The 57,671-nt window shown below is 71.9% G+C and carries 35 protein-coding genes and 1 tRNA gene (1 of these 36 running past the window's edge); 16 read left to right on the forward strand and 20 right to left on the reverse strand.

Annotation, left to right across the window (positions count from 1 at the left end; genetic code table 11):
• Positions 1 to 196: 196 nt before the first annotated feature.
• From ABT369_RS51220 to ABT369_RS51245, 6 genes are all read right to left on the reverse strand, one after another.
• Entirely contained in the window at positions 197 to 2,182 is a 1,986-nt protein-coding gene (locus tag ABT369_RS51220) for a hypothetical protein (protein WP_350624772.1), read from the reverse strand.
• A gap of 240 nt (positions 2,183 to 2,422) precedes the next feature.
• Positions 2,423 to 3,313, reverse strand: a complete 891-nt coding sequence (locus ABT369_RS51225; RefSeq protein WP_350624885.1) for a DUF2716 domain-containing protein — start codon at positions 3,311 to 3,313, stop codon at positions 2,423 to 2,425.
• 98 nt (positions 3,314 to 3,411) lie between these two features.
• The gene (locus tag ABT369_RS51230; protein WP_350624774.1) at positions 3,412 to 3,798 is read right to left on the reverse strand and encodes a nuclear transport factor 2 family protein; all 387 of its coding nucleotides are present in this window, start codon (positions 3,796 to 3,798) and stop codon (positions 3,412 to 3,414) included.
• Between the two features lie 496 nt (positions 3,799 to 4,294).
• Complete coding sequence (locus ABT369_RS51235; protein WP_350624776.1) at positions 4,295 to 5,212, reverse strand: helix-turn-helix domain-containing protein; 918 nt, start codon at positions 5,210 to 5,212, stop codon at positions 4,295 to 4,297.
• A 571-nt stretch (positions 5,213 to 5,783) separates the two neighbouring features.
• Positions 5,784 to 5,879: transfer RNA gene (locus ABT369_RS51240), tRNA-Sec, on the reverse strand.
• A gap of 35 nt (positions 5,880 to 5,914) precedes the next feature.
• The gene (locus ABT369_RS51245; RefSeq protein WP_350624778.1) at positions 5,915 to 6,556 is read right to left on the reverse strand and encodes a nucleotidyltransferase domain-containing protein; all 642 of its coding nucleotides are present in this window, start codon (positions 6,554 to 6,556) and stop codon (positions 5,915 to 5,917) included.
• Between the two features lie 436 nt (positions 6,557 to 6,992).
• Between ABT369_RS51245 and ABT369_RS51250 the strand changes: the two genes are divergently transcribed.
• Both ABT369_RS51250 and ABT369_RS51255 read left to right on the forward strand, forming a co-directional pair.
• Positions 6,993 to 9,863 carry a M36 family metallopeptidase gene (locus ABT369_RS51250; RefSeq protein ID WP_350624780.1) on the forward strand — a complete coding sequence of 957 codons (2,871 nt, stop codon included), beginning with the start codon at positions 6,993 to 6,995 and terminating at the stop codon, positions 9,861 to 9,863.
• Positions 9,864 to 10,040: 177 nt separating this feature from the next.
• Complete coding sequence (locus tag ABT369_RS51255) at positions 10,041 to 10,826, forward strand: alpha/beta fold hydrolase (RefSeq protein WP_350624782.1); 786 nt, start codon at positions 10,041 to 10,043, stop codon at positions 10,824 to 10,826.
• A gap of 584 nt (positions 10,827 to 11,410) precedes the next feature.
• Here ABT369_RS51255 and ABT369_RS51260 read toward each other — a convergent pair.
• On the reverse strand, positions 11,411 to 12,772 hold the full coding sequence (locus ABT369_RS51260; protein WP_350624784.1) for a M1 family metallopeptidase: 1,362 nt from the start codon (positions 12,770 to 12,772) through the stop codon (positions 11,411 to 11,413).
• A 144-nt stretch (positions 12,773 to 12,916) separates the two neighbouring features.
• On the opposite strand from ABT369_RS51260, the gene ABT369_RS51265 reads away from it, so the two are divergent.
• Complete coding sequence (locus ABT369_RS51265) at positions 12,917 to 14,677, forward strand: discoidin domain-containing protein (RefSeq protein WP_350624786.1); 1,761 nt, start codon at positions 12,917 to 12,919, stop codon at positions 14,675 to 14,677.
• A gap of 434 nt (positions 14,678 to 15,111) precedes the next feature.
• On the opposite strand, the gene ABT369_RS51270 is transcribed toward ABT369_RS51265, so the two are convergent.
• Positions 15,112 to 15,924, reverse strand: a complete 813-nt coding sequence (locus tag ABT369_RS51270) for an alpha/beta fold hydrolase (protein ID WP_350624788.1) — start codon at positions 15,922 to 15,924, stop codon at positions 15,112 to 15,114.
• Positions 15,925 to 16,100: 176 nt separating this feature from the next.
• Positions 16,101 to 16,643, reverse strand: coding sequence for a GNAT family N-acetyltransferase (locus tag ABT369_RS51275; RefSeq protein WP_350624790.1), 543 nt, complete (start codon positions 16,641 to 16,643; stop codon positions 16,101 to 16,103).
• A gap of 266 nt (positions 16,644 to 16,909) precedes the next feature.
• Between ABT369_RS51275 and ABT369_RS51280 the strand changes: the two genes are divergently transcribed.
• Positions 16,910 to 20,041, forward strand: coding sequence for an AfsR/SARP family transcriptional regulator (locus ABT369_RS51280; protein ID WP_350624792.1), 3,132 nt, complete (start codon positions 16,910 to 16,912; stop codon positions 20,039 to 20,041).
• A gap of 33 nt (positions 20,042 to 20,074) precedes the next feature.
• On the forward strand, positions 20,075 to 23,515 hold the full coding sequence (locus tag ABT369_RS51285) for an ATP-binding cassette domain-containing protein (protein ID WP_350624794.1): 3,441 nt from the start codon (positions 20,075 to 20,077) through the stop codon (positions 23,513 to 23,515).
• Here the strand turns inward: ABT369_RS51285 and ABT369_RS51290 are convergent.
• From ABT369_RS51290 to ABT369_RS51310, 5 genes are all read right to left on the reverse strand, one after another.
• Entirely contained in the window at positions 23,512 to 24,300 is a 789-nt protein-coding gene (locus ABT369_RS51290; protein WP_350624796.1) for an oxidoreductase, read from the reverse strand. The genes ABT369_RS51285 and ABT369_RS51290 overlap by 4 nt on opposite strands.
• A 5-nt stretch (positions 24,301 to 24,305) precedes the next feature.
• Positions 24,306 to 25,103 carry an alpha/beta hydrolase gene (locus tag ABT369_RS51295; protein WP_350624798.1) on the reverse strand — a complete coding sequence of 266 codons (798 nt, stop codon included), beginning with the start codon at positions 25,101 to 25,103 and terminating at the stop codon, positions 24,306 to 24,308.
• A gap of 39 nt (positions 25,104 to 25,142) precedes the next feature.
• On the reverse strand, positions 25,143 to 28,193 hold the full coding sequence (locus ABT369_RS51300; RefSeq protein WP_350624800.1) for an ATP-binding protein: 3,051 nt from the start codon (positions 28,191 to 28,193) through the stop codon (positions 25,143 to 25,145).
• 73 nt (positions 28,194 to 28,266) lie between these two features.
• Entirely contained in the window at positions 28,267 to 28,920 is a 654-nt protein-coding gene (locus ABT369_RS51305; protein WP_350624887.1) for a response regulator, read from the reverse strand.
• Between the two features lie 153 nt (positions 28,921 to 29,073).
• Positions 29,074 to 30,432, reverse strand: coding sequence for a sensor histidine kinase (locus tag ABT369_RS51310; RefSeq protein WP_350624802.1), 1,359 nt, complete (start codon positions 30,430 to 30,432; stop codon positions 29,074 to 29,076).
• 134 nt (positions 30,433 to 30,566) lie between these two features.
• Between ABT369_RS51310 and ABT369_RS51315 the strand changes: the two genes are divergently transcribed.
• The 3 genes from ABT369_RS51315 to ABT369_RS51325 all read left to right on the forward strand — a co-directional run bounded on the left by ABT369_RS51315 (position 30,567) and on the right by ABT369_RS51325 (position 34,275).
• Positions 30,567 to 30,968: a hypothetical protein gene (locus tag ABT369_RS51315; RefSeq protein ID WP_350624804.1), complete on the forward strand. Its 402-nt coding sequence runs from the start codon at positions 30,567 to 30,569 to the stop codon at positions 30,966 to 30,968.
• Positions 30,965 to 32,434, forward strand: coding sequence for a multicopper oxidase family protein (locus ABT369_RS51320; protein ID WP_350624806.1), 1,470 nt, complete (start codon positions 30,965 to 30,967; stop codon positions 32,432 to 32,434). Before ABT369_RS51315 ends, ABT369_RS51320 begins: the two co-directional genes overlap by 4 nt.
• Positions 32,435 to 32,883: 449 nt before the next feature.
• Positions 32,884 to 34,275: a DUF1996 domain-containing protein gene (locus tag ABT369_RS51325; protein WP_350624808.1), complete on the forward strand. Its 1,392-nt coding sequence runs from the start codon at positions 32,884 to 32,886 to the stop codon at positions 34,273 to 34,275.
• Here the strand turns inward: ABT369_RS51325 and ABT369_RS51330 are convergent.
• From ABT369_RS51330 to ABT369_RS51340, 3 genes are all read right to left on the reverse strand, one after another.
• On the reverse strand, positions 34,239 to 34,655 hold the full coding sequence (locus tag ABT369_RS51330) for a carbohydrate-binding protein (protein ID WP_350624810.1): 417 nt from the start codon (positions 34,653 to 34,655) through the stop codon (positions 34,239 to 34,241). The two genes, ABT369_RS51325 and ABT369_RS51330, sit on opposite strands and share 37 nt — an antisense overlap.
• Positions 34,656 to 34,924: 269 nt before the next feature.
• On the reverse strand, positions 34,925 to 35,539 hold the full coding sequence (locus ABT369_RS51335) for a LuxR C-terminal-related transcriptional regulator (protein ID WP_350624812.1): 615 nt from the start codon (positions 35,537 to 35,539) through the stop codon (positions 34,925 to 34,927).
• Positions 35,540 to 35,544: 5 nt separating this feature from the next.
• The gene (locus tag ABT369_RS51340; RefSeq protein ID WP_350624814.1) at positions 35,545 to 36,690 is read right to left on the reverse strand and encodes a sensor histidine kinase; all 1,146 of its coding nucleotides are present in this window, start codon (positions 36,688 to 36,690) and stop codon (positions 35,545 to 35,547) included.
• A 153-nt stretch (positions 36,691 to 36,843) separates the two neighbouring features.
• Here ABT369_RS51340 and ABT369_RS51345 point away from each other — a divergent pair, with 153 nt between their 5' ends.
• The 8 genes from ABT369_RS51345 (at position 36,844) to ABT369_RS51380 (ending at position 55,832) form a co-directional block, all read left to right on the forward strand.
• Positions 36,844 to 39,051 (forward strand): putative bifunctional diguanylate cyclase/phosphodiesterase, encoded by a 2,208-nt coding sequence (locus ABT369_RS51345; RefSeq protein WP_350624816.1) that lies wholly within the window; start codon positions 36,844 to 36,846, stop codon positions 39,049 to 39,051.
• A 259-nt stretch (positions 39,052 to 39,310) separates the two neighbouring features.
• A complete protein-coding gene (locus ABT369_RS51350) occupies positions 39,311 to 39,937 on the forward strand; it encodes a type 2 periplasmic-binding domain-containing protein (RefSeq protein WP_350624818.1) in 627 nt (208 codons plus the stop codon).
• A complete protein-coding gene (locus ABT369_RS51355) occupies positions 39,934 to 45,444 on the forward strand; it encodes a galactose-binding domain-containing protein (protein ID WP_350624820.1) in 5,511 nt (1,836 codons plus the stop codon). Before ABT369_RS51350 ends, ABT369_RS51355 begins: the two co-directional genes overlap by 4 nt.
• Before the next feature lie 10 nt (positions 45,445 to 45,454).
• Entirely contained in the window at positions 45,455 to 48,472 is a 3,018-nt protein-coding gene (locus ABT369_RS51360; protein WP_350624822.1) for a family 43 glycosylhydrolase, read from the forward strand.
• Between the two features lie 7 nt (positions 48,473 to 48,479).
• Positions 48,480 to 49,103: a hypothetical protein gene (locus ABT369_RS51365; protein WP_350624824.1), complete on the forward strand. Its 624-nt coding sequence runs from the start codon at positions 48,480 to 48,482 to the stop codon at positions 49,101 to 49,103.
• Positions 49,104 to 50,132 carry a COG1470 family protein gene (locus ABT369_RS51370; protein ID WP_350624826.1) on the forward strand — a complete coding sequence of 343 codons (1,029 nt, stop codon included), beginning with the start codon at positions 49,104 to 49,106 and terminating at the stop codon, positions 50,130 to 50,132.
• A gap of 39 nt (positions 50,133 to 50,171) precedes the next feature.
• On the forward strand, positions 50,172 to 53,489 hold the full coding sequence (locus ABT369_RS51375; protein ID WP_350624828.1) for a beta-L-arabinofuranosidase domain-containing protein: 3,318 nt from the start codon (positions 50,172 to 50,174) through the stop codon (positions 53,487 to 53,489).
• 126 nt (positions 53,490 to 53,615) lie between these two features.
• Positions 53,616 to 55,832: a DUF6055 domain-containing protein gene (locus ABT369_RS51380; RefSeq protein WP_350624830.1), complete on the forward strand. Its 2,217-nt coding sequence runs from the start codon at positions 53,616 to 53,618 to the stop codon at positions 55,830 to 55,832.
• 79 nt (positions 55,833 to 55,911) lie between these two features.
• Here ABT369_RS51380 and ABT369_RS51385 read toward each other — a convergent pair whose 3' ends face one another.
• The 3 genes in view from ABT369_RS51385 to ABT369_RS51395 are tightly spaced (at most 1 nt apart) and all read right to left on the reverse strand, a layout consistent with a single transcriptional unit that may run on beyond the window.
• Positions 55,912 to 56,541, reverse strand: coding sequence for a GntR family transcriptional regulator (locus ABT369_RS51385; RefSeq protein WP_350624832.1), 630 nt, complete (start codon positions 56,539 to 56,541; stop codon positions 55,912 to 55,914).
• Positions 56,538 to 57,434 carry a hydroxymethylglutaryl-CoA lyase gene (locus ABT369_RS51390; RefSeq protein ID WP_350624834.1) on the reverse strand — a complete coding sequence of 299 codons (897 nt, stop codon included), beginning with the start codon at positions 57,432 to 57,434 and terminating at the stop codon, positions 56,538 to 56,540. Before ABT369_RS51390 ends, ABT369_RS51385 begins: the two co-directional genes overlap by 4 nt.
• Before the next feature lies 1 nt (position 57,435).
• Positions 57,436 to 57,671, reverse strand: the 3' end of a protein-coding gene (locus ABT369_RS51395) for a CaiB/BaiF CoA transferase family protein (protein WP_350624836.1). The gene runs 970 nt beyond the window's last position; 236 of the gene's 1,206 nt are visible here — the last part of the coding sequence; its start codon lies beyond the right edge, outside the window; the stop codon is at positions 57,436 to 57,438.

Here is a 57,671-nt window from a genome sequence, read left to right on the forward strand (position 1 = left end):
CGTGCAGTGGACAGCCGCTTGTGAGAGCCACCCGCCGATCACCTCGACCCAGCCTGGCCGGGCACAGGTCGTAGATCAAATTAGATAAGTAGCCGATGAGAGCGCGTTCCACCCTTTCGAGACCGCTATCGACGCGTTCACGTTTCGCGGGTGCCGGGCGGCTTTCCTGGCGGCCAGGCGCTCGGCGTCGTGCGGTTCAGCGCCCGGCCAGAATCGCGGCCGCGGCACGCAGATCGGCGCGGAGCCGTTCGTCGCGCCAGGCCATCTCGGGCCAATCGAAGTGGACGAGCATAGCTCGGTCCTGGTCGGCCAGTTGGGTCAGCCGCGGGACCGCTGTGGTAGTGCCGATCTTCACCAGGGCCGATACGGCTTCGCCCGGCCAGACGCCGTCCTCGATGGTGGCGAGCAGAACCGGCACCAGGTCGGGTGCGGGCCGGCCCAGCCGCCAGAGCGCCTCAGCGATAGCGGCCTTGCCCCAGTGCCCGTGGCGGCCGAAAGAAGTACTCAGGTCCTCGACGAGCTCGGTCCAGCCCAGTTCGGCGATGAGCGCCGCGGCCTGGCTGGCGGGCACTTCGCCGAAGTGCAGGATCGCGCGGACGGTGGCCAGCACCTCGGCCGGGGGATGCCGCCCGTCACCGGTCATCACGGCGAGGAACCTGGCTGCGGCCAGTTGCGCCCTGTGCACCATGGCGGGCAAGTCGTAGTCCTGCCGCTGCCATTCCCACAGGATCGGCAGCAGTTCCGGCAGTTCCAGGCGGGCATCTGCGGCCATCGTCAACCCGCGGGTGACCTCACGCCATCGCGGCGCTTCGATCGCGGCCTGGATCGCCTCGACGACAACGGACCGATCATGCGTCCGCCGCCAGCACGCGAACGCCGGCTCCGCGAAGCCCTCCGCCGCCAGCTCCCGCAGCGCGGGCACGTCGACCGTATCGGCGGCGTCCAGCCCCTCAAGCGCCCAGGCGACCTCCTTCGGCGCAAGCGCGCGGGCCGCGCGCAGTTGCGACGTCAAGGCCGAGGCCCGCGCGCCCATCTGCCTCACTCGGTAGGCCAGTATCGCAACGTCCTTCGCCTCGCCGGCCGCGGTGGCCCGTTCCAGTTCGACGCGGAACGCGTCGAACTGCGCCGACGTCAGGTCCAACCACCAATTGTCGTTCCACCCGCCAAGCGTTATCCAGCGCGGGTCGCCGAGTTCTCCCAGCACCCGGATCGCCTTCTGACGTGCGTCCGGTGGGGTCCCGGCGGAGGCCGCCGCCTGGGCGAGGCTGTCGGCCCACGGTGCGGCGGCCGCGCCGGTCGCCGCGACCGCGTCGATGGCGGCCGTGCGCAGCCGGGGGTCGGCGTCGAGAAGCAGCCGCCCGGCCCACGATGCCAGCCACGCCCGGGCCGGGCGGTGCCAACGGCCGCAGTCCTCGACCGCCCGCAGCACCGACACCGTCAACGGCAGCGCATCTAGCAGCATGCGGCCGACCTCACCGTCGACCGCACACAGCAGATCCGCGAGCGTCGAGGAGCGGCGCAGCCAATCGGCCGGTACCTCCGCGCCGGCCGACAGCGCCGCCGCGACCACCGCCAGCGCGCCGTCCGGCCACGGCACCCCGGCCCGGGCACCGGCCAGCGCCGCCCCGACCACAACCGTGCGGTCCTCCAACTCGGCCGCAGCCAGCGTCTCCGCGGCCTCCGCGCCGAGCCCCAGCAGCAGCGCCGCCCGCACTTCCCGCTCAGACTCCGCGGCCAGCCTGCGCCGCAACAGGCTCGGATCGACACCGGCGTGGGTCAGCGCATACACGGCCGAGACCCGTACCGCCGCGTCCGGGTCGTCCAGCAGCGGTGCGATCGTCGCCGCCTGCGCCCGCAACGCGGAACGCGCCTCGGGCGACGCCCGGAGGGGACGCTCCGGGTCGGCCGCCCGGCCCGCCACGGACAGCGCCGTGGCCCGCTCGTGCGGGGCCGAACAGGCCAACGCCACGAAGTGCGGCACCGCCGCGGCGATCACGGGTGCGAGCTGGTCCAGATGCGGGGAGCGAGGGTACACGCCGAAGAGGCACTTCAGGATGCGCTCCCAGGCCGCACGGGCGTCCTCGACGGACGCCGATGCCGCGCTCTCGAGCATCTGCGGCACGTCGTCGTAGTCGGCACCCCATGCGTCGTCGTCGGGCGCCGGCCGCGGCGTTGGCTGCACCGGTGCAGCATACTTTCGATGCCGTACCCGACCACGCTGACCGGGGCTTCGTCGGTCAGACACCCCTGACGAGGGTTGACCGGCCGCTCGAGGGTGCCGTTCTTGGACGACATTGCTTGATCAGCCGCGCACTCGTAGCCGCAATCCGCGCACTGCAGACCGTGATGGCCCAGCTGGCGGTTCGGCGCGCGGTAGCCGATGGGCGCGCACTCGGTCTTGGAGAGGAATCATCGCGCTCCTCTACCGGTTGGTGCGTCGGATGGGGAGCCAGCTGGTGAGCATTGGGATCAGGGTGGACATCAGTGGCTCGCCGAAGACGCAGAGCGTCTGTTCCCAGGGATGGCCGAACGTGCCGGTGTTCATGTCTTCGGTGAGGAAGATGTAGTAGTCCCCCTTGGGGAAGACGTCCGTCTGCCACTGCGAATCCGGCTGGCATGCGAACCGGTGGGGCCAGAACCGGTAGCTCTGGTGCTGCCAGTCGAGCACAACGAGGCTGGTGTCGCGTTCGAGCACGCGGGCCAGCGCGAGCAGGGTAAGGCTGTTGACCGCGGCCACGCCTGCGGTGAACTCCGGGTGGCTGCGTGCGGCGAAGATGGGGCTGAGGTCGATGGTGACCGACGGCACGGGCTCGGTGATGGCAGGCCAGGAATGCATGCTGGGCCGGAAATCGAATCGCTGGCGGAACGGCGTCCAGCATGCGTCGTCGGCGTCCATGGAGATCGGGCTCCAGGCCGGCTGCACCGCAGGGCCGATCTCGGCGACTTGGTCGTCGCGGCCGTGGATGATGCCGGCGACCTTCTCCTGGATGGAACGAAGCACGGTGATGGTGTCGCGGTCCGCGAAGCCGGTGTCGGGCGACCAGTCCCGCGACCATCCCAGCGTTTCGCTCGCGAAGGCGAGTTCGGTCGCGAGCAGGAGACGCCGGCAATCACGACGCGACATCGGGCTCGCCGCGTCTATGAGACCGGCCAGCCGCTCAACGTCCGATCGCAGTTCGGAGCGACCGGAATAGTCGAGCAGCCCGGCGACCACGTCCTTGTTGCCTTCCGGGCGCGCCCACTGCATGATGCCGAGCCGAAGCAGTTCCCGTTCGACCGGAGCGAGCCCACCCAGATCGGTCCGCGCGTCCATGTCCACACTGCTGATCATGCAGTATCACGGCACGTCGCGGCGCCCGGATTTGCCGCTGATCGGATTGGCTCGACCCCAACGCGTTGCCAGGGTGATGGTCAGGCCGGGATTCGCTCGGCGAACCCTGCGCGGGACTGCGGCGCCGGGAATGGAGCCGCGAAGTACTGAGTCTCGTGCGCGACCCGGCCGTCGGTGAACTCCATGATGCTCACCGAGTAGGTGGGCGCGCCGTCGTAGGTGATGACGCATTCGCTCACCCACAGGTCGTCACTGCCGCTGATACGCAGCACGGTGAAGTGACGGTCAGCGGGATTGGCGCCGCGCTGGGCGGCAATCGTGGTGCGGCTGCGGAACCGTTCGCCCGACTGGGGGTAGTCCAGGATCGCGTCCTCGGCGTACAGGGCGTGCTCCGTCGCGAGCTCGCCCGCCTCTGACGCCCGCCAGTGCTCCTCGATCGCAGCGCGGGTCCGCTGGTCGGCAATCACGGTTTCGGCCTCCTCCGGGTGCTGGTCGTCGCGGCACTCTTCCCACAGCCGTGACGCTCAACCCGTTTCTGCTGATCACGTTTCCGTTCATGCCGCTGACCGGGCGTCTTGACCAAGCATCGAGGATCGCTCACCCCGGTCCCGGGCGTCGCCCATAGGCGACGCCCGGGACCGCGCAGGCCAAATGAGAGCCACACCGAAGTGGGCAGCCGATGTGAGAGCGACAGCCCGGATGTCTAGACGGAAGCCTGGCCGGGCCTCGGTCCTACCGCAATAAAACAAGAATCCGATGTGAGTGCGGCCCGGCCGACCCTGGCCCAAGTTCTATGCGGCATCCGCTTCTGCCGCGATCCGCGCGCGACAGACCGTGACAGCCCAGCCGGCGGTTCGGCGCGCGGATCTGCCGATTTGAGCGCGCCTGCAGTCGGACGTCTGCCCGACGGGTATTCCACGGTTGGCTACCTACCGCCTGCCTATTTGCGCGACACAGGCAACATCAGGGGAATGGGTGCGCACGCATTGCCGCAAGCAGCCATGCGAACGCAGGCACAGCCGGCGGCCCCGCATCGGTGGCGTTGAGTGTGCTGAGGAGCTGCCAGTAGCGTTCAATCCGGGAGTCGGCCACCATCTCCAGCCATGTGAGAAGCGCGGCGGCTTCCTCGACGGGCAGGTCGGCCGGAACGATCCGGTGGAGTGTCTCGCGGCCTTCAACGGAGTCGGGAGCGACGCCGCGCTCTTCGGCGCTTCCGGCGTGGGCAAGGACGAGTGGTCGGATGTTCAGCCCGAACTCCAGACGCGGGTCATGGGCGGCGGCGCTCAGCACCATGGCACGGAACTTCTGCCGAAAGTCTTCGTCGGCGACCAGCTCGGCCAGCTCCAGCCAGGCGTCGATTTGCTCGTCGGTGGGATCCTCGATGAGCTCGGCGGGCAGTTCGCGCATCCAGTCGGCGATGACGGCACTATCCGGGTCGGCCGTGCCGTCGAATGCATGGTCAACGAAGTCGTCGATGATGCGCTGGCGCTCCTGCGCGGACAGTCTGGCGAGCTTGTTCATCAAGGTCATCTCCTCGGTCGTGCTCTGTCGACGGGTAACGGTGTGCAGGACCGTGCGTCGTAGCTGAAGCGTGCGGATCTCCGCATCGAGCGCCTTCACGTGAGCTGCCGCAAGATCGGCCAGCGTGACCTGCTTGGCCAGCAGTGCTCCGACAGCATTGAGACCAAGGCCCAGATCACGCAGCGTCAGAATGAGCTCAAGCCGAGCGACGGACACCGCGTCGTAGAGTCGGTACCCCCCGCTGGAACGGCCGACTGGCGGTAACACGCCCCTGTCCGACCAGAACCGGACGGTCCGGGCCGACACGCCGGCGCACTGCGCGAGTTGCCCGATCGTATAGAGATCCGATTCGCGATCCACGTACCAAGCCTGAAGGTTCCACCGGATGGAAGCTCAAGCGGACACGCCCACAATCGCAACGACCGCACTGTCATGCCGCCGTTGGTGCGCGGCGGCCGGCTGGCGCGCATCACAGCGAGTAACCGGCACGGCGAGGCCGGGACTTCCTGTCCTGTCGAGGATCACGCACCCGATGGTGGTCCCGGATCGGGCGCTGTCCGATCATGTTGGCCGACTCCGGAAGTGCTAGTTGTAGACGGTCTCGGCGGTCGCCACGCGACCCGCAGCCACCGTCGACCCCGACCGGCGAATCTCCACAAACAGGCGTTGCCGAGCATCACCAAGACGGGGAGCGTTGTGGGCGCGATCGCGCGGCATGTGCGGTCGAACTCGGCCTGCCTCCGGCGCATCCCATCGACCAGGTGAAGTGGACCGCCCCGAGCTGTCCGGACGCTAAAGATCTTTGCCGCGCGCAGTGCGAACGCCCCGGTGCCGGTGAGATCGAGCGAGACCAGTTCTTAAGGTCGACGACAACCCTCGATAATCTACATTTGGCGAGCTCATCGAGGGGTGGGGTGATGCAAGAGCTGGTTGGCGGAGACGGACGGGAATCGAACCCGCCTGGCCCGGATTCCGGACCACACCAGTTTTGAAGACTGGGAGGGGCACCAGCCACCCGCACGCCTCCGTCGCCCACTGTAGTCGTCCGAGCGGTACGGCGCCTCAGAGGTGCGCGAGCCACGGATGTCCCGGATGCACGCGGGTCAGCAGTGCGGCCAAGGTCCCGCGCTGGGCCGGGGCCATGTGCGGGACGGTTTCGTCGAAGTCCGCCTGGTCCTTGCCGCGGGCGTGTTTGGCCTTGAAGAGCAGGACCAGCTCAGGCGTGAGGTACGGGATGCCGTCTCGGGTGTGCAGGACGATGTCGCGGTACGGCAGCCGGATCGTCTCGTCGCGGCGGCAGATCCACGTGTCGTCGTCGTGCGGCTCGCGGAACACGTCGAGCAGGTAGTTGCCGGTGGCCGGGTCGCGCAGCCAGGTCTGGTGCGTCGCGGCCAGCTCGTCCGGTGTGGCGTTCTCCCAGATCCGGCCACTGGCCACCGTGTCGAAGGCGTATCCGGGGAAGCGGTCGCGGACCTCGGGGAAGCCTGCTGCGGGGATCGCGATCTCGATGTCCCCGTGCTCGCGTGTCTGCCTGCCGAGGAACAGGTCCAACGCCCAGCCCGCGGCCACGCACCAGGGCGTGGCGGTGCCGGCCAGGTGCTGCGCGACCTCGGCCGGGGTCCAGCAGGAAGACCACCTGGCGGGCAGGGCGTCGATGTCGGCCGGTGACAGCTGGATGCCACCGGCGGGTAGCCGGTCTTTCACTCCGCGATGATGGCATATATCAATTAGCCAGATAGCATTTTGAATTGCGGCGCGAGCGGGTTGCCCATTCATTGGCATGTGGTACGAATGTCGCTCATTGCAATTGGTGAACATTCACGCAAGTCATGCTGTGTCCGGAAGTGCCGGTAAATCGCCGGGCAGGCCCCTTGATCGATTTGCCCGTTGTCGCCCGAAGCGGCGACGGGGCTTCCCCCGTTAGAGGGAACTGTCGCGTTCCTGTCCATTGTGGACCCGCATTCGCGCAGCCTGGTGTGCCTGCGCCGGGCCGTGATAGGCCCTAGGAGATCCACTTGGCGCCCCCTGGAGCAACACGCGCCCCAATCGAACTAGAGGAGAACCGATCGTGCGCAAATCTGGGTTGAACCCCAGGCGCTGGCGGGGCAGGACGCTAGCCGCGTTCACTGCCGCCGCCGTCGTGGCGACGAGTGCGGTAACCGCCGCGCCCGCCGCCGCCGATCCCAAGCCGAACCCCGGAAAGGCCCATGACGTCGAGGGCCACGGCCCGCGTGACGTCGACAACCGTCGCGGCGGCAAGGCGCCGACCGCGAAGCAGAAGGCGGCCGCCGATCGGGTCGGCGCCGCGAAGGTCCGCTGGAACTCCCTCGGCGAGCCCGAGGCCGTCGGCCCGGACAAGGCCCTGGCCACCGGCCTGACCGGCGACCCGGTCGCCGCGGCCCGCAAGTACCTGCTCGACAACCAGGAGTTGTACGCGCTCGACGCCCCGGCCGTCGACGCGATGCAGCCGATCCTCGTCCAGGCGCTCGGCACCGGCACCGTCGTGCAGCTGCAGCAGCGCTTCGGCAACCTGCCGGCGGGTCACGACGGACTCGTGTCGATCCTGCTCAACAAGGGCAGCGTCGTCTGGGTCACGTCATCGCTCTCGCGCGACACCACCGCGCCCGAGCCGGCGACCCTGTCGGCGTCCGACGCCGTCGCCGCGGCCCTGGCCGACGCCGGTCTCACGGCCGGTCAGATCGGCGCCCCCGACGTCATCGAGGTCGCCGTGCCCACCCCGGACGGCGGGCCGCGTGCGGCGTACCAGATCAGCCTGGTCTCGAACGACGCCGACAACCCGACCGCGTACTCGACCTTCGTCGACGCGCGTACCGGCGAGATCCTCATCCGTGAGGACATGGTCGACTTCGACTCCGACAACCCGACCTGGGCCGTCTTCCCGACGACCGCGCCGCAGTCGGTCACGGCGGGCACCGACTCGCGGGTGACCTGGTGCTTCACGCCGGCGGTCAACTGCGTCAAGACCGTGAAGGACGCCGCGTCGGGCAAGGCCTGGGACGTCAACCAGCTCACCGGTCAGCCGACCTTCACCTCGTCGGGCAACTCGGCCAACAACCTCGTGTCGTGGGGCGGTGGCGTGGCGGCCTTCCCGGCGGCCACCAAGACGGACCGCAACTACAACTACGCGTTCACCGACCAGTGGCACGAGTCCAAGTGCAACCCGGACGTGTTCACCTCGGCGACGCGCAACGACGCGGACGCGGCGGTGTCGAACCTGTTCGGCATGCACAACGCGATGCACGACTTCAGCTACCACCTGGGCTTCACCGAGTCCGCGTGGAACATGCAGGTCGTCAACACCCAGCCCGGCGGCCTGGGCAACGACCCGGAGCAGGGTCGCGCGCAGTCCGGCGCCCTGAGCGGCAGCCGGAACAACGCCAACCAGAGCACGGGCCGCGACGGTGCGACGTCGACGACCAACATGTACCTGTGGCAGCCGGTGGCCGGCTCGGCGTACCCGCCGTGCGTTGACGGCGACTACGACATGACCGTCATCGGGCACGAGTACACCCACGCGATCACCAACCGCATGATCGCCGGCCCGAACAGCGGCATCTCCGGCTCGCAGGGCGGCTCGATGGGCGAGGCGTGGAGTGACCTCGTCGCCGCCGAGTACCTGTACGAGAACGGCCTGCGCGCTCCCGGCGACACCGAGTTCGTCACCGGCGCCTACGTCACGGGCAACGTGCACGAGGGCATCCGCGACTACGACGCCAGCAAGAGCCCGCTGAACTACTCGGACTTCGGCTTCGACCTGGTCGGTCCCGAGGTCCACGCCGACGGCGAGATCTGGGTCGCCACGAACCTGCGCGTCCGCAAGGAGTTCGTCAACCGCTACGGCCTCGGCACCCCCGAGCTGCAGCAGAAGTGCGCCGACGGCGGCGCCGACGCGGCGTCCTGCCCGGGCAACCGGCGCTGGATCCAGCTGATGTTCGACTCGTTCCTGCTGCAGGCGGCCAGCGGGGCCACCATGACCAGCATGCGCGACAACATGCTGGCCGCGGACCTGGTCCGCTTCGACGGGGCCAACCAGGACATCATCTGGAAGGGCTTCGCCGAGTCCGGCCTGGGTGAGGGTGCGACGGGCGCTCCGTCGGACACCGACCCGACGCCGAGCTTCCACTCGCCGTACGCCGAGAACGCGACCGTGACCCTGCGGCCGATGGCCGGCTCCGCCGGTGCGAACGTCACGCTGTACGTCGGCGACTACGAGGCCCGGGCGACCCCGGTGGCCGACACCGACCCGTCGACGCCGCTGCCGGACACGTTCCAGATCCTGCCCAACACCGAGTTCCACTTCGTGGTCAACGGCAAGGGCTACGGCAGCCAGAAGTTCACCGCTTCCTTCAAGCCCGGCAAGGCGCAGGAGCTGAAGCTGAAGCTGCCGCAGAACGTGGCCTCCTCGGCGCTTGGCGCGGTGGCGACCGGCGACGGCGTCAACCTCGACAAGATCAACGACGAGACCGAGGGCACGAACTGGGCGTCGGTCAACGGCGTGGCCGGCAAGCAGGTCACGATCGACCTGGCCGGCGACAAGCCGGTCAACGTCCAGTCGCTCAACGTCAGCGCCCTGCTGCGCCCGGCCCTCAAGGGCGACGTCGACTCCAGCACGCAGAACCAGAACCGGTTCAGCGCTCTGCGCTCGTTCTCGGTGCTCACCTGCGACGCCACGAAGGCCGACTGCAGCAAGGACTCGAGTTACACGGAGGCGTACCGTAGCAACGACGACGCCTTCCCGGGTGGCGCCTGGCGTCCGGTGGCGCCGCAGCTGAACCTGCGCACGTTCGACATCCACCCGACGCTGGCCACGCACGTGCGTGTGGTCGTGCGGTCCAGCCAGTGCACCGGCAACCCGTTCTACGCCGGTGAGCAGGACAACGACCCGCGGGCGAACACGGACTGCGCTGCCAACAGCCAGTACCGCGACGAGGTCCGCATCGCCGAGGTGCAGGTCTTCGGCTCCAGCGGCAACATCACGCCGGGGCAGTAGGCAACACCGTTCAGGGGCCCCGCCGGCACTCGCCGGCGGGGCCCCGCTCGTGTTCGGACGTTTTTTGTCGTACCCCGCGCGTAGGGTCCGGGCCATGAAGCACAACAGTCGCCCCCGGACCGGTGGTCGCCGCTCGTCCGGCAGTGTGCCGGGGTCGCTCGGGGCTAGGGTCGGCGCATGACGTATGCCGAGGTGAACGGGGTCTCGCTGTGGTACGAGGAGCACGGCTCGGGTGAGCCGCTCGTGCTCCTCCATGGCGGGTTCTGGACCATCGAGATGTTCGGGGCGTTCCTGCCCGCCCTGGCGCAGCGGCGGCGGGTCATCGCCGTCGAGTTGCAGGGGCACGGACACACACCCGTGACCGAGCGTCCGCTTCGGTACGAGACCTGCGCCGACGACGTCGCCGCGCTGATCTCGCATCTCGGACTCGGGCGCGCCGACGTGCTCGGCTACTCGCTCGGGGCCGGGACCGCGGTCCGGATCGCGATGCAGCACCCCGACGTGGTCCGGCGGCTGATCGCGATCTCGACGCCGGTGCGGCGCACGGGCTGGTTCCCGGAGGTGCTGGCCGGGATGGCGCAGCTCGGGCCGGAGGCGGCGGAGGGGATGAAGGCGTCGCCGTTGTACGCGTCCTACGCCCGGGTCGCGCCGCGGGTCGAGGACTGGCCGGTGCTCGGGACGCGGATGGGCGAACTGCTGCGGCGCGACTACGACTGGTCTCCGGAGGCGGCTCGGATTCAGGCGCGGACCATGCTCGTGTTCGCCGACGCCGACTCGATCCCGCCCGCCCACGCGGCCGAGTTCTACGCGCTGCTCGGCGGCGGCCTGCGCGACGCGGACTGGGACGCCTCGAAGCGGGTGGCGTCGCGGCTGGCGATCATCCCGGGGCGCACGCACTACGACATCACGGAGGCGCCATCGTTGCCCGGCCTGGTGGAGGAGTTTCTGAGCGAGCCCGACTGATTCTGCGGGCCACGCGATCGGCGTGCGCCTCCTGCCCGTGACCGGCTCGACCGCGCCGCCCGGGTGGGCACCGGGCCGGCCTTGCGGTGCTCGGCCCGGTGACGGAGTTCGTGCGCGGGCCGGACTGATTCCACTGTGCGCGGGCCGCGGGGATCGGAGCTCGCCCCTGTCTATGACCAGCTCGGCTGCGCGTTGCCTGGACGGGGCGCGAGCCCTCCCTTGCCGCGCCGGCCTTGAGCGGCGCGGTCACCGTCGTCGCGGCGCCCGTCGCGCTCGGGGCGGTCAGCGCAAGAAAGGTGACCCGGCCGCGCCGGTGCTGAGCACCCGCGCGAAGCCAGCCTGCTTCGCGCGGGTGAGCGGCCGGTCCTTTCACCCGCGCTGGCTGCCTTCACCCGCGCTGGCCGCGGGCACCCGCGCTGGCCGCGGGCACCCGCGCTGGCCGCCTTCACCCGCGCTGGCCGCCGGCGCCGCGCCGCCGTCGATCGCGGCCTGTCCGGCGCGCTCGTCGCGCTCGCGTCGGCGACGGTCAGCGGCTGAGCCGTGTGGAGCGAGGACCGGCCGGCTCCGCGCTGGGCCTGCGGTGATCAGCCGTCGATGCGGTGGGTCGTCCAGAACGAGGACAGGCTCGTCGAGCCGGCCGCCGCCTGGGCTGCCGCCTTGAAGTCGGGCACCGTCGAGACGCCGTACCAGTGTGACTGCGCGTAGTTGAACATCAGGTTGGTCATGGCCGTCGTGCCGAGGGTGCGGCGCAGGTCGTGCAGTGCGCACTTGCCGTAGCCGTAGATGACGGTCGAGTAGCGGGACGAGTGCGCGTCCCAGTAGGCCATCGAGCTGGTCAGCCGCTCGCTCGAGGACTGCCACGTGACCGAGTTCCAGCAGTTGGTGCCGGTCTTGTTGAAGTACAGGTCCGTCGCGTAGTCGGTGAACGCCTCGTCGAGCCACGGTGTCGTGTATTCGTCGTCGCCCACGATCCCGTAGAACCACTGGTGCGCGAGCTCGTGCGCGAGGGCGTTGCTCGACACCACGTCGAGCACGAAGCCCGGGTACTCCATCCCGCCGAACCAGAAGTTGTTGTCCAGCACGACATCGGCCTCGCCGTACGGGTACGCCCCGAAGCGCTGGGAGTGCGCGTCGAGCGCGCCCAGCGCCGTGCTGAGCATCGAACTGGCGCTGGAGGCGCTGATCGCGCTGGTGCGGTACACGTTGACGGTGTATCCGCCCGGGGACACGCCGCTGGTCTTCGTGAACGGACCCGCCGCCCAGGCGAAATCGCGCACGTTCGTCGCCGAAGCGTGCGTGATCGTGCGTCCGCTGCTGCCCGGCGTGTCCGTCGACGTGCCGGTCGCGGGCACCGAGATGGAGGTCGGGTGATCGAGTGTGACGTCGAAGTCGCTGATGAGGCTGTAGAACGACTCGCCGTTGTTCGTGTACGGCGAGAGGTGCCAGCCGGCCCCGTCGCGCACCGCGAGCACCGGAAGCGCGTTGCCGATGAAGTTGTACGCCCCGTCGCGCCCGAACCGATCAGCCCCCGCGGGCACCACGATCCCGAGGTCGAACCCGATCGTCGCGGTCGCGTTCTGTGCGAGCGGGGCGGGCAGCGTGATCTTCAGAGCCGTACACCCGACGCTGAGCGAACCTGCAGAGCCTCCGGTCACGTTGGTCACGGTGATCGGCGTGTTGGACGGGCACGTGCCGTGGTAGTTGTCCCACAGCCGCAGGTACACCTCGGGCAGTGTCGTCGGCGAGGTGTTCGTGAACGTGACGGACTCGTGACCGCTCCACGAGGCGCCGGTGCTGTCGCTCGCGAGCGTGACGGTGTAGTCGGCCAGGCCCGGGGTCCGGGTCGTGTCGACCGCGGCGAACGCGGCCGGGGCGGTGACCCCGACGGCGATAGCGGTGGCGGAGGTGACCGCGACGGTGAGCGCGGTCAGAAGCCGGATGGTCATGCGGCCAGCGTGAAAGCAGTGAATGATGACTGTCAATATATATGAACCCGAGTCGCGACCCTCTTGACGTCGTACCGTGCGGCAGGAGTAGCGTGCCGGTTGAGAGAGCGCTCTCTAGTCCCCGCCAGGATCGCAAGGAGAGCCATGCGCACTCGAACACACCGTCGCGCCCGGCGCTGGGCCGCGGGCGTCACCGCCGCCGCGGCGCTCGCCCTGGTCGCCGTCACCGCCGCGGCGCAGGCCGGCACGTCGAACAATGCCCAGCTCGCGGCCGCCGCCGCGCCCGCGCCGCCGCCCGGCTTCACGCTCACGTGGAGCGACGAGTTCAACGGTGCCGCTGGCACCGGGGTGAACACGGGCACGTGGAAGTACGACACCGGTCCGGGCAGCAGCTTCGGCACCGGCGAGATCGAGACCATGACGAACAGCACGGCCAACGTCTTCCAGGACGGCAACGGGCACCTGGTGCTGCGGGCCTTGCACTCGGGTACCGACCCGAGGGCCGGCTGGACGTCCGGCCGCATCGAGACCCAGGCCGCCACGTTCGGCGCCGACGCCGGCGACGTGGTGCGCATGGAGTCCTCGATCCAACAGCCGAATGTGACGACCGCGAACGGCGCCGGTTACTGGCCCGCGTTCTGGATGCTCGGATCGACACTGCGGACCGGCACTTCGTGGCCGACCAGCGGCGAAATCGACATCCTCGAGGACATCAACGGGCGCAGTTCCGTCTTCGGCACCCTGCATTGCGGGGTCAACCCCGGCGGCCCGTGCAACGAGTCGACGGGCATCGGCAGCGGCGAGCGCGCGTGCGCCGGGTGCCAGACCGGCTATCACACGTACGCGGTGGAGATCGACCGGTCCAAGTCGCCGGAGGAGATCCGCTGGTACCTCGACGGCGCGAACTACTTCACGCTGCCGGCCACCCGCGTGGACGCCACGACGTGGAACAACGCCGTGCACCACCCGTTCTTCATCATCTACGACCTGGCCATGGGCGGCGGATTCCCCGACGCCTTCGGTGGCGGCCCGAACGCGAGCACCGTCTCCGGCGCGCAGATGAACATCGACTGGGTGGCCGTGTACAACAAGAAGGGCGGCACGACCAGCCCGCCCCCGACCGGCACCAACATCGCGCAGGGCAAGCCGACGACCGCCTCCTCGACCGAGAACGCCGGTACGCCCGCGTCCGCCGCGACTGACGGAAACGCCACGACTCGCTGGTCGAGTGCGTTCAGTGACCCGCAGTGGCTGCAGGTCGACCTCGGCCAGACGTACAACCTGACGAGCGTGAACCTGAACTGGGAGGCGGCGTACGCCACGGCCTTCCAGATCCAGACCTCCAACGACGGCACGAACTGGACGTCGATCTACAGCACCACGACGGGCACGGGCGGCAACCAGACGCTGAACGTCACGGGATCGGGTCGCTATGTGCGCGTTTACGGCACGCAGCGCGCGACCGCGTACGGGTACTCGCTGTACGAGCTCGGCCTGACCGGTACGCCCGGCGGCTCGACCGGCACCGTGATCTCCCAGGGCCGGCCGACCACCGCGTCGTCGACGGAGAACGCCGGCACGCCCGCGTCCGCGGCGACCGACGGCAACACCGGGACGCGCTGGTCGAGTGCGTTCAGTGACCCGCAGTGGCTGCAGGTGGACCTCGGCGCGACCCGGGCCATCAGCAAGGTGAACCTGAACTGGGAGGCGGCGTACGCCACGGCCTTCCAGATCCAGACCTCCAACGACGGCACGAACTGGACGTCGATCTACAGCACCACGACGGGCGCGGGCGGCAACCAGACGCTGAACGTCACCGGGTCCGGTCGCTATGTGCGCGTTTACGGCACCCAGCGCGCAACGACCTACGGCTACTCCCTGTGGGAGTTCCAGGTCTTCGGCTGATCGCTGCTGACGGGGCTCCAGGGTTCGTACTTCCTTGGAGCCCCGCCATGCCCGATGCGCGCTTCGCACACTGCGCGGTGCACGTTCGCGTGGAACGCGGTCTTGCGTCGCGCGTTCGCGCAGTGAGCGGGTTGTGGGTGGCGCGTTCGTGCGGTGAGCGGTTCGTGCCTGCACGTTCGCGCACTGCGCGACTCGCAGACTGCGCGTTCGTACAGTGCGCGTTCGGCCATTGAGCGTCCGCGCAAGTGGGCGCCGTTGGTCCTGTGCGTTCGCGCATTGCGCGTTTGAACACTGATCGATTCGTGCAGCGAGCGGTTCGTGCAGTGAGCGTTCGGACCGCGAGGCGGTTCGCGCAGCGAGCGATTCGCGCACTGCCCGTTGTCCGGCGAGCGATTCGTGCAGTGAGCGTTCGGGCGGTGCGCGGGCCGAGGGTGTCAGCGTGTGAAGAAGGCGTCGACCCGGGCGGCCACGAGCGCCGGGCGGTTCAGGTCCGGCGCGTTGTGGTCGGCGCCCGCCAGGACCTCGTGCTGCGCCAACGGCAACAGCTCGGCCAGGCGCGGCACCGTGTCGCGCAGGTATGGCACCGACTTCGCCCCGGCCAGGAGCAGGGTCGGTGACTGTATCGCCGCGTAGCGCGAGCCGTCGGAGTCGAGCCGCGCGACCTCGCCGAGCTCGGCCGGGCTGGTCGGCATCATGGCCCGCGTCTCGGCTCCGTCGGTGCCGCGCAGGAGCAGAAAGGCCAGGCCGTAGTGCACGGCCAGCGGTACGTCGGGCAGCGGCACGATCCCGGTGCGTTTCGTGAACGTCGCCATCGCCGCGTAGGCGCGGCCGGCCGTGACCAGCTCTGTGAAGCGTGGCAGCCAGGAGAGGTCGAACGCGCCGTGGAGGCTGACGGCCGGCTCATAGACGGCCAGCCCGGCGAAGGTCCGGCGCAGCGCGGCGTGCAGGGCCGCCAGTCCGCCGTAGCTGTGGCCGAACACCAGCTCGGACCCCGTCGCGTCGGCCACGGCGAGCACGTCTTCGGCCTCGCGCTCGATCGAGTACGCCGTGCCCTGTGGCCCGCTCGCGCCGCGGCCCCGGCGGTCGATCGAATGGACACGGTAGCGGGGCAGGTTGTGGATGAACGTGTCGTAATGGTGCGCGCGCCGGTTGTTGCCGGGCACCACCACGAGCCCGGGTCCGTTGCCGGTGCTGCGGTAGGTGATGGCCGTGCCGTCGGCGGAGAATGCGACACCCAAGTCGGTCATGCGGGCAGTCTGGGGAGTCGCGCTGATAAAGCCCTGTCAGACCGCTGCCACCCACTGCGAGCGCGCGATTGTGCAATTTGGGTTGCACGCCAGAGGGCAGGTCGGACCGTCGCCACCAGGTTCGAGTGCTGGGTTTGCGCGTGTGAGTGGTTGGAGTTGTGGCGCCGATGGGGCGGTCAGGCTGTTGCTGCCCATTCTGGGCGCAGGAGGCCGAAGATCGCGCAGTCGTGGAAGTGGCCGTCGCCTTCCAGGGAGTGTTGGCGCAGCGTTCCCTCGCGGGTGAATCCCAGGGACGTCAGCAGCCGGACCGATCGATCGTTGGCCGCGATTGTCTGGGCGTGCACGCGCTGTAGCCGCATCGTGGTGAAGCCGAAGCGCAGGATCGCCCGTGCCGCCTCGGTCGCGTAGCCGTGGCCCCAGTGTTCCTTCGCGAGATCGTATCCGAGTTCGGCCCGCCGGTGGGCGGGCTGCCACCTGTGCAGCCCCGTGAGGCCGATGACCCGGCCGTCCAGTTCCAGTGCCCAGTGCCGGCGTAGGTCCGCGGCGGACTCGGCCAGCAGGTGCTCGAGGAATGCCTCGGTCTCCGCCAGCGTGCGCATCGGGTCGTCGTTGAACCGCTGGACCTCCGGGTCGCCGCGGAACACGAGCACGTCTGCGGCGTCGGTGACGGCCGGCTCGCGCAGTACGAGCCGGGCCGTGCGGATCGGCTGCAGGGCCACGAACGGCACCCTATCGGGGAACGTGGCCGCTTCCGTCTTGGGCCTCCCGTCCGACGAGCAGCGAAGGCCCGTAGCGGACCTCCCGTCGGGAGCGGTGAAGGCCCGCCGATCGTCGTGCGCGGCACCCCCAAAGGCCCGACGACGGGCCGTGCGAGCCCGGGCCCACGGGCAGCAACCGGCGGGCGGCGGCACCACCAAAGGCCCGGCGACGGCCCGTGCGAACCCGGGCCCGCGAGCGCAGGGCACGAGAGAGCACAATCAGCAGCGTGCGAATCGGGCTGCTAGGACCCCTCGAGGTCGCCGACGGGGACGGGGTGCCCCTCGAGGTCGGCGGCTCGCGGCTGCGTGTCCTCGCCACGCTCCTCGCGCTCGAGCCCGGCCGAGTCGTCACCGCCGCGCGGCTCACCGACGGGGTCTGGGGCGAGCATCCGCCCGCCGGGGCCGGCAACGCGCTGCAGTCGCTCGTCTCGCGGCTGCGCCGGGTGCTGCCCGACGGCGTGCTGCAGGCGCGCCCGACCGGGTACCTGCTGGACATCGACGCGGAGAACGTCGACCATCTGCGGTTCGAGGCGCTCGTCGGCCGGGCCCGGGCCGCGGGTGACCCCGGCTCGGCCGTCGCGCTGTTCCGGCGGGCCGAGCAGCTGTGGCGCGGGCCGGCGCTCGCCGACGCCGGGGAGGCCGCGTTCGCCCGGCCGTGGCGGGCCCGGCTCGACGAGCTGCGCTTCGCCGCGATCGAGGACCGGATCGAGGCCGAGCTCGGCATCGGGGAGCGGGTCGTCGCCGAGCTCGAGGCGCTCGTCGCCGCGCATCCGCTGCGGGAGCGGCTCGTCGCGCTGCTGATGCGCGCGCTCGCCGGGGCCGGGCGCGGGGCCGAGGCGCTTTCGGTGTTCGAGCGGTGCCGGGACCGGCTCGCCGAGGAGCTGGGCGCTGACCCGTCGGCGGGGCTGATGGCGGTACACCTGCAGGTTTTGCGGGGTGAGCAGCAGCGGCCCGCGGAGGGTAACCTGCGCGCCGCGCTCACGAGCTTCGTCGGGCGCGACGCCGATCTGGCCGCGGTGCGCCGGCTCGTCAACGACGGGCGGCTCGTCACGCTCGTCGGGCCCGGGGGTGCGGGCAAGACACGGCTGTCCGTCGAGACCGGGCGGGCGCTGGCCGGGCAGATTCCGGACGGCGTGTGGCTCGTCGAGCTCGCGCCGCTCACCGACCCCGGCGACGTGATCCAGGCCGTCTGGGGCGCGCTCGGCCTGCGGGACCCGGCCGGCAAGCCCGCCGCGCCCGGCCGCCGCCTCGACGCCGACGACGCGCCCCGGCGCCTGGCCACCGCCCTGGCCCACCGGCGCCTGCTGCTGATCCTCGACAACTGCGAGCACGTCGTCGCGGCCGCGGCCGAGCTCGCCGAGCGGCTGCTGGGGGAGTGCCCGCACCTGCGGGTCCTGGCCACGAGCCGGGAGCCGCTCGGCATCACCGGCGAGGCGCTCTTCGGGGTGGAGCCGCTCGCGGAGGACTCGGCGGCGCGGCTGTTCGCGGACCGGGCCGCGGCCGTGCGGCCGGGGCTGGCGGGGCTGCCCGAGGACCCCGGCGCCGTCGCCCGGATCTGCCGTGCGCTGGACGGGATGCCGCTGGCGATCGAGCTCGCCGCGGCCCGCTGCCGCTCGCTCACCCCGGCGCACATCGCCGACCGGCTCGACGACCGGTTCCGGCTGCTCAGCCGGGGCAGCCGCACGGCCCGGCCCCGCCACCAGACGCTGCGCGCGGTCGTCGACTGGAGCTGGGACCTGCTGGCCGAGCCCGAGCGCGCGATGCTGCGCCGGCTGGCGATCTTCCCCGGCGGGGCGACCGTCGCCGCCGCGGCCGCCGTCTGCGATCCCGACGGGCGCCTGGGCGACCCGGACGAGCTGCTCACGACCCTGGTGGAGAAGTCGCTGCTGGTGGCCGGCGACGATCTGCGGTACCGGATGCTCGAAACGATCCGCGCGTATGGCCTGGAACGCCTGGACGAGGCCGGCGAGGCGGACGGAGTGCGCCGCCGCCACGGCGCCTGGTTCCTGGCGCTGGCCCAGCGGCTCGAGCCGGCGCTGCGCGGCACCGGGCAGCTGGAGGCCCTCGCCGAGCTCGGCGCCGAGCACGACAACCTGCACGGGGCGCTGCGGCGGGCGATCGCGGCCGGGGACAGCGATCTCGCGGTGCGGCTCGTCGCGGTGGTCGGCTGGTACTGGTGGCTCGGCGGGCACCGGGTCGAGGGCGCGGCCCTGGCCTCGGCCGCGCTGTCGCTACCGGGGCCGTCCGACCCCGACGCCCGGGCGATGGCCTGCGGGGTGGCCGCGGTCAACGGGTTCGACGGGCTCGGCGATTCCGAGATGCTCGACGGGTGGTTCTCCGAGGCGGTGGGGTACCAGGGCGAACACCCGCTGTCCCGGCTCTTCCAGGCGGTCGCGGGCCTGTATCGGCAGGGCCCGGTCGGGGTCGTGCTCGAGCGTATCGCGGCGCTGTCCGACGACCCCGACCCCTGGATCGCCGGGCTCGGCCGCCTGCTCGTCGGGCACGCGCTGCTCAACACCGGCGCCCACGCGGCCGAGTCGCGCGCCGCGTTCGAGTCGTCGCTGGCGGCGTTCCAGGGCATCGGCGAGCGCTGGGGCATGTCGTTCGCCCTCGCCGCCCTCGCCGAGGCCAAGGCCCACGAGGGCCGTCACCGCGAGGCGATCGCGCACTACGAGGAGGCGCTGACCTACCTGCGGCTGCTCGGGTCGACCGAGGACCGGCCGGTCACCGAGGTGCGATTGGCGCAGTTGTACTACCTGATCGGCGACGAGCCGCGCGCGGACGCGGTCCTCGCCGAGGCCCGGCGGACCGCCCGGCGCTCGGGGGTGCCCGACAGCATCGCCTTCGTCGAGTACGCCTTCGCCTACCGGGCCCTGCGCACGGGCCGGTTCGACGAGGCCCGCGACCGCTTCGACCGCGCCCTCGACCTCGTCGGCGGCAACCGGGTCTCGCCGCAGATGCTCGCCCTGCTGCACTCCGGCCGCGCGGTGCTGCTGGCCCGCGACGGCGAGCACGCCGCGGCGGGCGACGCGATCCGCTTCGCCGTCGTTCAGGGCCGCTCCGCGTTCGACGCGTACGCCGTCGCCAACGCGGTCGACGACGCCGCCGAGGCCGCGCTGCTGGGCGGGGACGCGGCGCGGGCGGTGACGCTGCTGGCCGCGGCGCGGGCGGTCCGCGGCACGGACGACGCCACCCGGCCGTGGACCACGGACGTGGACGAGCGGGCCCGCGCCGCGCTCGGTGCCGAGGCCGTGCCCGGCGCGGTCGAGCAGGGGAGCGGCGCGACGCTCGGCAACGTCCTGGACTACTTCCCCGCGCGTAAATGCGTTGAGCAGGTACCGGCTCCCGAGGCAGGCTGAAGGCACCGCAGCACACACCCCGGGGGCCTCACCATGCGTCTGATCCGTGATCTGTGGGCCACGTCGCCGCGAAGAACCGTGGCCGTGGCCCTGCTCGTCGTGCTCGGCGCGGCCGGGCAGGCCGCGGCGTCCGCGGTCGGCGGATCCGTGCTCATTCATCGATCTTGGACGATGTTCGGAGTGCTCGCGGCGTCCCTCGCGGCCGCCGTGCTCACCGACCTCGCCGTCGGGCTCATCATGGCCCGGCTCACTGCCGACTGGTGCGCCGACGTGCGTCGGCGCCTGTGCCGGGTCGCGTTCGGCCAGGACCTGCCGACGCTGGAGACGACACCGGTCGGCGAGCTGCTCGACCGGATCGACAACGACGTGTACCAGGTCGCCGGCGAGATGCGCAACGCCGGCGTCCGCATCGCGCAGTCCGCCTGCTACACGGTGCTGTCGATCGCGACGGCGCTGTTCGTGTGGTGGCCGGCCGGGGTCGCGATGATCGTGATCGTCGTCGGGCTCACCATCGGCCTGCGCAAGCCCACCTCGAAGATCGCCGCCAGCCGGATGGGCGAGGAGGAGGCCTGGAGCGACCTCGCCGCCGTCATGGAGGAGAGCATCCACGGCCAGGACGATGTGCGAACCTCGCTGGCGCGCCCGTACGTGCTGCGCCTCTTCGCGCGCCGGGCCGCCGCCGTGCTCGAGCGCGGGCGCAAGGTCTGGGTGCGCTCGGCCGCCGTCACGTCCGTCGCCTCCGGCTTCGTGCGGCTCACCATCGCGCTCATCGTGCTCGGCGGCGTGTGGGCGCTCGCGACCGATCGCATCGACGTGGCCCGGCTCAGCGCGATCTGGCTGCTGGCCCTGGGCTTCGGCGGGACCGTCGAGCACGCCAGCCGGATGGTGCCCGACCTGCAGTACGCGCTCGGCGCCTGGGCCCGCGTACAACTCCTGCGTGATGCCGCGCAGGAACCCGTCGGCGGCCGGGCGCCCGCGGCCGGGGACCTCGAGGTGCGCGACCTGACCTTCCGGTACTCCGAGACGTCCCGCAAACCGGCCCTGCGCGACGTGACGCTCACGTTCGCCCGGGGCCGTTCCTATGCGCTCATCGGGCGCACCGGCTCCGGCAAGTCGACGCTGGCCAAGGTCCTCACCCGGGCCGTGGACATCCCGCGCGGCACGGTCTGCCTCGGCGGCACCGACCTGCTCGACCTCGACCTGGAGCACCTGCGCCGGTGGATCGCGGTCGTACCGCAGCGCACGGAGATCCTCGCCGGCACCCTGGCCGAGAACATCGCGCTGTTCGACCCCGCCCTGCTCGGCGCGGCCGCGCGGGCGGTGGACGAGCTCGGCCTGACCGGCTGGGTGGCCGAGCTGCCCGAGGGCCTCGACACCCGCCTCGGCGACGGCGGCCACATGCTCTCGGCCGGCCAGGAGCAGCTCGTCGCGTTCGCGCGCATCGTGGTCCGCGACCCGCAGGTGGTCATCCTGGACGAGGCGACCGCGCGGCTCGACCCGGTGACCGAGGCGCAGGTGCAGCGGGCCACCGCGCGGCTGCTGGCCGGGCGCATCGGCATCATCGTGGCCCACCGGCTCTCCTCGGTGCAGCAGTGCGACGAGGTCGTCGTGCTCGCCGACGGCGCCGTGGTCGAGGCCGGCCCGCTCGCCTCCTCGGAGCGCTTCGCCGCGCTGCTGGCGGCCTCGACCTTCGATCGGCCGACCCCGGCCCCGGCCGCGGGCGCCGTGGTCATCAGCAGCGCGGGGGTCGTCAGCAGCGCGGGGGTCAAGGCCGACCCGCCGCCGCTGCCGTCGGTACCGCGGGCGCGCACCCTGTGGAACATCTTCAAGCTGGCCACGAACGACTGGCGCTTCGGCCTCGTCTCCGTGGTCATCTTCGCGCTCATGATGCTCGTCGCGCTCGACGGCTCGGTGCTGCCGTGGCTGTGGGCGGACCTCGTCGACGGCCTCGGCAACGCGCTGTGGCCGGCGCTCGGGATCGCGGCGGCGCTGCTGGTGCCGATGGCGCTGCCGTACTACACCAGCAAATGGTTCCCCGAGTGGTGGGTCCGCCAGCTGCTGCGCATCAGCCTGCGCCTGGTGCACGGGCAGACCGGCGCCCGGCGGGTCAGCAAGCACACCCCGGCCGAGGTCGTCTCCCAGGGCGGCGACACCGAGCGGGTGGTCATGCTCGCCGACCACCTCATCGACCAGTGGATCTGCCTGTGGGCCATCGTCTCGATGACGATCGTGGCGGGCTCGTTCGTCCCGGCCGGGTTCATGGCCGCGACGATCGTGCTCTCCGGGCTCGCCGCCGCGCTGTTCGGGCCGGCGCTGAAGCGCTCGGCGCAGCGGACGGTCGCGGCGCGGGCCGCGTTCGCCACGGCGCTCGTGTCGTCGCTTTCGGCCGCCCGTACCGTGAAGCTCGCCGGCGCCACCGTCCCGGTGCTCGAGCACCTGGCGAAGCTGGACCGCGTGCGCAGCTTCCGGGTGCGGCGGGAGATCGCCGTGCAGATCTGGGCCCGCTCGACCCCGGCCCTGGCCAGCGGGCTGCTGCCGATCGGGGCCTGGGCGCTGCTGCTGTCGGGCCGGCTCTCCGCGGGCGCGACGCTCGTGGCGGTGTCGACGCTGGGCTCGGCCCGCTGGTTCGCCTGGACGACCGCGTCGCTGGTCTCGCAGCTGCCCTCGGCGCGGGTCTGGACGCGGCGGACCATCGAGATGGTGGGCAACGGGGAGTACGCCGCCGCCGTCCCCGGTGTCGATCTCTCCGCCGGCACCGCGCCCGCCCCGCCGACGGCCCCGCGGCACCCGCTGCGGCGGCTGGAGCTCGCCGGGTTCGCGGCCGTGCACGAGGACGGCACCGTGGCCGTGCGCGACCTCGACCTGGCCGTCGAGCGCGGCCAGCTCGTGCTCGTCGTCGGGCCCGTCGGCTCCGGGAAGTCCTCGCTGCTGCGGGCCCTGGCCGGGATCGTGCACCACACGGGGAAGCTGCGCTGGAACGGCGAGCCGGTGACCGAGCCCGAGATGTTCCTGCGGCCCAACCAGATCGGGTACGTCGCGCAGCTGCCCCGCGTCCTGTCCGGCACGATCGCGGACAACATCGCGCTGGGCCACGAGGTCGACGCGGACAGCGCCGTGTCGACCGCGCAGCTGGAGCACGACCTGACCGCCGCGGGCGCGGGCCTGGGCCTGCTCATCGGGCACAAGGGCACCCGCCTGTCCGGCGGGCAGCTCCAGCGCCTCGCGCTGGCCCGCGCCCTGGCCCCGCGCACCGAGCTGCTCATCGCCGACGACGTGTCCTCGGCGCTGGACGTGACGACCGAGCTGGCGCTGTGGCAGGCGCTGCGCGAGCACGGCGTGACGGTCATCGGCTCCACGTCCAAGCGCGCGGCCCTGACCCAGGCCGACCGCGTCGTCGTCCTCAAGGACGGCACCGCGGCGGCCCAGGGCACCTGGCGCGAGCTCGAACCGGACTGGGGCCACCTGGCCGGCTAGAGCGTCTGGATCAGGCCGCCGTCGATGGCGAAGTCGGCCCCGGTGACGTTGCCCGCGCGGCCGCCGGCGAGGAGGAGGACCAGGTCGGCCACCTCCTCGGGCTCGGTGAACCGGCCGGTCACCGAGTCGCCGGCGGCCTTGCGGGCCACGTCCTCGGGCGCGGCGCCGGCGGCCTTGGCCACGGTCACGGCGACGCCGTCGGCGCCGAGCCACAGCCCGGTGCTCACCGGCCCCGGGCTGACCGTGTTCACCCGGATGCCGTGCGCCGCGACCTCCTTCGACAGCGCCTTGGAGAAGCTCGCCAGGGCCGCCTTGGCCGCGCTGTAGTCGATCACGAGCGGGTCGGGGAGGCGGGCGTTGACCGAGTTGACGGTCACGATCGCCCCGCCCCCGCGCGCGATCAGGTGCGGCAGCGCGGCCCGGGTGGTGCGCACCGCGGCCAGGAAGTTGATCGTCAGCGTGGCGAGCCAGTCGTCGTCGGTGACGGAGGCGAACCCGCCCGGGCGCGGCCGCACCGCGCCCACATTGTTGACCAGAATGTCGAGGCCCCCGTGCGCGGCCAGCGCCGCCTCGACGAGCCGCGCCGGGCCGTCCGGCGTGCTCAGGTCCACCGCGACCGGCGTGACCGCCTCCCGCGCGGCGAGGTCGGACAGCTCCGTGGTGAGGCCGCGCGCCCCGGCCACGACCGCGGCCCCCTCGGCGGCCAGGGCGCGGGCGATGGCGAGCCCGATGCCCTTGCTCGCCCCGGTGACGACCGCGGTCCGGCCCTTCAGTTGCAGGTCCATGGCGTCTACAGGCCGTGGCGCCGCAGCCAGTCGAGGGCGACGTCGGCGACCTCGCGCCAGCCGTGGTCGATGGTCAGCGAGTGCGCCCGGTCGGCGAACTCGTGGATGTCCGTGACCGCGTCCGAGTGCCGGTACTGCTTCAGCGTCGCCCGGGTGACCGCCTCCGGCACGGTGTGGTCGCGGCCGCCCATCATGAGCAGCAGCGGCCCGCGCATGTCGTTGTCGACGTCGACCTTGGCCGGCGAGTGCGGGTCGAAGTTGGCCGCGGCCGCCTCGAACAGTGGCTTGCCGGGCGCCGGGATCGCCCACCGCTCGAAGAGCTCGTCGGACTCCTCCTCGCTGATGGCGTTGCCGAAGGCGTAGCGGAACTGCTCGGCGGTGAGGGAGACGGCCCGGTGCCGGTTGGCCGGGTTCTTGAACACGGGGAAGGTGACCCGCAGCGACGACAGGGGCAGGGGGAGTACACCCTTGATCTGCGCGGCGTCGATGGCCACCGCGGCCGCGGCGAGGTCCTGGCCGAGCAGCTTCTGGGCGATCATGCCGCCGAACGAGTGCCCGATGATGATCGGCTTCGCGTCCAGCCCGTCGATGATCTTCGCGTAGTGGGCGACGACGTCGTCGATGCCGTGGTCGGCGATCGCGTCCGGCTCGGCGCGGGAGCCTTCGACGGTGTCGGGTTCGCCCGGCCAGCCGGGGGCCGCGGTCCGGTAGCCCGCGTCGGTGAACAGCTCGGTCCAGGGAGCCCACGAGGTGGCGTGCAGCCAGAGGCCGTGGATGAAGAGCACCGGCGTCTCGGTAGTCATGCGCGGACCGTACGGCGCCGAGGTCCGGCTTCGCTTGCGTCACATGACGGTCATTGCGGCGCGCAGCTGGGCTCGCGACACGATGCCGAGCTTCGGGAAGATGCGGTGCAGGTGGGAGCCGACGGTGCGATGGGAGAGGTACAGCCGCTGCCCGATCTCGCGATTCGTGAGTCCCTCGGCGGCCAGCTGCGCGATCTGCAGCTCCTGCGGCGTGAGCCGGTCGCGCGCGTCGGGCACCCGGCCGCGGCTCGCCTCGCCCGAGGCGCGCAGCTCGGCCCGGGCCCGCTCGCCCCAGGGGATGGTGCCCAGCGCGTCGAAGGTACCGCGGGCCGCGCGCAGGTGCGCCCGCGAGTCGGCCACCCGCCGCTGCCGCCGCAGCCACTCGCCGTAGCTGAGCTGGACCCGCGCCCGGGCGAAGGGCCACGCGCCCGGCTCGGCCCGCAGCGCGGCCTGGAACAGCGGCTCGGCCTCGCCCTCGCCGGCCAGCAGCGCCCGCGCGTGCCGCAGCCCGTGGTGCAGGGCCGGCGACGGGGTACGCCGCGCGACCGCCTCCATCTCCGCCACCACGCCGGCCACCGCCTCCGGCTGCCCGCTGCGCACGGCCGCCTCGGCGAGCTCGGGCACGACGAAGCAGCGGTAGCCGAGATGGTACGCCGGATCGGCCGGATCGTGGATGCGCAACAGATCCGCGAGCGCGTCGGCGTGCCGCCCGGCGCCGAGCGCCACCAGCCCGCGGGCGTGCTGCACCGCCGCCAGCACCGCCCGTGCCGTTCCTGGCAGGCTCGCCCGCTCGGCCTGCGCCGCGAGCCGCTCGGCCTCGTCGGCGTCGCCGCGCAGCGCGCACAGGATCGCCTGGGTGGCCCGGGCCGTCGCGGCGACGATCGGCTGCGAGGTGTCGCGGGCCAGCCGGAAGGCCTCGTCGGCGGCCGGCATCGCGACGTCCAGGTCGACGAGCTGCGAGCAGCACCACGACTGCAGCGCGAGCGCCCGGGCCAGCAGCCCCAGCCGCCCCTGCGCCCGCAGGTCCGCCAGCGACCCGGCAAAGAACCCGGCGGCGAGATCAAAAGCGCCGACCGCCATGGCCGCGTTGCCCGACATCCGCGCCGCCCGCGCATCGGTGGTGACGCCCGGCTCCCGCAGCCGCCCGAGGACGACCTCGCCACAGTCGATCGGGGAGGTGTACGCGAGGACGACCAGCAGCCGCGGGTCGCGCGCGTCCACGTGCACGTGCCCCGCCGCCGCGACCACGCTCGCCCGCGCCTCGACGCCCGGCTCGGTCCACCAGCAGCGCAGGGCCGCCCCGTACAGCAAATTCAGCGCCAGATCCGGGTCCTCCGCCGCCGCCCGCCCGGCCACCTGCGCCAGCGACCAGGTCGCCTGGGCGCGCCCGAGCACGCCGTCGTCGAAGCTGTCGCGAATCCAGGCCGTGCGCCAGCGCTGCCGCTCCGACAGCGTCAGCCGCTCGGCCGAGCCCAGCAGCCGCCCGACCGCGTCGCGCCGGCCCAGCTCGAACGCCAGCTCGGCCGCCCGCAGCAGCCGCTCCCCACGCGCGCCCGGGTCGCGGCTCAGCGCGGCCGCCCGCTCCAGCGCGGCCACGCCGGCCGCGACCCCGCCCCGCCGCTGCGCCCGCACCGCGGCCGCGTCCAGCTCTGCGGCGATCCCGTCGTCCGGCCCGGCCGTCGACGCCGCCCGGTGCCACACCCGGCGATCGTCGTCGGGGATGACCTGGGCGAGGGCGGCGTGGGTGCGGTACCGCGGCCCGAGCCCCGCCCGCTGGTGGATCGCGGAGCGCATGAGCGGGTGCACGAACCGCAGCCGCTCGCCGTCGGCCCCGGCCTCCACTTCGACCAGCCGCGCCGCGATCGCGGGGGCCAGGTCGTCGGCGGTGCACTGCGCCCCTGCGGTGATGCTGGCCGCGGCCAACGTCTCACGGAGCGCGTCGCCGTCGTTGAGCGCGGCGGTGACGAGCACGGCGCGCGTGGCGTCCGGCAGCCCCGACATCCGGTCCGCGAACGCCTGCTCGAGCCGCGCCGTCAACGGCAACACCCCACCACCGCCCGGCACCCGGCCCGCGCTGCCCGAACTCACGTTCACCGATTCCGCTGCCGCGTCGTACGCACTCGCCTTCGCCGGTTCTGGTGCTGCGTTGTGATGCGCGCTCGCGTTCGCCGGTTCTGGTGCTGCGTTGTGATGCGCGCTTGCGTTCGCCGGTGTTCGGGTTCTGCTGTTTCCGGACGTCGGCTCGGCCATTCGGAGTGCGTCGACCCCTCCGGCCGCGGGCGCTTCGACACTCCCGAGCGCGGGTGCTTCGGCGCGTCCGGCCGCGAGTGTTTCGGCGGGTCCGGGCGTGAGTGCTTCGACACCCCCGGGCGCGGGTGCGGCAGGCTCCCCGGCTGCGAGGACGGCGGGCAACTCGACCAGCGCGAGCGGGTTCCCGGCCGCTTCATGCAGAACCCGCAGCCGTACCCCCTCCGCAAGCCCCGGCGCCCGCCCATCGAGCACCCGTTCCGCCGAGCCCCGATCCAGCCGCGCGAGCACGAGTTCGGGCAGCCCGCTGTCCGCGAACGGCCCGTCGAACCCGTCCCGCAGCGCGGCGAGCAACACCACCGGCTCGAACTCGAGCCGCCGGGCCACGAACACGAGCACGTCCGCACTGGCCGCGTCCAGCCACTGCGCATCCTCGACGACGAGCAGCACCGGCGCCTGAGCGGCGGCCTCGCCGAGCATGGACAGTGTGCCCAGCGCGATCAGATACAGATCCGCAACGGCCGCGTCACCGCGCCCGAACGCCGCGAGCACGGCCCCGCGCTGCGGCTCGGACAGCCGATCGACCTGATCGAGAACGGGCCGCAACAATTGGTACAGCCCCGCGAACGCGATCTGCGCCTCACTCTGCACCCCGGTGGTCGAAAGCACCCGCATCCGCGCGCGATCGGCCACCCGAGCGGTCTCGGCGACCAGCGCAGACTTCCCGATGCCGGCCTCTCCCCGAACCACGATTGCGGAACCTTCGTCCCGGACGCGCTCGACCAGCCCGTGCAGGAGCCGCACCTCGGCCCCGCGCCCGACAATCGGAGCCTCCGTCGACATGCCTCACATCATCCACACTCCAAGCCATCCTTGGCCGCCCAGCCCGACTCCGCAATGTCGTGCTCGACCACGGTCAGACGGAGACGAGGCCGGACTCATACGCGAACACGACCAGCTGCGCCCGATCGCGCGCCCGGAGCTTCGTCATCGCGCGACTCACATGCGTCTTGGCCGTGGCCAGGCTGATCACCATCCGCTCTGCGATCTCATCGTTGGACAACCCCCGAGCGGCGAGCGCGACCACCTCGCGCTCGCGATTCGTGAGCGTGCTCACCGCCCCGTGCAACGGCCCCCGCGGCGGCCGCGCCACGTACTCACCGATCAACCGCCGCGTAATCGCCGGGGACAGCAGCGCATCCCCCCGGGCCGCGACCCGGACCCCATAGAGCAGGTCGGCCGGCTCCGTATCCTTGACCATGAACCCGGCGGCCCCGGCTCGCAGCGCCGCGTACACGTATTCGTCCAGCCCGTAGTTCGTCAAAATCACGACGTGCACTCCCGCGAGCGCCGGGTCGCCCGCGATCCGCCGCGTAGCCTCGATCCCGTCGACACCGGGCATCTGAATGTCGACGAGCGCCACGTCGGGCAAATGCTCCGAGGCCAGCGCAACCGCCTGCTCCCCGTCCACCCCTTCGGCCACAACCTCGATGTCGTCCTCAGCCGCGAGCAGCGCCCGAAACCCGGCCCGGATGAGCGCCTGATCGTCGACGAGCAGCACCCGAATCACGAAGCCACCGCCGCCCAGCCGCCCCGAACGACGTTTCCGCACCTCATGCCGCACCGCCTAGATTCCCTTGCGCTGATTCGTTTCGGCGAACTCCATCGCCGCCCAGCGCCGCTTCGATGTCTGCGGAAGTCCGCTCGACGGCGGTTTCGCGGCTCACGTTCGGACCGTCTTGGGCTCGTTGTGCGGCGCGGTGGGGGTCAACGTGACGTCGGACGCCGAATCCGGTTGTGATGCAACGCGTTGCGCCGACGAGCCGGAAGTCGTGATAGTGCCGCGGACCGTGACGTCTGGCGCCGGATCGGGCTGGCCCGGGTCGTCCTGCGTCGGTGGAGCCGAAGTCACAGGGGCGGGTGGCGCTGGGATGGGAGCGGGTGCGGGTGGGGCGGTGAGCGGCAGGCGGGCCTCGACGGTGAAGCCGCCCGCTGGGCGTGGGCCTGTGCGCAGTGAGCCGCCCAGGGCCGTCACCCGCTCGCGCATCCCCGTCAGGCCCACGCCCGGGACCGGAGCTGTGGTCGTGCCGTGGCCGTTGTCGTCAACGCGGATGGTCAGCGTGGTCGCGGCGAACTCCACGCACACCGTCGCCTCCGCCGGGCCTGCGTGGCGGGCGGCGTTGGTCAGGGCCTCCTGGACGATGCGGTAGGCGGTCTCGTCCACCGCCGGCGGCACCTCGCGGCACGGCCCGGTCGTATGCACGGTCACCGGCAGGCCGGACCGTTGCGCTCCCTCGGCCAGGCGGTCCAGATGCGCGAGGCCGTTGCCGTTGTCGTCGGTGGTGAGCGGGTCCGGGGCGGTGCGCAGGACCTCCAGGGTGTTGCGCAGCTCGCGCATCGCGTCGGTGCTCGCGTGCTGGATGGCCAGCAGGGCCTCGGGCACCGGCTCGTCGTGCTTGCGGGCTAGGTGCACGGCCACGCCGGCCTGGACTTTGATGATGGAGATGCTGTGCGTCAGGGAGTCGTGCAGCTCGCGGGCGATGCGCAGGCGTTCCTCCACGGCTCGGCGGCGGGCCGTCTCCTCCCGGGTGCGCTCGGCCTCCTCGGCTCGGCGCTCGACCTGCTCCAGGTAGGCGCGGTGCTGCCGGGTCACCTCGGCCATCACGCTCGAGGCGACCATCCAGCCGATGATGAGGAACCAGCGCTGGAACACCTCCGCCGGGCGGGCACCGGATCCGATGGCGTCGCCGACGATGCCGACCACCAGGATGCCGGCGATCGCGGCGCGGGCGGTCTTGCCGTGGCCGCGGTGGACCGTGGTGTAGAGCGCGATGAGCACCGGCAGCGCGGGCCCCACGCCCGGATAGCCGAGCACCAGGTAGGCGAGCAGGCTCGCGCCCGCGATCGCCAGCACGGACCGCGGATAGCGCCGCCGGGCGATCAGCGCGAGCCCGGCGACGATGAGCAGCAGCACGCCCGGCGCGTCGAGGCCGGTGCGGCCGGCCGGAGCCGTGAGGGCCCCGCCGACGGCCAGCACCGCCGCCCCGGCGGCCAACGCCAGATCGCGCCACACGTGTTTCATGGGCCTGACGTTAGGCGGTCGGAGGCGGATGCGCGTCGGCCCAGGGTGGTATCCGAGTTGTCATCTCAGGGTGGTACAAGATCTAGACCGTGGTCTGACGACTTGATCTCCGTTTCGGAGCAACATCTCCGGCCATGAACGCACGAACGGTCCACATGGCGCTGCGGGGGACCAGCGCCGCGCTCGCAGTCCTCGCCGCGGTTCAGGTGCTGTTGGCCGGAAGCTTTCTCAGCGGGCACTACGCGGTGCTGCGCTGGCACATGATCGGCGGCTTCTCGATGGTGGTCGTCGCGCTGCTGCAGACGGTCCTGGTGTTCCTGCCCGGGCGCCGCGAACGGCCGCCGTCACTCACGCGCGAGGGCGTCATGATCCCGGTCCTGCTGGCGACCCAGGGCGTCCTGGGGGTGTACCGCATCCTCGAGCTGCACGTGCCGATCGGCGTGCTCATCGCGGTCGGCACCGTCCACGGGGCGATGTGGGCGTGGAGGACGCCGCTGCCGCACGCCCGCGAGCGGGCCGAGGCGGTGACGGCATGAGAAGGCGCGCGCTGCTCGGGGCCGGGGCCGCCGCGCTCGGCGTCGCCGGGCTCGGGTGGTCGCTGCTCACGCCGAAGCGGCCGGGGAAGCTCCTGCACAGCCGGGCGGAGCTGCCGAAGCCGTTCGAGGCGCGGCTCACCATCCCGCCCGTGCACACCGGCGACGAGATCGTGCAGCGGGAAGCCGATCTACGCATCCTGCCGGGGCTGACGACGCGCGCTTGGACGTACGACGGAAGCTTCCCGGGCCCGACGGTCATCACGCGCTCGGGGCGGGCCGCGGCCCTCACGCACCGCAACCGGCTGCCCGAGCCTGTGGTGGTGCACCTGCACGGCGGGCACACGCCGGCCGACAGCGACGGCTACCCGATCGACGAGATCATGCCCGAGCGCGGCACCGCGACCACCACCACGCACCACGACATGGCCGCGATGAGCGGGGACATGACCGTGGGCAGCCGGACGTACCGCTACCCGATGGCCCAGCGCGCGGCAACCCTCTGGTACCACGACCATCGCATGGGCTTCACCGGCCCGGCGGTCTATCGCGGGCTGGCCGGGTTCCACCTCGTGCGCGACGACGAGGAGGACGCGCTGCCGCTGCCCCGCGGGGAACGGGAGCTGCCGCTGATGCTCACCGACCGCGCGTTCGAGGCCGACGGCTCCTTCCGCTACCCGGCCGGCGACCCGGTGTTCATGAACGGCGTGCTCGGCGACGTCGTGCTCGTCAACGGACTGCCGTGGCCGGTGCACGAGGTCGACCCGGCCCGCTACCGGCTGCGGCTGCTCAACGCGTCCAATGCCCGGCGGTACCGCCTCGAGCTCGACCCGCCGCCGCCGGGCGGAGCCGCGTTCGCGCAGATCGGCAGCGACGGCGGGCTGCTGCGACAGCCGATCGGGCACGACTCGCTGCAGATCGCGCCCGCCGAGCGGTTCGACGTCGTCGTCGACTTCGGCCGCTACAAACCCGGCACGCGCGTGCGGCTCGTCGACCGCGACGGCGGGAACGTGATGCGGTTCGACGTGACGGGTTCCCGTCGCGATGACGATTCGGCGGTACCGCCGGTGCTCAGCCGAACCGCCGAACCCCTACCGCCGCCGGCCCGCACACGCACGTTCGCCTTCAACCAGGGACCTGATGGCGCCTGGCGGATCAACGACCTGGAGTACCGGCCCGGCCGCGCGGTGGCCCGGCCGCGACTCGGAGAGGTGGAGCACTGGCGGTTCGTGTCCGACTTCCATCACCCGGTCCACCTGCACCTCAACCACTTCCAGGTGGTGTCCCGCAACGCGGGCGGGCTCGGAGCGTACGACCACGGGTGGAAGGACACCGTGGACCTGCGGGCCTCGGAGGCGGTCGAGGTCGCCGTGCGGTTCACCGACTACACCGGCACGTTCATGCTGCACTGCCACAACCTGGAGCACGAGGACATGGCGATGATGGCGGACTTCGTGGTCGAGGCCTGACCCCGGCGGGGCGCCGGACCCACCGCGCACGGGCTCGCAGCGCGCCGGTGCGCGGGACGGCGGGCTCGCAGGACGGCTGGCGGGCTCGCGAGGCGGGTGTCGGGTGCACAAGGCGAGTGGCGAGTTCGCGAGGCGGGTGGCGGGCTCGCGAGGCGGCGGGTTCGAAACGTGCCGGCCCGCAGCGCGCCGCACTCCAAGCGCGGCAGGCTCGCGCGGCGCCGAGCGCGCAGCGCAGCGCGGGGGATGAGGAGTGCGAGGAGCACAGGGGCGGCTTGAGCGGCGCGGCGGGATGAGGAGAGCGAGGAACACAGGGACGGCTTGAGCGCCGCGGCGGAGTGAGGCCCCGGAATTGGGTCCCCGGCTTGGGTCTTTGGGCCCAGGGATTCGACCGTACGGTGTGCGGGCCCTCGCCATCGTTCGTGCACGTCGCAAGCAGTTAGGAGATCCTCGTGCCAAACGTCAGGGGCCTCATCGCCGCCGCCGGGGCAGCGGCCGCCGCCCTCCTCGTCGTCACCGCCGCCATGGTGACGTCCGCCGATGCCGCCACGGCGGTGACCGTGCAGGCGGAGGCGTTCAGCGCGCAGTCCGGGGCGCAGGTGGAGAGCACCGTCGACACCGGCGGCGGGCAGGCCGTCGGCTACCTCGCCGACGGTGACTGGCTGCGCTACGACGGCGTCGACCTCGGCGCCGCCGGGGCGCTGAGCATCGGCGCCCGCGTCGCCTCCGCCGGCACCGGCGGGACGGGCGCCATCGAGCTGCGGACCGGCTCGCTCACCGGGCCGGTGCTGGCCACCATCACCGTCGCGCCGACCGGCGGGTGGCAGGCCTGGACCACGCTCACCGCCACGGCCGCGAGCCACCCGGCCGGGGCGCAGACCGTGTTCGCGGTCATGCGCAACACGACCGGCGGCCGCGACTTCGTCAACATCAACTGGTTCTCGTTCACGAATGGGGCATCCGCCACCCCGAGCGCGAGCGCGAGCACGAGCACGGGGTGGGTCAACGTGGACCCGGCGCGGTGGAACGCGCAGCTCGCCGAGTTCAACGCGATGGCCATGGACCCGGCGCCGGCGAACGCCGTGCGGGTGTCGGAGTTCAACGCCTCGTGCACGTACAGCCATTCGTTCAAGGACGACCCGATCGTCTTCCCGGGGCTGCCGGGTGCGTCGCACATGCACAGCTTCCTGGGCAACCACAGCACCAACGCGTTCTCGACGGGCGACACGCTGCTCGCCAACGCCGGCACGAGTTGCGCGCCGGCGCCGGACCTGTCGGCGTACTGGGTGCCGACGCTCTACGAGCACGGCGTCGCGGTCGAGCCGAAGGGCGTCGTCGTGTACTACGGCTCGCGCCTGACCAGCCCGGCGGCGACGGTGCCGTTCCCGCAGGGCTTCCGGATGATCGCCGGGGACGCGAAGCTGCAGCAGGCGACGCCGGCCGGCTCGGTCAACCAGTTCTACTGCGCCGGGCCGGGCGGGGAGACCGGGCGCAGCGCGGACGGCAACTGGCCCTTGTGCGCGCCGGGCGCCACGCTCATGTTCCAGCTCGTCTTCCCGGACTGCTGGGACGGCGTGCACCTGGACAGCCCGGACCACAAGTCGCACGTGGCGTACGCGTACACGGGAACGTGCGGAGGGGCGTACCCGGTCGCGATCCCCTCGCTGTCGTTCGTGCTCGCGTATCCGACGAGCGGCACGGCGGACGGGTTCACCCTCTCGTCGGGCATGGCGTCCTCGTTCCACGGTGACGCGTTCCTCGCCTGGGACAACGCGGCGCAGGGGCATCGGGTGAAGAACTGCATCGTTCAGAAGGCGAAGTGCAACACGGCCGGGACGTTCTGACGGGCGGCCCTCGGCATCAACGAAGCTCGATCCGGTTGATGTCGGGGGGCATCCCCGTCGTCGTTGTAGAAGCGGATCCAGGTGCCGCCGGCGGGCAGGTACACGGGGAGGGAGGTGCGGGCGGGAATGCGGTAGTCGCCGGCGCCGGCGAGCTTCAGGGTGTGCACGGGTCCGTCGGCCACGGCCACCTTGAGGGTGCGGAGGGACTCGGTCTCGTAGACGATGACCAGGGTCCGCTCGCCGGCGGCGGGGACCTCGGGAATGCGGACGGCGAGGGTGTTGGGGCCGCCGATGTAGCCGACGCGGCTTCCGCCGTCGCACGTGGGGCACTCGATGACGCGGGCGCCGTTGCGCAGGTTGGCCGCGTCGGCGGCATGCACAGCGATGGGCGCGAAAGCCGGCGGCGGGGGCGAGGCGGAAACCGGCGCCGGGGCAGAGGCCAAGGACGGAGAAGAGGCGGAAACCGTCGCAAAAGCAGAGGCCGAGGGCGGAGCGGCGAACGAGGAAGGAGCGGAGGACGGGGGCGGAGCGGCGAACGGGGACGGGGACGGGGACGGGGGAGCGGTAGGAGGGGAAGGCAGCACCAGCGGGGGCACGATCACGACGACGGCCGCCACCGCCAGGGCCAGCGACGTCCAGCCCCAGCGGTTCACGAGCGGCCGGTCCAGCGGAGCAGGGCCTCGGTGCGGTTGGTCACGCGGAGCTTGGCGTACGCGCGGTGCAGGTGATTCTTCACCGTCTTCTCGGTCAGCAGCAGCCGGTGCGCGATGGCCGCGTTCGACAGCCCCTCGGCGAGCAGGTCGAGGACGTCCTGCTCGCGGCGGGTCAGCCCGTAGCGCGGGCGGGGACGGGCGGCCGGTCGTGAGCGCATCGAGGCCGTCGCGACCGCCGCCGCGGCCGGGGACAGCCAGCCGTAGCCGGCGGCGACGGCGACCACGGCGCGGTGCAGCTCGCCGGGCGTGAAGGCGCCGTGGATGAGGTACCCGCGGGCGCCCCCGTGCAGCATCTGTGCGATGAGGGTGGGGTCCGGGTCGCTGGTCAGCACGAGGATCGAGGTCAGCCGGGCCAGGTCGGGCAGGACCGACAGCCCGTCGGCGATCGGCATGCGGTGGTCCAGCAGCGTCACGGTGGGGCCGGTGCGGCGCGCCTCGGCCAGGGCCTCGACCCCGTCGGCGGCCTCGCCGGCCACGACCACGTCCGGAGAGCCCTCCAGATAGCCGCGCAGCGCCGCCCGGACGATCGGGTTGTCATCGACGATGAGCACGCTGATCATGCTGGGATGGCGGCTTCCACGCAGGTACCGCTGCCGGGGCTTGACCGGACCCGCAGGGCGCCGCCGGAGAGCCGGGCGCGCTCGGACATGCCCAGGATGCCGTAGCGGTTGCCGGTGCGCAGCTCCGCGAGGCTCGGCGGCACCGGGAAGCCGCGCCCGTTGTCGGTCACGGTGAGCACCAGGCGTCCCTCCAGCGGGGCGAGCCGGACCGTCACCGCGGTGGCGGCGGCGTGGGCCGCGGTGTTGCGCAGCGCCTCCTGCAGGATGCGCAGCAGCTCGTAGCGGACCGGCAGGGGCGGGTCGGCCGCGGCCAGGTCGAGGCGGACCGCGATGCCGGTCGAGCGCTGCCAGCCCGCGCACCGGTCGGTCACGACCGCGGCGAAGTCCCGGGTCGGCTCGTCGGAGCGCAGGCCGTCGAGCAGGTCGCGGGCCTCCCGGGCGGCGGCCGCGGCGCCCTCGGACACGGTGCCGGCGAGGCGCTCGGCGAGGTCGGGGTGGCGGCGCAGGCTCTGCGGGAGGGCGAGGGCCGCGAACGAGACGCCGCGGAGGGTCTTGGCCACGGAGTCGTGCAGCTCGCGGGCGAGCCGGGCGCGCTCGTCGGCGGCCGCGGCGCGCTGGGCCGAGGCGACCACCCGGACCGAGAGCTCCACGTGGCGGCGCAGGGCCGTGGTGGCCACCGCGGCGCCCGTGGCGGCCAGGACGCACGCGATCGGGTACGCGAGCACGAACTCGGCGTGCGCGGGGCTGCCGGCCAGCACGTGCGCGGCGACGGCGTACCCGAGGGCGGCGTGGGCCGCGGCGAGCCACAGGGCCCGCATCCCCACCACGACCCCGGCCAGGGCGGAGGCGCCCGCGGCGGCGCAGAAGTAGGCGATGCCCGGGTCGGCCGCGAGCACCGCCAGCGTGAGCAGGGTGTCGGCGGCGAGCAGCGGCACCGGGTGGCGCACCACGTAGGGATTGCGGGCCAGCACGACGAGCCCGGCGACGCTGCCGAGCAGGAGCACTGCCGCGGCCAGCAGCAGCGGGCGGGGGTCGGGCACGAGGCGCAGCCCGGTCCCCGCCGCGGTGAGCGTGGCGGCGCCCCGGCCGAGCAGCACGGCCCGACCGAGGGCGGCGGGAGCCACCGCCCGATCGACGGTCATGCACGAAATGTACCGGGTTTCGCGACTTTTTAAATGACCCGAACAAGGCTGCACGCGCCGTGAGGGAGAAAGTGGAGAAACCGGCGAAGCGGAAGCGGGCGCGATGGTACCGATCACACTCAGCCACGTCCCGGCCCTGCCGATAGTGGCCTCGTGCGGGAAAAGCGGTGGCTGTGGTGGCTCCTCGCCGGATCGGCGACGGTCGGCGGCTACTTCGCGCTGCCCGCGGACTCCGGAGCGCAGGCGTGCGTCTACGACGCCATCGGCACCGTCGCCGCCGTGCTGATGCTGGCCGGGGCCCGGCGCACCGACCGCACGCGGCGCAACGCCTGGCTGCTGACCGCCGCCGGCACCGCCCTGTGGTCCACCGGCGACTGGATCTACACCTACTTCGAGCACGCCGCGCACATCGAGCCGTTCCCGTCCCTCGCCGACGTGTTCTACCTCAGCGCCTACCCGTTCCTGTTCGGCGGCCTGTGCCTGCTCGGCCGCCGCCGCACGCGCGGGCCGGGCTGGACGGCGATGGTCGACGCACTCATCTTTGCCACCGGCACCGGCCTGGTGCTGTGGACGTTCGTCATGCAGCCGATCGCCAACGACGCCACCTCGCCCGTCACGACCCGGATCATCGCGCTGGCGTACCCGGCCGCGGACGTGCTGCTGCTCGTGCTCGTGGCCCGGCTCGTGGTCGGCGGCGCCGGGCGGGACGCGAGCACGCGGCTGCTCGTGGTGGCGCTGGGGCTGCTGCTGGCCGCCGACATCGCGTACTCGATCGTCAACTCCTACACCTCCTACGTGGGCGGCGTGTTCGACGCCGGCTGGATGCTGTCCTACGTCTTCTGGGCCGCGGCCGCCCTGCACCCCTCGGTGCGCGGCGCCGCCCCGCGCGACGCCGGCGAGGTGCTGCCCAACGGCCGGACGCGCCTGATCGTGATGGCGGCCTCGTCCCTGCTGGCCCCGGCGGTGCTGGTGGTGCAGGGCTTCCGCGACCCGCGGCACGTCGAGTGGCTCGCCTTCGGCATCTGCGCCGCCGCGCTGTTCCTGCTGTCCGTGCTGCGCATGGCCGGCCTCGTCGACCAGGTGCGCACCCTCGCCATGCGCGACGAGCTCACCGGGCTGGCCAACCGCCGGGCGCTGGAGGCGCGCATCCGCGCCGAGCTCGGCACCGGCCCGCGCTCGCACGTGGCCCTCATCGACCTCGACGACTTCAAGGCCGTCAACGACCGCCTCGGCCACGCCGTCGGCGACCGGCTGCTGGGGGCGGTGGCCGAGCGCCTCACCGGGCTCGTGCGCCCCGGCGACACCGTGGCCCGACTGGGCGGCGACGAGTTCGCCGTGCACCTGCCGCGCACCCCGGCCGAGGTCGCGGACCGGATCGTGGCCGGGATCGTCGCCTCGCTGGACCAGCCGCTGACCGCCGGGCCGCACCGGCTGCTCATGCGGGCCAGCATCGGGGTCGCCGACGACGACGGCACCGCCGACCCGTTCGAGCCGCTGCGCCGGGCCGACGTCGCCATGTACGCGGCCAAGGTCACCGGCGGCCGCCACCTGCGCTACGACCCGCTGCTGGACGAGCGCGCCACCGAGCACGCGCAGCTGGGCGCCGAGCTGCGCACCGCCCTCGACGAGGGGCAGTTCTTCCTGGTGTACCAGCCGATCGTGGCCCTGCCCGAGGGGCGCGTGGCCGCGGTGGAGGCCCTCGTGCGCTGGCGGCACCCGCAGCGCGGCCTGGTCAACCCGGTCGCCTTCGTCCCGGTCGCCGAGCACAACGGCCTGATCGTCGAGCTGGGCGGCTGGATCCTGCGCACCGCGCTCGAGCGCATGCGCACCTGGCGGCGCGAGCTGGGCGCGGCGGCCCCAGGCTACGTGTCGGTGAACGTCTCGGCCCGGCAGCTGTCGGAGCCCGGATTTCCCGCCTTCGTGGCATCGGTACTGCACGACACCGCCCTGCCCGCCTCCTGCCTCACCGTCGAGGTCACCGAGACCGCGGTCTTCGACAGCTCGACGGCCCTGGACGCGCTGCGGGCGATCAAGGGCCTCGGGGTCCGCATCGCCCTGGACGACTTCGGCACCGGGCACTCCTCGCTGGGCCTGCTGCGCACCGCCCCCGTCGACGTGCTCAAGGTCGACAAGTCCTTCGTCGACGACCTCGCCGGCGGCGGGCACTCGGTGATCGCCACCGCGCTCATCGACGTGTCGGCGCACCTCGGCCTGACCGCCATCGCCGAGGGCGTGGAGTCGGCCGACCAGGCCGAGGCGCTGTTGCGGATGGGCTACCGCTACGCCCAGGGCTTCCTCTTCGGCCGCCCCGAGGAGTCCCCGGACTTCGCGCGGGCCGCGCGGCTCAGCCCCGCCCGATGAATCCGATGCTTCCGGCATGTCCGGCAAAGCGGTCGTGGAACGTCGTGCCATCCATATATTCGCGTGCATCGGTCTAAGGCCGCCCTGGTGGGAGCGCTTCCGGGCAGGTGAGCGGGCGAACCAGAAAACATTTCGTTCTGTATGGACCCAAACGAGGGCTGTCACAGTTGTAACAACCTCGCGAACGGCGGAAATAGACCGTTGACACGGCTGTAACGTGTTGCCACCATTCCCGAAAAGGTTTTCGAGGATGGTGCTCATGCTTCGTCGCGCACTCGCCGCGCTCGCCGCGGTCGTACTCCTCGCGGGCTGCTCGGGATCGCCGAAGCCCGCGCCGCCCCCGCCCGTCGACGGGGCCGACAGCGGTGGCCGCCTGGTGCTGTGGAGCCGGTCGCAGCTCGAGGTCCAGGCGACGCTGCTCGTCGACGCGTACAACGCGACCCACACCAACCAGGTCGAGCTGACGCTCCTGCCAGGCGCCGATGTGAACGCTCGCATCGACGGCGCCGCGCAGGCCGGAGCGCTGCCCGACCTGCTCACCGGCGCCGTCGCGGACGTGCCCGGCTGGACCGGCCGCGGCCTCTACCAGGACCTGACGAACCGCATCGCCCGCCTGCCCTTCGCCGCGCAGCTCGACCAGCCGTCGATGCAGGCCGGCGCGAAGGACGGCGCCCAGCACGCCCTGCCGTTCGTGCTGGGCGACCAGCACAGCGACATCGGCATCTCCCGCGACTCGAAGAAGGCCGACCAGGCGTGGAACTTCATCGCCTGGCTGCTCTCAGACGAGGCGCAGGTCCAGATACTCGCCCGCAACGGGGATCCGGTCGCGCGGGCCGACCTGCAAGCGAACGCCTTCGCCACCCCCCAGAAAGGTGCCCGCTCGTGAGAACAGTCCGGCCACGCGCCGCGGCCGCTGCCGCGATCGCCGGCCTGCTGCTGACCACCCTCACACCCGTGCCGGCGCACGCCGCACCCAACACCGCCACCCCCTACCCGACGTTCGCCGGCAGCGCCAACCCGGTGCCGGACGAGCGGACCGGATACCACGTGCGCAACCAGCTCCAGGCCATCTTCGACGCCGACGTCGCGGCCGGGGCCGGGTCCAGCCCGGACAACGACTTCTGGTTCGACCGCATGCTGGCCCGCACCGGCAACCTGCCGGGCGGGTCGAACGGTGACGCGAACGCCTACCTGTTCAGCCGCGGCCGGGCCGTGTTCATGAAGACGCACACCCCGAACGTGCTCGGCTTCGGCGGCGAGGTCGCCTACGTCGAGTCGATCGCCGGCGGCCAGGGCGCCTACACCATCACCGCATCGGTCAACGGCGCCGACGTCGCGCTCACCGAGGACGTCAACGCCCGCAAGCAGACCCCGAGCTACTTCCGCACCGTGTTCAACAACACCGGCAGCGGGCTGCGCATCACCGAGACCAAGTACATCACCGACGCCAACGTCGCGGTGACCGCGATGGACGTCGCCAGCACCAACGGCAGCGCGAAGAACGTGACCCTCACGGCGACGTCCGCGTTCGCCAAGACGGTCGCGAGCGACAACGGCGAGCTGACCGGCGCGGTGCGCGCGTTCAACCAGCTCACCACGATCTTCCCCCGCTTCTCCGGCGACGGCTTCGCGCCGGTGGACGGCACGCTGCGCCAGACCCTCGCGGTGCCCGCGTCGGGCGCGGTGTCGACCAAGGTGCAGCTCGGCTTCGTCACGAAGGAGCAGCCGGCCGCCGACGCCGAGTACGCGCACTACCGCGGCCTGAGCCCGGCGGCGGCGTTCAAGGAGCACGTCACCGACTACAACCAGTGGTGGGCCGACAACGTGCCCTACCTGGACACGCCCGAGAACAACATCGACAAGACGCTGTTCTACCGCTGGTGGCTCATGCGGTACAACTTCCTCGACGCCGACCTGCCCGGCAACGACTACCAGTTCCCGACGTCGATGGAGGGGGTGCTCGGGTACAACAACGCGATCGTGCTGACCGTCGGCATGTTCGTCGACGACCTCAAGTACTTCCGCGACCCGGTGTACTCCTACGGCCCGTGGGTCTCGGCCGGCGAGGTGTCGAAGAGCTCGAAGTACGTCGACAACCCCGGCGACCCGGCCAACTGGTCGAACTCCTACACGGAGTACATCTCCGAGGCCGCCTGGCGCTCCTACCAGCTGCACGGCGGGCCCGCGGCGATCGCGCAGAACCTCGCCGAGTACGCCGAGTACGACGTCAAGGGCCTGCAGCAGGCGTACGACTTCGACGGCAACGGCCTCATCGAGTACAACTGGGGCGCCATGACCGGCAACGACGCCGACGCGGTGTCGTTCGACTGGAAGTCCGGCTACATGGACCGGACCGAGAATGCCTACCTGTACTCCAACGCCAAGGCCGCCGCGGCCGCCTACCGCACCGCGGGCAACACGGCCAAGGCCGACGAGATGGAGGCGTTCGCCGCGCGGATCAAGGCGGCCGTGCTGCAGTACCTGTGGGAGCCCGCCCGCAGCACCCCGGACCAGATGGGCCTCTACGGCAACCTGCTCAAGCACCGCCTGGTCAACGGCAACGAGCTCGTCCCGTGGAAGGAGATCAACAACTACTACCCGTACTCGGTCGGGCTGATGCCGAAGCCGGGTGACGCCGACTACAACCAGCCCTACACCGAGGCGCTGCGGCTGTTCGCGGACGGCTCGCAGTACCCGATCTTCCCGTTCACCACCGCGAACCAGGCCGACAAGGCCGCGGCCGCGGCGAAGGGCTTCCCGGGCAGCAACAACTTCTCGATCATCAACTCCACGGTGACGTTCCGCATGCTCTCCTCGGTGCTGCGCAACTACCCGACGAGCTACATCGACGCCGAGTGGTACAAGAAGCTGCTCTACTGGAACGCCTGGGCGCAGTACCAGAACGGCGGCGACAACCGCTACCCGGACCAGAACGAGTTCTGGGCCGACGGCTCCGCCAGCCCGCAGAACATCGGCTACCGCTCCTGGATCCACCACACGATCCTGGGCGCCACGAACTTCACCGTCATCGAGGACGCGATGGGCCTGCGCCCGCGCTCCGACGCGAAGGTGGAGCTCGACCCGATCGACATCGGCTGGGACCACTTCACCGCGAACAACATCCGCTACCGCGACCGCGACCTCACCATCGTGTGGGACGCGCCCGGCGGCACGAAGTACTACGGCAACGACGTCCCCGAGGGCTACTCCGTCTACCTCGACGGGCAGCTCGCGTTCACCGCGGACAAGCTCGGCAAGCTCGTCTACGACCCGGCCACCGGCACGGTCGAGGCGGCCGCCGGCGTGCAGGTGCTCACGCACAACGCGATCTCGGTGAAGGCCCCGCAGGACGTCACCTACAACGCGAACGCGCGCATCGTCGACGTCATGGCCAAGGCGGGCGCCGACATCAACACCGCCAGCACCGGCTCGGAGAACGTCGCCCAGGGCCGCCCGGCCACCGCGACCTTCTCGGCCTCGGGCCGCGGCCCGGCGGGTGCGGTGAACGGCACGACGATCAACGAGCCCTTCTGGGGTACCGCCGGATCGCCCAACGCCACCGACTCGATCGACGTCGACCTGCAGGGCGAGCGCTCGATCGACGACGTGCGGGTCTACTTCTACAACACCACCACGACCGCGACGGTCCAGGGCTACGCACCCCCGGCGCAGTTCACGGTGTCGTACGACGACGGCTCAGGCTGGAAACTCGTGCCCAGCGAGTTCCGTTCGCCCGCCTACCCGCGCGGCAACCTCAACCAGGTCCGGTTCCCCAGCGTCAAGGCGAAGAAGCTGCGCATCACCGTGCAGCACGCCCCCGGCGCGAAGACCGGCATCAAGGAGGTGCAGGCGTTCGGCACCGGCGTCGCGGCCCCCGCGGCCGTGAACAACCCGCCGCTGGCCGACGCGTGGCTCGACTCCTCCTACAGCCAGGCCGGCTCGGCCCGCATCATCGGGCTGGCCCAGGACGACGGTGACCCGGGCACGGCGCTGACCTCGGCCTGGACGGTGGCCGACGCGCCCGACGGCGGCTCCGCGGCCTTCGAGCCCGCCAACGCGCCGAGCACCGTGGCCCGCTTCACCAAGAGCGGCCGGTACACGCTGCGCCTGACCGTCACCAACGGGCAGGCGACCTCGACCAAGGACGTCGTGGTCAACGCGACCGCGCTGTCCGAGGGCGAGATCAACGTGGCCGCGACCGCGACGGCGTCGGCGAGCTTCACGGCCGGCTGGAACAACGTCAACGCGGTCAACGACGGCAAGCCCTCGCTGTTCAGCGGCGGCGCCCAGACCGACCTGTGGGGCACCTGGACCGGCAGCGAGCCGGCGACCCGGTGGCTGCAGTACGACTTCCCGTCGGCGGTGCGGGTCGACCGCGCCTCGATCGACTTCTGGTCGGACAGCACCACGGGCGGCAGCGGTGTCGCGGTGCCGAAGTCGTGGAAGCTGCAGTACTGGGACGGAACCGCCTGGAAGGACGTGACCAACGGGACCGGGTTCGACCCGGCCGTGCGCGGGCGCACCAACGCGGTGACGTTCGACGCGGTCACCACGACCCGGCTGCGGGCCACGTTCAACGCCCTGCCCAACGCGGCCGGCACCGCGTACTCCGCGGTCGGCGTCTCCGAGTGGCGGGTCTTCGCCACGGCGGCGAGCTCGATCAAGGGCGTGGACGCGCGGACCCAGGTCGGCGTCGCACCCACCCTGCCGTCCACGGTGGACGTCACCTACGCCGACGGCACCACGCTGCCGGTCTCGGTGGCCTGGGGCACGATCGACCCGTCGAAGGTGGCGGCGGTCGGCGACTTCACGGTCTCCGGCTTCGTCGCGGGCACCACGCTCACGGCGAGCGCCCACGTCTGGGTGCGCGGCCCCGACCCGGTGCAGATCAACACCATCGACCCGGTCGCCGTGTCGACCAGGGTGGGCGTCGCGCCGAAGCTGCCGGCCGGGGTCACCGTCGGCTACAACGACGGCTCGCGGCAGAGCGGCATCGCGGTCACCTGGGCGGCGATCGACCCGGCCAAGTACGCGGCGGCGAACACCTTCGAGGTGAGCGGCCAGGTGGCCGGCACCGACAAGACGGCCACCGCGACCGTCACCGTCGGCGACGGCGGGCCGAGCGACACCGCCCCGCCGGTGGCGACCCTGACCGCCGACCCGGCCCCGGCCAGCGGCTGGACGACGTCCAACGTCATGGTGACGGCCACCGCGACCGACAACGCCGACCCGGCGCCGAAGCTCGAGATCGCCGTCGGATCGGGCGCCTTCCAGGCGTACACCGGACCGGTCACGATCTCGGCCGAGGGCTCGACGACCGTGAAGGCGCGGGCCACCGACAAGGCGGGCAACGTCTCGGCGGTGACCGAGCGGACGGTCGGCATCGACCGGACTGCGCCGACGGCGACCGCGGCCTTCGACGCGGGCAGCCGGTCGGTGACCATCACGGGCACCGACGCGCTGTCCGGCATCGGCGCCGTGCAGTACCGGCTCACCGTCGGCGGCGTGGTGACCCAGGACTGGACCACCGCGTCCGGCCCGGTGCCGATCGGCTCCTCCGCGACGACGGTGGACTACCGGGCCGTGGACAAGGCCGGCAACACCTCCGCCACCGGCACCGTGCAGGTGCCGGCGGGTCAGGCGCCGGTCAACGTGGCCCGCACGGCCACCGCGTCCGCGTCCTACACCCCGGGCTGGGTCACCGCCGACAACATCAACGACGGCGTGCAGCCCACCGGTCCGGTCGGGCCGAACACCGACGTGTGGAACACCTGGCCGCAGGTCGGCGAGCAGTGGATCCAGCTGGACTGGGCCGCGCCCGTCACCGTCGACCGCTCCCGCATCTGGTTCAGCCAGGACCTCGACGACTCCGGCGCCGGGGTGGCCCCGCCGAAGACCTGGAAGCTGCAGTACTGGACCGACGCGGGCACCTGGGCCGACGTCGAGCAGCCCACCGCCTACGGCACCTCCGCGACCGAGTGGAACACGGTGACCTTCAAGAAGATCACGACCACGAAGCTGCGGGCCCTGCTCACCGCGAGCGGGACCGAGGAGGGCAAGGGCGCGCCCGGCGTGCAGGAGTGGGAGGTGTACGACGTGCCGGGCGCCGCGACGCCGCAGTTCGACGTCGAGGTGCAGGCCAAGACCCAGTGCATCGCCGGCACCGCCTACGTGTCCGTCAACGCCCGCAACGCCGACGACCAGACGCTCACCATCGAGCTGGTCACGCCGTACGGGTCGCGGACGGTCACCGGCGTCGCCCCGGGCAAGACCGCCTACCAGTCGTTCAACGCCCGCACCGCCTCGGTGCCGGCCGGCAGCGCCACGGTGAAGGTCACGGGCCCCGGCGGGTCCATGGAGATCAAGGCCCCCTACACCGCCTCCACCTGTTAGGACGGCTCAGTTGAAACCCCTCCGCCTCGCGGCGGTGGCGGGGATCGTGCTGGCCGGGCTGCTCGTCAGCCCGGCCGGCCCGGCCCAGGCCGCCGACACGTCGTACACCTTCACCCATCAAGGCAACCCGATCCTCGCGGACGGCAGCTACTACTCGGCCGACCCGGCCCCGCTGGTGGCCGGCGACGACCTCTACATCTACACCGGCCACGACCAGGCCGGCCCCACCACCAACGACTTCCAGATGAACGAGTGGGGCGCGTTCCGCACGAGTGACGTCCAGAGTGGACAGTGGACGCACTACCCGTCGCTGGCCCGCCCGGAGACGCTGTTCGCCTGGGCCACGGCCGGCCGCGCCTACGCCGGCCAGGTGGTCCAGGGCCCCGACGGGCGCTACTACTGGTACCTGCCCGTGAGCGAGCGCACCAGCACCGCCGCGGACAAGTTCGCCATCGGCCTGGCCGTGTCCGACAGCCCGACCGGGCCGTGGACCGACTACATCGGGGGCCCGCTGATCTCCCAGCGGGTGCCGACGGCGAACGACATCCAGAACATCGACCCGACCATCCTCGTCGAGAACGGTCACGTCTACGTCTACTGGGGCACCTTCGGCCAGCTGCGGGTGCTCGAGTACGCCGCGGACATGAAGACGCCGGTCGGCACCCAGAAGACGGTCACCGGGCTCACCGGGTTCTTCGAGGCACCCTGGCTCTTCGCGCGCAACGGCACGTACTACCTCGCCTACGCGGGCAACAACGCCGGCCCGACCTCGTCGTGCACCCCGGCGAACTACCACGCGTGCATCGCGTACGCGACCGCGGCGTCGCCGTCGGGCCCGTGGACCTACCGCGGCACGGTGCTCGCGCCGGTGTCGTCGACGACGAGCCACCCGGGCATCATCCAGTACAAGGGCCAGTGGTACATCACCTACCACACCGCCGACGCCGTGGGTGGCGGGCACTTCCGCCGCTCGGTCGCCATCGACAAGGTGGAGTGGGACGACACCCAGTCCCCGCCGCGGATGAAGATGGTCGTCCAGACGCCGGTGAAGCAGCGCGACCGCACCCCGCGGGCGAACATCGCCCAGGAGGCCAAGGTCACCGTCTCCAACGACCCGGTGCCGACGCAGTACTGGGTGAAGGCGCTCAACGACGAGATCGTGCGCGCCAACCCGCTCCCGCCGGACATGTGGGGCACCTGGACGGGGAACAACCCGGCGCAGCAGTGGGTGCAGTACACCTGGGACTCCCCGATGCGGATCTCGGGCTCGCAGATCGACTTCTGGAACGACCAGCCCCAGGGCAGCGGCGTCGGCGTCGCGGCCCCGGCCCGGTGGAAGATCCAGTACTGGAACCTCGCCACCGGGCAGTGGGCCGACGTGCCGAACCCGAGCGGCTACCCGACCGCGACCGCGGGCTTGCAGAACACCACGTTCGACCCGGTCACCACCACGCAGGTGCGCGCCGTCTTCGACGCCTCGACCAACGGCAGCACCTACTCGGCCGTCGCCGTCGAGGAATGGAAGGTGCTCGCGGCCCAGCCGGCCTCGGTCACCGCCCCGGCCATCACCGTCGAGGTCGGCGAGACCGAGCTGCCCGGGACGGTTCCGGTGACGTTCGGCGCGGAGACGCTCCAGATCCCGGTCTACTGGGACGCGGTCACCGCCGACCAGCCGGGTCAGTTCACCGTCAAGGGCTCGGTCCTGGGCTACGCCGCCGGCCAGGTCACCGCGACGGTCACGGTGATCTCGCCCGGCGACACCGCCGGAGACGTGACGGCCCCGACGCTGACGCTCACCCCGAGCGGCAGCGCCGGCACGGACGGCTGGTTCCGTTCGGCGGTCAAGGTGCGGGCCGCGGCCGTGGACGACCGGGGCGGCCGGATGACCCTGACGTCCACGGTGGACAACGGGGCGCCGGTCTCCGCGTCGCCGGTGCGCTACACGGACGTGACCGTCTCCGGTGACGGCCGGCACACGGTGAGCGCCACGGCCACCGACCGGGCCGGGAACACCTCGGCCCCGGCATCGCTGGCGGTGCGGATCGACGCGACCGCGCCGGTGAGCACCGCGACGGTCACCGGACGGAGCGTTGCCGTGAGCGCGGCCGACGCCACCTCCGGCGTCGCCCGCATCGAGTACGCCGTCGACACGGGGGCCTGGGTCACGTACACGGGACCGGTCTCCGCACCCGACTCGAACAAGCACACGGTGTCGTTCCGGGCGCTGGACAACGCCGGGAACCTCGAGACCGCGAAGACGGCGACGATCGCGGCCGACCTGTCCGGGCCGCTGTCCGGCAACGTCGGGCCGATCGCGACCCCGACGGCGTCCTACACGGCGTCCTGGAACAGCGTCACCGCGCTCAACGACAACGCGGACCCGGCGAACCCGGCCCAGGCCCAGATCTGGGGCACCTGGTCCGGCAGCCGCCCGGCGACGCAGTGGGTGCAGTACGACTGGGCGCGCCCCATCCGCCTCACCGGCGCCGAGCTCAAGTTCTGGAAGGACTCCAACCGCGGCACCGGCGACGGTGTGGCCGAGCCGGACGGCTGGAAGCTCCAGTACTGGGACGGCACCGCCTGGCAGGACATCACCGCCACCTACGGCACCTCGACGACGGCCTTCAACACCGTCACCTTCACCCCCGTCACCACCAGCCGGCTGCGGGCCACCGTCAGCGCGAACGGCAACGGCACGACCTACTCGGCGGTCGCGATCACCGAGTGGCGGGTCTTCGCCGACGACCCCGGCACCCAGCCCGTCGCGCCGGTCACGGTGACCGTCCAGCCCCGGTGCATCGCCGGCAAGGCGTACCTCGCCGTGCAGGCGCACAACGACGGCGGCGCGGCGCTCGACCTGGCCGTCGAGACCGCCTACGGCGACCGCTCGTTCGCGGCCGTCGCGCCCGGCGCCAGCGCCTACCAGTCCTTCCCGGTCCGGACCACGACCATGCCGGCCGGCACGGTCACCGTCCGCGTCACCGGCACCGCCCCCATCACCGCCGACTACGGCACCCTCACCTGTTAGGAGCAGCATGAACGCACGCGCCCGACTCCACGTGGCCACTTGGGCCGCGGTGCTGGCCGGAAGCGCCGCCTTCGCGGGCGTCGCCTCGGCCGACCCGGGAGACTCCAGCGACGTCCAGGTCACCGTCGACATCCCCGCGATCCACCAGCCCGGCGTGCTCGCGCTGAGCGTCGCCGGCAACGCGGTGACCCTGGCCGAGAACGGCTCCACCGCCCTCGTGCGGCAGTTCACCGGCACCCTGCCGACGGTCCGGGTGACCGACACCCGCACCGGCGACGAGATCCCGGCCGGGGCGAGCTGGGCGGTCCTGGGCACGTCCAGCGCCTTCACCGGCACCGCGGGGCAGCCCGCGATCACCGCCGACCACCTCGGCTGGAAGCCGCGGCTGATCGACGGCGGCGAGACCGGCCAGGTCGCGGAGGGCGAGGAGGTCGTGACCGTCCTCGACGACCCGACCCAGCCCGGCAACAACGTCGGCCTCAAGGACCAGGAGCTGCTGGTCTCCACGTACGACTCGGCGGCGGTCGCCGGCGGCGCGTACGACGTGAACGCCGACCTCTTCCTGCGCACCCCCGCCGACGTCGCGGCCGGTTCCTACCACGCGACCCTGACCATCTCCCTGTTCGAGTAGATGTCCCGTCTACTGGCCCGGACCGCGGTGGTGCTCGCCGCGGTCCTGGCCGTCCCCTTGATGCCGATCCCCGCGCTCGCCGACCCGGGCACGATGACCTGGACCGTCCAGCCCGCCGACGCCGGCGGGCCGGACGGCCGGCGGTGGGTCGAGCGAACCCTGGACCCGGGCCAGGCCGTCACCGAGCACATGGCCGTGCGCAACCTCGGCAAGACCTCCGCGGTCTTCGCGCTGTCGGCCGCCGACGGCTACCTCACGGACAAGGGCCGCTTCAACATGCTGCCCGCCGACCAGCCCTCGAAGGACGGCGGCACCTGGATCACGGTGCAGAAGAGCATCACCGTCGGGCCGAACGAGACCAAGGTGGTGCCGTTCACCGTCACGGTGCCGCGCGACGCCGCCCCCGGCGACCACCCGGCCGGCATCGCCGCGTCGGTGCTCAGCGACTCCGGCACGGTCGCGGTCGACAGCCGCGTCGGCTTCCGGGTGATGCTGCGCACCAGCGGCACGGTCCGGGCCTCGCTCAGCGGGCACGGGCTGGCCGTGAGGTTCGAGCGCTCCTGGAACCCGTTCACCCCCGGCTCGGTCCGCGTCACCTACACCGTCGCGAACGCGGGCAACGTGCGGGTCGACGCCCGCGCCGGCACCTCCGTCGCCGAGCTCTTCGGCGCCCGGCACAGCACGGCCGGGGTGCAGGCGGGGGAGCTGCTGCCCGGCGGGAGCCGCGAGGCCGAGGCCCGGGTGCGCGGCGTCTGGGGCCTGTTCCGGGTGACGACCACGGTCGAGCTCACCCCGCAGGTCATCGGCGAGGCCGGGCCGGGCGCGCAGGTGGTGCCGTCCACGGTCGCGGTGTCGGCGTGGGTGGTGCCGTGGCCGCAGCTGCTCCTCGTGGCGCTGCTCGTCGCCGTGTTCTTCGTCCTGCGCTGGGTGCGCCGCCGTCGTCGGTCCCGCCTCGCCGCGCTGCTCGCCGCCGCTCGGGAAGAAGGAATTGTTAGCGCTAACAACGCAAATCTGAGCACGTCAAAATGAATGTTGACCTACGTACGCGTTAGCGCTAACAATCGATCCATGGCCAATCGACGTCAGTTTCTGCAGGCCTCCGCGCTCGGTGCCGCCACCGTTGCCGGCGGGGGCCTGCTCATGCCCGAATCCGCCCTTGCCGCCCCCGTTGCCGCCGCCACCGTCCCGCCCCAGCCCGGGCCGGGCGGCACCGCCCCCGTCCGCCCGTTCCAGCTCGGCGAGGTCCGGCTGGGCAGCGGGCTCTTCCAGGAGAAGCGCGACCGCACCAAGGCGTTCCTGCGCGCCTTCGACGAGCGCCGGTTCCTGGTGCTGTTCAACAACCAGGCGGGCCGGCCGAACCCGTCGGGCGTCTCGGTGCCCGGCGGCTGGGAGGACGGCGGGCTGCTGAGCGGCCACTGGGCCGGGCACTACATGACCTCGCTCGCGCAGGCCTACGCCGACCAGGGCGAGGCCGTCTACAAGACCAAGCTCGACTGGATGGTCGGGGAGCTGGCCGCGTGCCAGGCCGCCATCACCGCGCGCATGGGCAACAGCCCGGGCGGCGGCGGGGAGCAGCCTCCGCCGCAGATCGGCCGGGTGCAGGGCCGGTTCGGCAACGCGCTCAAGCTCAACGGCACGAGCAAGGCGCAGTACTGCACCCTGCCCCAGGAAGCGATCAACCAGCTCACCGACTTCACCATCGCGACCTGGATCAACCTCGCCTCCACGGCGAGCTGGACGCGGCTGTTCGACTTCGGCCAGAGCACGACCGTGAACATGTTCCTGACCCCGCGGGCGGGCGTGACCGGCAACGTGCCGCGCTTCGCCATCACCGTCGGCGGCTCCGGCCAGGAGCAGCAGATCAACGGCAGCGCGGCGCTGCCCACCAACCAGTGGGTGCACATCGCGGTGACGCTGTCGGGCAAGACCGGCACGATGTACGTCAACGCGCAGCCGGTCGGCACCAACGCCAACATGACGCTCAACCCGTCCAACCTCGGCAACCCCGGCAACCGGTGGATCGGGCGGTCGGCCTACGGCGACCCGTTCCTGGACGCCACCGTCGACGAGTTCCACATCTTCGACCGGGCGCTGACCCAGACCGAGCTGCTGTCCATGCTGGACTCCCCGGCCGGGAGCACCGGCGGGGGCAACATCGCGTGGTACAAGTTCGACGAGACCGACGGCAGCGCGCTCAAGGACGGCTCGCCCAACGGCCGTGACGCCGGCATCGTGGCCGCCTCGACGGCCGGGGCCGCGGACTGGATCCCGACGTTCCCGGGCTACCTCGGCGCCATCCCGGAGGACGCGGTGCTGCGCCTCGGCCCGCCCCGTTGGGCCGTCTACGGTGGCAACGCCGAGACGAACACGTGGGCGCCCTGGTACACCCAGCACAAGATCATGCGCGGGCTGCTGGACGCGTACTACCACACCGGCAACGCCCAGGCCCTCCAGGTCGTCACGAAGATGGCGGACTGGGCCCACCTCGCGCTCACCATCGGGGACAAGAACCACCCCGGCTACACCGGCCCGCTGACCCGCGACGACCTCAACTACATGTGGGACCTCTACATCGGCGGCGAGTTCGGCGGCGCCAACGAGGTCTTCCCGGAGATCGCGCAGCTCACCGGCGACCCGAAGCACCTCGACACCGCCAAGTGCTTCGACAACCGCGAGTCGCTCTTCGGCGCGTGCGTCGAGAACCGCGACATCCTCGTCGTCACGCCGCAGAACCGGCCGGGCCGCCGCCGCGCCGAGCGCCTGCACGCCAACACGCACGTGCCGCAGTTCATCGGCTACATGCGCATCTTCGAGCAGGGCGGGGGCCAGGAGTACTTCGCCGCGGCCAAGAACTTCTACGGCATGGTCGTGCCGCACCGCATGTTCGCTCACGGCGGCACGGGCGGCAACTACCCCGGCTCCAACAACAACCTCGAGCTGTTCCAGAACCGCGACGACATCGCCAACTCGGTGCCGACCAGCGGTGCGGAGACCTGCACCACGTACAACGTCATGAAGCTGGCCCGCAACCTCTTCCTGCACGAGCACGACCCGGCGTACATGGACTACTACGAGCGCGCCCTCGTCAACATGATCCCGGGCTCGCGGGCCGACACCGACTCGACCTCCGACCCGCGGGTGACCTACTTCCAGCCCCTCGCGGCGGGCACCGTGCGCAGCTACGGCAACACCGGCACCTGCTGCGGCGGCACCGGGCTGGAGAACCACACCAAGTACCAGGAGACCGTCTACCTCAAGTCCGACGACGGCGGCACGCTGTGGGTGAACCTCTACCTGCCCTCGACCCTGACGTGGGCCGAGAAGGGCTTCACGATCACGCAGGCGACGTCGTACCCGCGCGAGGACCGCACGAAGCTCACGGTGAACGGGTCCGGGCCGCTGGACGTCAAGCTGCGGGTGCCGGGCTGGGTGCGGCGCGGCTTCACGGTGACCGTCAACGGCACCGCGCAGAACCTGAACGCGCAGCCGGGCTCGTACGTGACGCTGAGCCGCACCTGGAGCCCCGGCGACGTGGTCGAGATCCGGATGCCGTTCAGCGTCCGCGTCGAGCGGGCCATCGACCGGCCCGACACCCAGGCGCTCTTCTGGGGGCCGGTGCTGCTGCAGATCCTCGGCAACCCGGGCAGCGGGGCCTGGCGGGAGCTGTCGCTCTACAAGCACCTCAAGCGCGACGGCGACTACACGCGCGCGGCGGTCACGGCCGGGGCGGTCACGGCGGCCGGGGACCAGACGTTCGCCGCGGGCGGGTTCTCGTTGCGGCCGTACTACATCAGCGACAGCCAGGCCGCGTCCTCCTACTTCCGCCGGGTCGAGCCGACGATCGTCTTCGGCTCCATCGACACCGGGGTGCCGAACCGCAAGCGCAACGACGGGCTGCCGAACTACGACGTGCCCGTCTCCGGCGTCACGTCCCCCGGCACCGACGGCCCGACGTTCCTCGACCTGCTGTGGGACCAGGCCCCGTTCGCCACGCACACCCAGTTCGTCGCGGCGGTCACCACCCTGGCGGGCTCGCTGCTCTCCGCGGCCGAGAAGGACTCGGTGGTCGCGGCGGCGAACGCCGCCCGCCAGGAGCTCGCCACCGGGCCGGAGCTCACCGTCGCGGTCGAGGCGCGCACCCAGCGCATCGGCGCGACCGTCTACGTCTCGGTCAACGCGCGCAACGACGACAGCGTGCCTCTCACCATCGAGCTGGTCACGCCGTACGGCTCGCGCACGGTCGAGGGCGTGGCTCCCGGCAAGTCGGCCTACCAGGCGTTCAACTCCCGCGCCGCGTCCGTCCCGGCCGGCACCGTGACGGTCCGGGCGACCGGCGTGGTCGGCGGGCAGACGGTGACGGCGGAGTTCGAGGCGTCGTACAGCTGATGTAATTTTCGTGCCCCCGGGACACCTTCGGCGGGTGTCCCGGGGTGCGGCTTAAGGCTCCGAAAAGCTTTCGCTAAATGTGGCCGCAGTTGCGCCGAAAAGGTTTTCGGAGAACATTGTGCGCCCATGACCCCCGTCAATATCCGCGCGCGCCGGCTGTGGCTGGCGCCGATGGTCGCGCTGGCCGTGATCGCCGGCGTGCTCGTCGCCCTGCAGGCGCGCCCGGCCGCCGCCGCCACGAAGTCCGTCTACATCCCCGCCCGCTGGACCCAGACCGGCGAGGTGCCGTGGGCCCAGAACCGCACCAAGGAGTCGAACAACTTCATCCTGCTGTGGGGCGAGAAGTCGGGGACCACGCCGACCTCGGCGCCCTCGCCGTACAACTTCGACCCGAACAGCGTCATCACGCAGCTGGAGAACCTGTACTCGTTCTACGTGAACACGATGCAGTTCACGCCGGAGCAGGGGCTGCTCGCGCAGTACAAAATCATCGTCATCATCACGAACACGTGGAACCGCACGGAGCTGAACGCCTGGGCGACCGGCGGTTCCGTGGACGGCAAGGTCGGTGTCATCAACATCGATCCCAAGGCCGCGCTGCCGGGCTCCTGGGGCCTCGCGCACGAGCTCGGGCACGTGTTCCAGAACTACACGTTCCTGGGCCGCTCGGGCTACGGCTTCACCGACGCGAGCGCGGGCACGTTCTGGGAGACCAGCGCGGAGTTCATGGCCATGCAGGCGCTGCCCACCACCGCCGCCGGTGACCTGAGCCGCTGGTTGCGCTCGGAGAACCTCTACTACAGCTCCAGCCGCCACCACTACGGCAACTGGATGCTGATGCAGTACATCAAGGACCGCGACGGGCTCGCGATGTTCAACCGCATCTGGAACGAGGCGAAGAGCAACGAGCATCCGCTGGAGACGTACCGCCGCATCACCGGCATCACCCAGGCCGAGCTGAACCGGCGCGTCGGGGAGTACGCGACGCGCACGGTGACGTACGACTTCGGCAACTCCTCGACGCTGATGCCGTTCATCACCAACGTCTACGGCGCGGGCTTCCTCAACAACGCGTACAACGGCGGCAACGTGGAGGCGGTCGACGCCTCGCTCGGGCACTTCCGCATCAACGCCCGCGTCGCCCCGGCGGACTACGGGTTCAACAAGATCAAGCTCGTCCCCGCCACCGACGGCGGCCTGGTGAAGCTGCGCCTGCGCGGGCACGCCGAGACGGGCGCGACCGGCTGGACGTTCGGGCTCGTCGCGGTGAAGAACGGCGTGCCGCGGTACTCGGCGCTCACCACCGGCACCGACGGGCAGATCGACTTCCAGCTGCAGTCCGGCGAGAAGGAGGTGTGGCTGGTCGTCACCGCGACCCCGAACGCGGTGCCGCACTACGCCTTCCTGGACGGCTACAACAAGGCGCGGCGCTTCCCGTACGAGTTCCGCGTCTCCGGCGCCACCCCGTCGGGCTTCGAGCCCGGCTACGTGAAGCCGGCCGCGACGAACGGCGGCCACTGGCACGCCAACGGCGGCGGCTGGGTCGCGGCGAACGCGAGCGTGGCGTCGACCGCCTACGTCGGCCCGAAGGCCGCGGTGTACGCCGGCACCGTGACCGGCAACGCGCGCATCGAGGGCCTCGGCTGGGTCAACGGCGGCACGGTCGGCGGCAACGCGATCGTCAAGGACAACGCGCTGATCCAGGCGGGCGCGAACCTCTCGGGCAACATCGTGGTCGGCGGCGACGCCGAGTTCGCGATCGCGTGCGGCTCCGGGACGTACCTCGCCTTCAACCCGGACCGCAAGTGCGACGGCGGCGGTGGCGAGACGGACGTCAACCCGTCCTTCACCGGGTTCTCCTCCGCCGACCTCGCGATCGGCGGCGGCACGACGACACCCCCTCCCACCGGCGGCGTCAACGTCGCTCCGCAGGCGATCCCGTCGGCCTCCTACACGTCGTCGTGGGAGTCGGTGAACGCCATCAACGACAACATCGACCCGCCGTCGTCGAACGACACCGTGAACCCGCGCTGGGGCACCTGGCCGAACAGCGGGCAGCAATGGGCGGAGCTGCAGTGGTCGTCGGCCCAGTCGCTGAACAAGGCGCAGGTGTACCTGTTCGACGACAACCAGGGCATCGACCTGCCGTCGAGCTGGAAGCTGCAGTACTGGAACGGCAGCGCCTACGTGGACGTGCCGGGTGCGTCCGGCTACACGATCAACGCGAACGCGTACAACACCGTCACCTTCACCACGGTGAGCACGACTCGCCTGCGGGTCCTGCTGCAGTCCAACGGCACCAACTCGGTCGGCCTCCTGGAGGTCAAGGCCTTCACCGCGTAGCCGGTCCGGGTGGCGGGACGGCCACGTGCCGCCCGCCACCCGGCCGCCGTGCGCCAGTCCTACGCCGCGCGGCCGGTCGTCATGAGGAGGCGTCGAGCTCGTGGCGGGCCGACAGGATGTGGGTGCGCATGGCGGACTCGGCCCAGGGGACGTCGTGGGCGCGGATCGCCGACAGGATCTCGCGGTGCTGCTGCAGGCTGATCCGCAGGCGTTCGGGGGAGTAGCCCAGGAACGTGCGCAGCACCACCGGGACCTGGATCAGGCCGCGGATCATGCCCGGCAGCAGCGAGTTGGCCGAGGACTCGTGGACGAGCGCGTGGAAGCGGTCGTTCAGGCCGGCCACGCGCTGGATGTCGGTCGGCTCGGCGGCCGCCTCGTCCATGTCGTCGCACAGCACCGCCATCACGGTGCGCTGGGCGTCCGTGGCGTGCTGGGCGGCCAGGGCCGCGGCGTGGCCCTCCAGCAGGGCGCGGACCGAGAACAGCTCGTCGAGCTGCGCGCGGGTCCACGTGCGCACGTAGGCGCCGCGGTTGGGGAAGACCTCGATCAGGCCCTCCGAGTGCAGTCGGCGGATCGCCTCGCGGACGGGGGTGCGCGAGACCGACAGGTGCCCGGCGAGCTCGACCTCGGCCAGCTGCGCGCCCGGCGGGTAGGTGCCGTCCAGGATGCCCTTGCGCAGCGTGGCGTAGGCGTGTTCGACCGCGTTCACGACTCGGTTGCCGCCTCCGGTTGGGGGAATGGGTCGGTGCGGCCCAGCAGCGCCGGGACCTGCCTGCCGAGGGTACGTTCCACGAGCTCGCTCGCGTGCAGCAGGCCGGGCACGGAGAGCCCGGTCTCGTAGCCGTCGCGGTGCAGGGCCCAGGCCAGGTCCTCGGTGGCGATGTTGCCCGTCGCGCGCGGGGCGAAGGGGCAGCCGCCGATCCCGCCGCTGCTCGCGTCCAGGGCCACGGCCCCGGCGGCCAGGGCCGCGTAGGCGTTGGCGTAGCCGCTGTTGCGGGTGTTGTGGAAGTGGCAGCGCACCGGCAGCGCGGTCACGTCGCGCACGGCGCCGACCAGCGCGGTGGCCCGGCCGGGGGTCGCGACGCCGATGGTGTCGGCCAGGCAGACCTCGTCGGCCTCGAACGAGCCGACCAGCTCCAGGACGCGGCCGGGGTCGACCTCGCCCTCGAAGGGGCAGCCCCACGAGGCGCCGATCGTCAGGGTCACCCGCATGCCGAGGTCGTGGGCCTGGGCGGCCAGGCGCTGGTAGGAGGCCACGGCGTCGGCCACGACCATGCCCTGGTTGCGCCGGGAGAAGGTGTCGGTCGCGACCATGACCAGGTTGACCTCGGGGACGCCGGCGGCCGCGGCCCGGCGCAGGCCGCGCTCGTTGAAGACCAAAGCGCTGATGGTGACGTCCGGCAGGTCGAGGCCCGCGAGGACCTCCTCGGCGTCCGCGAGCTGGGGGACGCGGTCGGGCCGCACGAAGCTGGTGACCTCGATGCGCCGGGCACCCGCGGCGGCCAGGCGCCGGACGAACTCGATCTTCTCGGCGGTCGGTACCGTCACCGCTTCGTTCTGCAGACCGTCGCGCGGTCCCACCTCGACGATGTCGATCAGCATTTCAGATCACCCCGGCCGAGCGCAGCCGCGCCGTCTGCTCGGCGTCGAGGCCGAGGATCTTGCCGAACACCTCGTCGTTGTGCTCACCGAGCTGCGGGCCCGTGTGCCGCACCGCGCCCGGCGTCTCGCTCAGCCGCGGCATGACGTTCTGCATCGGCACGTCGCCGAGGCCCGGCGCGGCCATGCGCACGATCGCCTGCCTGGCCGCGTAGTGCGGGTCGGCGAGCATGTCGCGGG

This window comes from Dactylosporangium sp. NPDC000244 (assembly GCF_040300725.1).
Taxonomy (GTDB): Bacteria; Actinomycetota; Actinomycetes; order Mycobacteriales; family Micromonosporaceae; genus Dactylosporangium.

Excerpts from the sequence above, each read along its gene's own strand:
- ABT369_RS51225 (WP_350624885.1), bottom strand. The coding sequence starts at position 3,313 with ATGGACGCGCGGACCGATCTGGGTGGGCTCGCTCCGGTCGAACGGGAA.
- ABT369_RS51255 (WP_350624782.1), top strand. The coding sequence starts at position 10,041 with ATGACGTATGCCGAGGTGAACGGGGTCTCGCTGTGGTACGAGGAGCAC.
- ABT369_RS51260 (WP_350624784.1), bottom strand. The coding sequence starts at position 12,772 with ATGACCATCCGGCTTCTGACCGCGCTCACCGTCGCGGTCACCTCCGCC.
- ABT369_RS51265 (WP_350624786.1), top strand. The coding sequence starts at position 12,917 with ATGCGCACTCGAACACACCGTCGCGCCCGGCGCTGGGCCGCGGGCGTC.
- ABT369_RS51270 (WP_350624788.1), bottom strand. The coding sequence starts at position 15,924 with ATGACCGACTTGGGTGTCGCATTCTCCGCCGACGGCACGGCCATCACC.
- ABT369_RS51285 (WP_350624794.1), top strand. The coding sequence starts at position 20,075 with ATGCGTCTGATCCGTGATCTGTGGGCCACGTCGCCGCGAAGAACCGTG.
- ABT369_RS51290 (WP_350624796.1), bottom strand. The coding sequence starts at position 24,300 with ATGGACCTGCAACTGAAGGGCCGGACCGCGGTCGTCACCGGGGCGAGC.
- ABT369_RS51295 (WP_350624798.1), bottom strand. The coding sequence starts at position 25,103 with ATGACTACCGAGACGCCGGTGCTCTTCATCCACGGCCTCTGGCTGCAC.
- ABT369_RS51300 (WP_350624800.1), bottom strand. The coding sequence starts at position 28,193 with ATGTCGACGGAGGCTCCGATTGTCGGGCGCGGGGCCGAGGTGCGGCTC.
- ABT369_RS51310 (WP_350624802.1), bottom strand. The coding sequence starts at position 30,432 with ATGAAACACGTGTGGCGCGATCTGGCGTTGGCCGCCGGGGCGGCGGTG.
- ABT369_RS51315 (WP_350624804.1), top strand. The coding sequence starts at position 30,567 with ATGAACGCACGAACGGTCCACATGGCGCTGCGGGGGACCAGCGCCGCG.
- ABT369_RS51320 (WP_350624806.1), top strand. The coding sequence starts at position 30,965 with ATGAGAAGGCGCGCGCTGCTCGGGGCCGGGGCCGCCGCGCTCGGCGTC.
- ABT369_RS51340 (WP_350624814.1), bottom strand. The coding sequence starts at position 36,690 with ATGACCGTCGATCGGGCGGTGGCTCCCGCCGCCCTCGGTCGGGCCGTG.
- ABT369_RS51350 (WP_350624818.1), top strand. The coding sequence starts at position 39,311 with ATGCTTCGTCGCGCACTCGCCGCGCTCGCCGCGGTCGTACTCCTCGCG.
- ABT369_RS51365 (WP_350624824.1), top strand. The coding sequence starts at position 48,480 with ATGAACGCACGCGCCCGACTCCACGTGGCCACTTGGGCCGCGGTGCTG.
- ABT369_RS51370 (WP_350624826.1), top strand. The coding sequence starts at position 49,104 with ATGTCCCGTCTACTGGCCCGGACCGCGGTGGTGCTCGCCGCGGTCCTG.
- ABT369_RS51375 (WP_350624828.1), top strand. The coding sequence starts at position 50,172 with ATGGCCAATCGACGTCAGTTTCTGCAGGCCTCCGCGCTCGGTGCCGCC.
- ABT369_RS51380 (WP_350624830.1), top strand. The coding sequence starts at position 53,616 with ATGACCCCCGTCAATATCCGCGCGCGCCGGCTGTGGCTGGCGCCGATG.
- ABT369_RS51390 (WP_350624834.1), bottom strand. The coding sequence starts at position 57,434 with ATGCTGATCGACATCGTCGAGGTGGGACCGCGCGACGGTCTGCAGAAC.